General features: G+C 41.7%; 46 protein-coding genes and 1 tRNA gene (2 of these 47 cut by a window edge). 12 read left to right on the top strand and 35 right to left on the bottom strand.

All coding sequences use genetic code 11. The annotated features are described in order from the left end of the window. From DW640_RS07395 to tsaD, 9 genes are all read right to left on the bottom strand, one after another. Positions 1–594, bottom strand: partial view of an HU family DNA-binding protein gene (locus tag DW640_RS07395; RefSeq protein WP_008765733.1) — the 5' end (the start) only. It extends 870 nt beyond the left edge of the window; only the first 594 of its 1,464 coding nucleotides appear in the window; it begins with the start codon at positions 592–594; its stop codon lies beyond the left edge, outside the window. A 15-nt stretch (positions 595–609) separates the two neighbouring features. Next, positions 610–882 (bottom strand): HU family DNA-binding protein, encoded by a 273-nt coding sequence (locus DW640_RS07390; protein ID WP_008761575.1) that lies wholly within the window; start codon positions 880–882, stop codon positions 610–612. Then, complete coding sequence (gene rimO, locus DW640_RS07385; protein WP_117577728.1) at positions 875–2,185, bottom strand: 30S ribosomal protein S12 methylthiotransferase RimO; 1,311 nt, start codon at positions 2,183–2,185, stop codon at positions 875–877. The genes DW640_RS07390 and rimO overlap by 8 nt, the downstream gene beginning before the upstream one ends. Beyond that, positions 2,182–3,141 carry a signal recognition particle-docking protein FtsY gene (gene ftsY, locus DW640_RS07380; RefSeq protein ID WP_011107516.1) on the bottom strand — a complete coding sequence of 320 codons (960 nt, stop codon included), beginning with the start codon at positions 3,139–3,141 and terminating at the stop codon, positions 2,182–2,184. Before ftsY ends, rimO begins: the two co-directional genes overlap by 4 nt. A gap of 141 nt (positions 3,142–3,282) precedes the next feature. Then, positions 3,283–3,441 carry a DUF4295 domain-containing protein gene (locus DW640_RS07375; protein ID WP_008761578.1) on the bottom strand — a complete coding sequence of 53 codons (159 nt, stop codon included), beginning with the start codon at positions 3,439–3,441 and terminating at the stop codon, positions 3,283–3,285. A gap of 14 nt (positions 3,442–3,455) precedes the next feature. Continuing rightward, complete coding sequence (gene rpmG, locus DW640_RS07370; protein ID WP_008761579.1) at positions 3,456–3,644, bottom strand: 50S ribosomal protein L33; 189 nt, start codon at positions 3,642–3,644, stop codon at positions 3,456–3,458. Between the two features lie 21 nt (positions 3,645–3,665). Beyond that, the gene (gene rpmB, locus DW640_RS07365) at positions 3,666–3,926 is read right to left on the bottom strand and encodes a 50S ribosomal protein L28 (protein WP_008765736.1); all 261 of its coding nucleotides are present in this window, start codon (positions 3,924–3,926) and stop codon (positions 3,666–3,668) included. A 122-nt stretch (positions 3,927–4,048) separates the two neighbouring features. Next, positions 4,049–5,281 (bottom strand): competence/damage-inducible protein A, encoded by a 1,233-nt coding sequence (locus DW640_RS07360; protein WP_117577726.1) that lies wholly within the window; start codon positions 5,279–5,281, stop codon positions 4,049–4,051. Positions 5,282–5,704: 423 nt separating this feature from the next. Beyond that, positions 5,705–6,724: a tRNA (adenosine(37)-N6)-threonylcarbamoyltransferase complex transferase subunit TsaD gene (tsaD, locus tag DW640_RS07355; RefSeq protein ID WP_117577724.1), complete on the bottom strand. Its 1,020-nt coding sequence runs from the start codon at positions 6,722–6,724 to the stop codon at positions 5,705–5,707. Positions 6,725–6,924: 200 nt separating this feature from the next. Between tsaD and DW640_RS07350 the strand changes: the two genes are divergently transcribed. Continuing rightward, positions 6,925–11,379: a translocation/assembly module TamB domain-containing protein gene (locus DW640_RS07350; RefSeq protein WP_117577723.1), complete on the top strand. Its 4,455-nt coding sequence runs from the start codon at positions 6,925–6,927 to the stop codon at positions 11,377–11,379. 48 nt (positions 11,380–11,427) lie between these two features. Here DW640_RS07350 and DW640_RS07345 read toward each other — a convergent pair whose 3' ends face one another. Then, on the bottom strand, positions 11,428–12,309 hold the full coding sequence (locus tag DW640_RS07345; protein WP_117577721.1) for a PepSY-like domain-containing protein: 882 nt from the start codon (positions 12,307–12,309) through the stop codon (positions 11,428–11,430). Between the two features lie 23 nt (positions 12,310–12,332). Continuing rightward, on the bottom strand, positions 12,333–12,770 hold the full coding sequence (locus DW640_RS07340; protein WP_008765741.1) for a PepSY-like domain-containing protein: 438 nt from the start codon (positions 12,768–12,770) through the stop codon (positions 12,333–12,335). Positions 12,771–13,000: 230 nt separating this feature from the next. Here DW640_RS07340 and DW640_RS07330 point away from each other — a divergent pair, with 230 nt between their 5' ends. From DW640_RS07330 to DW640_RS07320, 3 genes are read left to right on the top strand one after another with little or no spacing between them, the layout of a single operon-like run. Continuing rightward, complete coding sequence (locus tag DW640_RS07330) at positions 13,001–14,152, top strand: NEW3 domain-containing protein (protein ID WP_117577719.1); 1,152 nt, start codon at positions 13,001–13,003, stop codon at positions 14,150–14,152. Positions 14,153–14,155: 3 nt separating this feature from the next. After that, a complete protein-coding gene (locus tag DW640_RS07325; protein ID WP_016267582.1) occupies positions 14,156–14,899 on the top strand; it encodes an ABC transporter ATP-binding protein in 744 nt (247 codons plus the stop codon). After that, on the top strand, positions 14,892–15,848 hold the full coding sequence (locus DW640_RS07320; RefSeq protein ID WP_008761587.1) for an ABC transporter permease: 957 nt from the start codon (positions 14,892–14,894) through the stop codon (positions 15,846–15,848). Before DW640_RS07325 ends, DW640_RS07320 begins: the two co-directional genes overlap by 8 nt. 119 nt (positions 15,849–15,967) lie before the next feature. Here the strand turns inward: DW640_RS07320 and DW640_RS07315 are convergent, their stop codons facing one another. The 4 genes from DW640_RS07315 to DW640_RS07300 form a co-directional block, all read right to left on the bottom strand. Next, positions 15,968–17,251 (bottom strand): HAMP domain-containing sensor histidine kinase, encoded by a 1,284-nt coding sequence (locus DW640_RS07315; protein ID WP_048693678.1) that lies wholly within the window; start codon positions 17,249–17,251, stop codon positions 15,968–15,970. A 22-nt stretch (positions 17,252–17,273) separates the two neighbouring features. Continuing rightward, on the bottom strand, positions 17,274–17,951 hold the full coding sequence (locus DW640_RS07310) for a response regulator transcription factor (protein ID WP_016267585.1): 678 nt from the start codon (positions 17,949–17,951) through the stop codon (positions 17,274–17,276). A gap of 136 nt (positions 17,952–18,087) precedes the next feature. After that, positions 18,088–19,581: a proline--tRNA ligase gene (gene proS, locus DW640_RS07305; RefSeq protein ID WP_008761590.1), complete on the bottom strand. Its 1,494-nt coding sequence runs from the start codon at positions 19,579–19,581 to the stop codon at positions 18,088–18,090. Between the two features lie 262 nt (positions 19,582–19,843). Then, a tRNA-Gly gene (locus DW640_RS07300) sits at positions 19,844–19,919 on the bottom strand. Positions 19,920–20,659: 740 nt separating this feature from the next. Here DW640_RS07300 and DW640_RS07295 point away from each other — a divergent pair. From DW640_RS07295 to DW640_RS07275, 5 genes are all read left to right on the top strand, one after another. Then, the gene (locus DW640_RS07295) at positions 20,660–22,072 is read left to right on the top strand and encodes a TolC family protein (RefSeq protein WP_008761591.1); all 1,413 of its coding nucleotides are present in this window, start codon (positions 20,660–20,662) and stop codon (positions 22,070–22,072) included. A 6-nt stretch (positions 22,073–22,078) separates the two neighbouring features. Then, the gene (locus DW640_RS07290) at positions 22,079–23,068 is read left to right on the top strand and encodes an HlyD family secretion protein (RefSeq protein ID WP_048693681.1); all 990 of its coding nucleotides are present in this window, start codon (positions 22,079–22,081) and stop codon (positions 23,066–23,068) included. Between the two features lie 4 nt (positions 23,069–23,072). After that, a complete protein-coding gene (locus DW640_RS07285; protein WP_080979789.1) occupies positions 23,073–24,257 on the top strand; it encodes an ABC transporter permease in 1,185 nt (394 codons plus the stop codon). Further along, the gene (locus DW640_RS07280; protein WP_008761595.1) at positions 24,241–25,410 is read left to right on the top strand and encodes an ABC transporter permease; all 1,170 of its coding nucleotides are present in this window, start codon (positions 24,241–24,243) and stop codon (positions 25,408–25,410) included. Before DW640_RS07285 ends, DW640_RS07280 begins: the two co-directional genes overlap by 17 nt. Positions 25,411–25,604: 194 nt before the next feature. After that, positions 25,605–29,609, top strand: coding sequence for a two-component regulator propeller domain-containing protein (locus DW640_RS07275; protein ID WP_117577717.1), 4,005 nt, complete (start codon positions 25,605–25,607; stop codon positions 29,607–29,609). A 73-nt stretch (positions 29,610–29,682) separates the two neighbouring features. Here the strand turns inward: DW640_RS07275 and DW640_RS07270 are convergent, their stop codons facing one another. From DW640_RS07270 to DW640_RS07220, 11 genes are all read right to left on the bottom strand, one after another. Beyond that, a complete protein-coding gene (locus tag DW640_RS07270; RefSeq protein ID WP_117577715.1) occupies positions 29,683–30,192 on the bottom strand; it encodes an ECF transporter S component in 510 nt (169 codons plus the stop codon). A 12-nt stretch (positions 30,193–30,204) separates the two neighbouring features. Continuing rightward, positions 30,205–32,103, bottom strand: coding sequence for a TonB-dependent siderophore receptor (locus tag DW640_RS07265; RefSeq protein ID WP_048693694.1), 1,899 nt, complete (start codon positions 32,101–32,103; stop codon positions 30,205–30,207). Between the two features lie 16 nt (positions 32,104–32,119). Continuing rightward, positions 32,120–32,554, bottom strand: a complete 435-nt coding sequence (locus DW640_RS07260; RefSeq protein WP_008761597.1) for a DUF1893 domain-containing protein — start codon at positions 32,552–32,554, stop codon at positions 32,120–32,122. Between the two features lie 32 nt (positions 32,555–32,586). Then, positions 32,587–33,957, bottom strand: a complete 1,371-nt coding sequence (locus DW640_RS07255) for an aldo/keto reductase (protein WP_117577771.1) — start codon at positions 33,955–33,957, stop codon at positions 32,587–32,589. Positions 33,958–33,976: 19 nt separating this feature from the next. Further along, positions 33,977–35,485 carry a 4Fe-4S binding protein gene (locus DW640_RS07250; protein ID WP_048693697.1) on the bottom strand — a complete coding sequence of 503 codons (1,509 nt, stop codon included), beginning with the start codon at positions 35,483–35,485 and terminating at the stop codon, positions 33,977–33,979. Positions 35,486–35,793: 308 nt separating this feature from the next. Continuing rightward, a complete protein-coding gene (locus DW640_RS07245; RefSeq protein WP_199610265.1) occupies positions 35,794–38,415 on the bottom strand; it encodes a carboxypeptidase regulatory-like domain-containing protein in 2,622 nt (873 codons plus the stop codon). A 124-nt stretch (positions 38,416–38,539) separates the two neighbouring features. Beyond that, complete coding sequence (locus tag DW640_RS07240; RefSeq protein WP_008765756.1) at positions 38,540–39,514, bottom strand: FecR family protein; 975 nt, start codon at positions 39,512–39,514, stop codon at positions 38,540–38,542. A gap of 63 nt (positions 39,515–39,577) precedes the next feature. Then, the gene (locus DW640_RS07235) at positions 39,578–40,129 is read right to left on the bottom strand and encodes an RNA polymerase sigma-70 factor (RefSeq protein ID WP_048693705.1); all 552 of its coding nucleotides are present in this window, start codon (positions 40,127–40,129) and stop codon (positions 39,578–39,580) included. A 94-nt stretch (positions 40,130–40,223) separates the two neighbouring features. Continuing rightward, positions 40,224–40,445, bottom strand: a complete 222-nt coding sequence (locus DW640_RS07230; protein WP_008765758.1) for a DUF3098 domain-containing protein — start codon at positions 40,443–40,445, stop codon at positions 40,224–40,226. A gap of 43 nt (positions 40,446–40,488) precedes the next feature. Further along, complete coding sequence (locus tag DW640_RS07225; RefSeq protein WP_055228819.1) at positions 40,489–43,623, bottom strand: DUF2723 domain-containing protein; 3,135 nt, start codon at positions 43,621–43,623, stop codon at positions 40,489–40,491. Positions 43,624–43,764: 141 nt separating this feature from the next. Continuing rightward, entirely contained in the window at positions 43,765–44,853 is a 1,089-nt protein-coding gene (locus DW640_RS07220) for a hypothetical protein (protein ID WP_011107549.1), read from the bottom strand. A 300-nt stretch (positions 44,854–45,153) separates the two neighbouring features. Between DW640_RS07220 and DW640_RS07215 the strand changes: the two genes are divergently transcribed. After that, on the top strand, positions 45,154–45,774 hold the full coding sequence (locus tag DW640_RS07215) for an HAD family phosphatase (RefSeq protein WP_117577711.1): 621 nt from the start codon (positions 45,154–45,156) through the stop codon (positions 45,772–45,774). A gap of 72 nt (positions 45,775–45,846) precedes the next feature. Here DW640_RS07215 and DW640_RS07210 read toward each other — a convergent pair whose 3' ends face one another. Continuing rightward, positions 45,847–46,644 carry a DUF4846 domain-containing protein gene (locus DW640_RS07210; RefSeq protein ID WP_008765761.1) on the bottom strand — a complete coding sequence of 266 codons (798 nt, stop codon included), beginning with the start codon at positions 46,642–46,644 and terminating at the stop codon, positions 45,847–45,849. A 146-nt stretch (positions 46,645–46,790) separates the two neighbouring features. On the opposite strand from DW640_RS07210, the gene DW640_RS07205 reads away from it, so the two are divergent. Beyond that, positions 46,791–47,600 carry an SDR family oxidoreductase gene (locus DW640_RS07205; protein ID WP_008765762.1) on the top strand — a complete coding sequence of 270 codons (810 nt, stop codon included), beginning with the start codon at positions 46,791–46,793 and terminating at the stop codon, positions 47,598–47,600. Between the two features lie 91 nt (positions 47,601–47,691). Here the strand turns inward: DW640_RS07205 and DW640_RS07200 are convergent, their stop codons facing one another. From DW640_RS07200 to DW640_RS07190, 3 genes are read right to left on the bottom strand one after another with little or no spacing between them, the layout of a single operon-like run. Beyond that, a complete protein-coding gene (locus DW640_RS07200; RefSeq protein ID WP_008761610.1) occupies positions 47,692–48,420 on the bottom strand; it encodes a DUF6064 family protein in 729 nt (242 codons plus the stop codon). A gap of 13 nt (positions 48,421–48,433) precedes the next feature. Next, positions 48,434–48,928, bottom strand: coding sequence for a threonine/serine exporter family protein (locus DW640_RS07195; RefSeq protein ID WP_008761611.1), 495 nt, complete (start codon positions 48,926–48,928; stop codon positions 48,434–48,436). A 1-nt stretch (position 48,929) separates the two neighbouring features. Beyond that, complete coding sequence (locus DW640_RS07190; protein ID WP_008761612.1) at positions 48,930–49,697, bottom strand: threonine/serine exporter ThrE family protein; 768 nt, start codon at positions 49,695–49,697, stop codon at positions 48,930–48,932. A gap of 105 nt (positions 49,698–49,802) precedes the next feature. Here DW640_RS07190 and DW640_RS07185 point away from each other — a divergent pair, with 105 nt between their 5' ends. Then, positions 49,803–51,056: an MFS transporter gene (locus tag DW640_RS07185; RefSeq protein WP_055298484.1), complete on the top strand. Its 1,254-nt coding sequence runs from the start codon at positions 49,803–49,805 to the stop codon at positions 51,054–51,056. Positions 51,057–51,162: 106 nt separating this feature from the next. Here the strand turns inward: DW640_RS07185 and DW640_RS07180 are convergent, their stop codons facing one another. The 5 genes from DW640_RS07180 to DW640_RS07160 all read right to left on the bottom strand — a co-directional run. Beyond that, entirely contained in the window at positions 51,163–51,414 is a 252-nt protein-coding gene (locus DW640_RS07180; RefSeq protein WP_008765766.1) for a hypothetical protein, read from the bottom strand. A gap of 82 nt (positions 51,415–51,496) precedes the next feature. Beyond that, entirely contained in the window at positions 51,497–52,048 is a 552-nt protein-coding gene (locus DW640_RS07175; protein ID WP_008765767.1) for an RNA polymerase sigma factor, read from the bottom strand. 176 nt (positions 52,049–52,224) lie between these two features. Further along, positions 52,225–55,320, bottom strand: coding sequence for a DUF6298 domain-containing protein (locus DW640_RS07170; protein WP_117577709.1), 3,096 nt, complete (start codon positions 55,318–55,320; stop codon positions 52,225–52,227). A 67-nt stretch (positions 55,321–55,387) separates the two neighbouring features. Next, entirely contained in the window at positions 55,388–57,070 is a 1,683-nt protein-coding gene (locus DW640_RS07165; RefSeq protein WP_074855723.1) for a polysaccharide lyase, read from the bottom strand. A 63-nt stretch (positions 57,071–57,133) separates the two neighbouring features. Further along, positions 57,134–57,671, bottom strand: partial view of a hybrid sensor histidine kinase/response regulator transcription factor gene (locus DW640_RS07160; protein ID WP_061473732.1) — the 3' end only. Its footprint extends 3,881 nt past the window's final position; only the last 538 of its 4,419 coding nucleotides appear in the window; the start codon falls outside the window, past its right edge — the gene reads right to left on this strand; the stop codon is at positions 57,134–57,136.

Here is a 57,671-nt window from a genome sequence, read left to right as displayed (position 1 = left end):
AGCTTCTGGTTCTTCTGTTGCAATTAGTTCCGGTTCTGTTTCAGGTTGACCGGTTTCATTCGCGTCAGTTTCAGGAACTTCAGCCACAGCTACTGCTTCAGCAGTCGGCTGCTCTTCGATTACAGGTTCTTCCAGTTGTATTTCTTCCTGAATATCTCCACCGGCATTTTCATTTCCTGCTATTTCAGAGTCGATCATTTCAGTCTCTGTATCAGAAACCGCACCTTCCTCCTCATCGGATTCTTCCATAGGGGTATCTTCCAATACCGTACCTTCATTTAATACTACCGTTTCAAAATGTGCAAAAGGCTTATTTATTGTATCTCTCAGATTGGTGTCCGGAGTAAACGATACTTTGGTATGACCTTTTATCTGGAAACGTTCCCCTGTGTTGACATTAACGCTTTCCCGACTATCTACATCCACAAGTTTGAAAGTCCCCAATCCTTTGATTTTCACAGTCTTCTCATTCTCCAGGGCTTGTTCTATCAAGAGAAAAAACTCTTTGACGAATGCTTCGGCATCCTTCTTGGTCATGCTATGTTTAGCCGCCAATAAGTCGATAAGGTCTTGAATTGTCAGTCTTTCATTCATAATGGGAAATATATATTATTTAAACTTGTCTTTCAGTGTATTGCTGGGTCTGTACGTCAATACCAATTTAGGAGGAACCAGCATACGTTGCTTCGTGGACGGATTGATCGAAATGCGCTCCGCTTTTTTCTTCACTTCAAAAGAACCAAAGCCCTGTATTGCAATCGCATTCCCGTCTTCCAGTTCCTGTGTCATGTCAGACAATAAAGAACTTATCAGTTCAGAAGTGTCTTTGATAGTATACCCCAGTCTGTCTGCCAGTTCCGATGTAAATTCCTTATTATTCATACTTGTTTAATATCTTTGCATATAAATCAAAATCGTCCGCATCGGTTACTTCTACCTGATAGAATTGTCCGACTTCAAGTTCTTTTCTGGAAACACTGATCAATACTTCTGGGTCTACCTCCGGTGAATCAAATTCCGTACGTCCGATATAATAATCTCCCTCGATCCGGTCGATGATGACTTTCATCTGCTGACCAATTTTTGCAGCGCTCAATTCTGCTGAAATACCTTGCTGGATATCCATTAGCTCGTCCAGTCGGGCTTGTTTAACCTCCTGTGGTATAGAGTCTTCATATTGCTGGGCAGCATAAGTACCCTCTTCTTCAGAATAAGCGAAAGCCCCCATCCTGTCGAAACGCGCCTTGCGTACAAATTCTTTCAGCTCTTCAAAGTCTTCTTCCGTTTCTCCGGGATGTCCTACCATCAGCGTAGTGCGCAGATGGATACCCGGTACTTCTTTACGGAACTGTTCGATCAGCTTGTACGTATCTTCTTTGCTTACTTGCCGACGCATCAGTTTCAACATGTTGTCACTGATATGCTGCAAGGCTATATCCATATATTTGCAGACATTATCGCGTTCCCGCATCACCCGAAATAAATCCGTTGGAAAATGTGCCGGATACGCATAATGCAGACGAATCCACTCTACACCCGGAATTTCCGAGATACGTTCGATCAATTCGGGTAGCATTTGCTTTTTATACAGATCGACTCCGTAATACGTCAATTCCTGAGCGATCACCTGAAACTCCTTTACCCCTTGCGATACCAGATACCGGACTTCATCCAGTATTTCTTCCATCGACTTGGATATATGGCGTCCTGTAATAATGGGAATAGCACAATAAGAGCACTTGCGGTCACATCCTTCTGAAATCTTCAGATAAGCATAATGCTTGGGAGTGGTCAAAGTACGCTCAATATACAATTCCTCATGGTACGTTTTTCCCAAGTCCTGCAAGAGTTCTTTCCAGTTGAATTTGCCGTAGAACTTGTCTACCTGTGGTATTTCAATGGCCAGTTCTTGTAAATAACGCTCGGAAAGACAGCCCATTACAAACAGTTTCTTCAAGTCGCCTTCTTCTTTTCTTTCTGCAAATTCCAGAATCATATTGATAGACTCTTCTTTCGCGTCACCGATGAAACCGCAGGTGTTGATTACCGCTATCTCCCCTTCCGGATTTTCTGTATCATGAGTTACGCTGTATCCTGCTTCTTCCAGCTGACGCATCAACTGCTCCGAGTCTACTAAATTTTTAGAACAACCTAAAGTAATAATATCTATTCTCTTTCTTTTCATGCATTCTCTCCAAACAGGGAATCAACAAATTCATTTTTGCGGAAGACTTGCAAATCTTCCATGCCTTCACCCAATCCAATGTATTTTACAGGAATCTTGAACTGGTCGGAGATGCCGATCACTACTCCGCCTTTGGCGGTTCCGTCCAACTTGGTGATAGCCATTGCAGTCACCTCCGTAGCCAATGTAAATTGCTTGGCTTGCTCGAAAGCATTCTGTCCGGTAGAACCATCCAATACCAGCAGGACTTCATCCGGTGCATTGGGTACTACCTTCTTCATGACGTTCTTTATCTTGGTAAGCTCATTCATCAAGCCTACTTTATTGTGTAAGCGGCCGGCCGTATCGATAATCACTACATCCGCATTGTTGGCAACAGCAGAACTCAGTGTATCGAAAGCGACAGATGCAGGGTCCGCACCCATTTTCTGTTTTACAACAGGCACACCTACGCGTTCACCCCAGATCATCAACTGCTCTACGGCAGCTGCACGGAATGTATCGGCGGCACCCAAATAAACAGATTTGCCCGCTTTCTTGAATTGATAAGCTAATTTCCCGATTGTTGTTGTTTTACCTACCCCGTTTACTCCCACTACCATCATTACATAAGGCTTTTTCTTGATAGGTACATCAAAGTCTGCTACGTCATCTGAATTATTCTCGGTCAAAAGGGCAGCAATTTCATCACGCAGTATGTGATTCAACTCTTGAGTATTCACATATTTGTCTGCAGCGGCCCGTTTTTCGATACGTTTGATAATATTCAAAGTTGTCTCTACCCCCACGTCAGATGTGATCAAAACTTCTTCCAGATTATCCAATACTTCGTCGTCTACTTTCGACTTACCAGCCACGGCACGAGCGATTTTACTGAATACGCTCTCTTTGGTTTTAGATAATCCTTTATCTAAAGTTTCCTTCTTTTCCTTTGAAAAAAAACTAAAAAATCCCATATCTACAGTTATTTGTATAATACATTATGCTACAAAGATATAACAAAGGATTGGAAAAGTAAAAAAAAGAAGCAATAAAAAATCCCCTCACTGTTTGCCAATGAGGGGATTTTGTGTTTATAGCGTTTTATGCTATTCTGATTATTTTTTGAAAAAGTCTTGTACTTTTTCGTTTGCAACCATTTGTTCATCAAAAACGTAAGCTCCAGTTTTCGGAGATTTCACCATTTTGATAACCTTGGTGTAAGCACGACCTTCTTTAGAACCTTCGTGCAAACTTGCTACTGTTTTCTTTGCCATGGGTTATACTATTATTATTTAATTTCCTTATGTACTGTTACTCTCTTCAGAATCGGGTTGTATTTCTTCAACTCAAGTCTTTCAGTTGTATTCTTTCTGTTCTTAGTTGTGATATAGCGAGATGTTCCCGGCATTCCACTCTCTTTGTGTTCTGTACATTCCAGAATCACCTGTACTCTGTTACCTTTTGCTTTCTTTGCCATTGTAAGTTTTCTCCTCTACGTTTAGCCGATTACTTTAATGCTTTTCCAATCACAGAAACCTTTAGCTACTGCATCGTTCAGTGCAGCGTCCAGTCCTTTTTTGTTGATGATACGCAGACCGTTAGCACAAAGGCTAAGGCTGATCCAACAGTCTTGTTCTACATAATAGAACTTTTTGTTAAACAAGTTCAAATCAAAGGTTCTTTTTGTTCTTCTCTTTGAGTGTGAAACATTGTTGCCAATCATGGCTTTCTTTCCGGTAATTTGACAAATCTTCGACATTTCTATCTTATTTTTATAGTTTTATATCTATACTTATTTCAAACAGGACGCAAAGTAAGCACTTTTATCCGTATAAAACAAGGATTTCTTAAAATAATTCACTTCCAGACACCAATTTTTCCTTATTTGAGCAAATCACGAAGAATTAATAGCGCATTATTGCCCGCTCTTTCAATATTCATGGCTCTTCCGCGGTTCGTTTCCTGCCTGTAAGTACGAATTTCATTTTTATAACCAGCAGCGATCCAGACAGTGCCTACCGGTTTCTCCGGTGTTCCACCTCCGGGACCGGCAATTCCTGAAGTTGCGACAGCGCAGTCGGTTTTCAGCGCTTTCATCGCTCCTTTTACCATTTCGATCACAGTCTGCTCACTGACAGCGCCATACACTTCCAGTGTTTCCGGTGAAACATGGAGCAGATTCATCTTCACTTCGTTAGAATATGCCACTATTCCTCCATTAAAGTATTCCGAACTTCCGGCAATGGACGTCAGACGTGCCGCAATACTTCCTCCGGTGCAACTTTCTGCGGTGGAAACGGTTAAATTCTTCTTTTTCAGTAGTTCGCCTACGATTACCTCCAGTGGGATATCTTCTTCGCTGAAAATATCATCGCCCAGTATCGCTTCCAGCTTAGCCTGCTCGTCGTTCAGTGCGCTTTCCACTTCTATCTTGTTCTGTCCCCGTCCGGTTAGTCGCAGGCGGATGATTCCAAGTTTGGGCAGATATGCCAATTTGATGCTTTCCGGCAAGGCTGTCTCCCACGGTTCCAGCTTCTCAGCGAGTATGGATTCGGGGTAATGTTGTACTAGAAAGGTCCGGTGCATGATTACATCCGTTTGAAACTTCTCACGTAGCTTGGGCAATACGGACTCAGTCATAACGGCAGTCATTTCCTGCGGAACACCCGGCATGGATACGAGCACTTTATTGTCTTTCTCAAACCAGCTGGCAGAAGCGCTTCCTACCGGATTGTTGATGACCGTGCAATCTTTGGGAACCATTGCCTGACTCTTATTCAGCGCATTCATCGGTATTTTCCCGGCAAGCACCCGCTTTACGTTCTCAAATACTTCTTCGCTGAATATCAGTTCGGTATGGAAGTATTTACAGAGAGTTTGTTTGGTGATATCGTCTTTTGTGGGACCGAGTCCTCCGGTTACCAGAACGATATTCACCCTTTTCATCGCATTATTTACTGCTTCCATGATCTCTTCTTCCCGATCACGGATCGAAACAATGCGTAGAACTTCGATACCTATCTTATTTAATTCCTGCCCCATCCAGGCAGAATTTGTATCGACTACCTGCCCTATCAGCAGCTCGTCACCAATGGTAATAACTTCAGCAAACATCTTTTTCCTGCGTTAGTTAATAGAATATGCTACCTATATTAATAAGGTATATACGCTATGTTAAGTCATTAGGTTTACTTCATTTTTTCGTTCCATATACGTGATCCATTCGGTTCATGTGCGTGAGCCGAATGGATCACGTATGTGAACTGGACGGCTTACGCACGTGGAACGAAGGAATGCTATAAACAAAGATTCTTAATGAAGGCTTCTTATATCATTAATCCTCCTTTGTCTCCCTATTATATATAGGTGCATTTTGTTTTCAGCAAGGCTTCTTTATGCCACCGCCTATTGGGTCGGTGACATTTTTTCGGCGTTTGCCGTCACTATTGTTATTGCCGTCACTTTAATCGTCACTACTTAAATTATTCTATGACAATAGTTTATTATATAAAGTGACGATGACGGTAAAAAACTGTTTTATAATGTGACACGGGAATAAGCCGGAAGATCAATGGAGCAGAAGTCTTTATCCAGATACTTGAAGTATCCGGTAATGGCAATCATGGCTGCATTGTCGGTCGTATAGCTGAATTTAGGAATAAAAATATTCCAGCCATACTTTTCAGCGTGTTCTCGGAAAGAGTTACGCAATCCGTTATTGGCAGAGACTCCTCCGGCTACGGCTACTTCTTTTATTTTATATTCTTTGGCAGCTTTCCGCAGTTTGTCCATCAGAATGCCTACAACAGTTGCTTCCAGAGAGGCGGCCAAATCCACTTTATGATGCTCGATGAAATCGGGATCGTCTTTCATCCAGTCACGCAAGGAGTATAGGAAAGAAGTTTTCAGTCCGCTGAAGCTGTAGTCCAGCCCCGGAATATGCGGTTTGCTGAAAGTAAACGCTTTCGGATTGCCTTGACGTGCCAGTTTGTCAATGATCGGTCCGCCCGGATATCCGAGACCCATCACTTTAGAACATTTATCGATTGCTTCTCCGGCAGCGTCATCAATCGTCTGACCGAGAATTTCCATATCATTATAGGCTTTTACCAATATAATCTGTGAGTTTCCTCCGGATACCAACAGGCAAAGGAACGGGAATTTCGGTTGGATATTATCTTCTCCTTCTGCTTTAATAAAATGAGCTAAGACATGTCCTGTCAGATGATTAACATCTATCAAAGGAATACCGAGTGAACGTGCGAATCCTTTGGCGAAAGAGACGCCTACAAGTAAAGATCCCATCAATCCCGGTCCACGTGTGAAAGCTACCGCACTCAGTTCTTCTTTGGTAACCCCTGCCCGTTTCAGTGCTTCGTGTACCACCGGAACGATATTTTGTTGATGTGCCCGTGAAGCTAATTCGGGTACTACTCCGCCGTATGCTTCGTGTACGGCTTGACTTGATACCACATTTGACAGCAGATAACCATCCTTGATTACGGCTGCCGACGTATCATCACAGGAGGATTCAATTCCTAATATTATTGCACTCATATGTTTTTAAACTATTAAACGGTGCAAAAGTAATGATAAAACTACGATTCATAACGAACTATTTTATATTTTTGTTCGCTAAATAAAAGTTATCGCTTATCAGAACGCTGAAAAAGACTGTACGCTGGGTAGTTGGTATTGTACTGGGAGTATATATCGGAACTATTGTTTTGCTGAATATTCCAAATGTTCAGCGAGCAATGAGTGTGTTTATCGCCAAGGAATTGTCCGAGGTGCTGAATACACGCCTGACTATCGGCAAAATAAATATCGGTCTATTAAACCGTATTATCATTGATGATGTGCTGCTTGACGACCAGAGCGGCAAGGAAATGCTCAAAGTAACCCGCTTATCGGCTAAGTTTGATATCCTTCCTTTCTTTAAGGGAAAGATTTCCATTAGCAGTGTCCAGTTATTCGGCTTTACCATCAATCTGAATAAAGAGACTCCCGACTCTCCTCCGAATTTTAAGTTCGTATTGGATGCTTTTGCTTCCAAGGACACTGTAAAAAAGGAAAGTTCGCTGGATTTGCGTATCAATTCCGTTTTGATTCGTCGGGGAAGGATGGCTTATCATGTATTGTCAGAGGAAAAGACTCCCGGAAAGTTTAATGCCAAGCATGTCCAGCTTCAGAATATTATAGCCAATATTTCATTGAAGGCGATGAGCAGGGATTCTTTGAATCTTGGTATCAAGCGTCTGAGCTTCGATGAAAAGGCTTCCGGATTCTCTTTAAAGAAGATGAGTCTGAAATTGGTTGCCAATGATAAACGGACTAATATAGAGAATTTTGCCATTGAGTTGCCCGAAACTTCACTGAAGATGGATACTATTCATTTGGTGTATGACAGTCTGAAGGCTTTTGATCAGTTCTCGGAGAAGGTCCACTTTTCTTTCCGTACGTTACCCTCGCAGATTACTCTGAAAGATATTTCCCCTTTTGTTCCTGTATTGGCGCATTTCAAGGAACCGATAACGCTGGATATGCAGGTGAAGGGAACGGTCGACCAGCTCACCTGCTCTCATCTGGAGATTACGGCCGACGACCGCCAGTTCCGGCTATCGGGGGATGTATCGCTTCAGGAACTATCGAGTCCGCAGGATGCGTATGTGTACGGGAAGCTTTCCGAACTTTCCGCCAACAATCGTGGTGTCGGTTTTTTGGTGCGTAATCTGAGCAGCAATTACAATGGTGTACCTCCCCTTCTGGAACGTTTGGGGGATATTGATTTCCGTGGAGAGATTTCCGGATACTTCACCGATCTGGTTACTTACGGACAGCTTCGTACAGGGCTTGGTAATGTAAAAACCGACTTAAAGTTAAGTTCCGATAAGGCTAAGGGGCTGTTTGCTTATTCCGGTGCTGTCAAAACAGAAGAGTTTGAACTGGGCAAGTTATTGAATAATGAGAAATTTGGGGAAATCACCTTTAATCTTGATGTACATGGACGGCATATCGAAAAACAGCTTCCTGCTGTAGAGTTGAAGGGATTGATCGCATCTGTGGAATATAGCAGATATAAATATGAGAATATTACGCTGGACGGCGAATACAAGCAAGGCGGATTTAACGGAAAGATAGCGCTGGATGATCCGAATGGGTCTATTTATCTGAACGGAGATGTGAATGTGACATCCAAGGTTCCTACTTTCAATTTCCTTGCCGTTGTCGACAAGTTCCGTCCTAATGATTTAAATCTTACACCTGATTACCAGGATGCGGAGTTCTCTCTGAAGGTAAAAGCTAATTTTACCGGAGGTTCCATTGACGAGATGATTGGAGAAATCAATGTGGACAGTCTGGAGTTCAGGGCACCGGACAAGGAATATTTCATGAAGAACATGAATGTACGGGCTACCCGGCAGGATAATGAAAATCAGCTTAAACTGACTTCTGAATTTCTGACGGCAAACATAGCGGGAAAATTCCAGTACCATACTTTACCGGCAAGTATTTTCAATATCATGCGTCGGTATGTGCCGTCCTTGATATTGCCTCCGAAGAAACCGATAGAGACGAACAATAATTTTGCGTTTGATGTACATATATATAATACGGACATTTTATCTACGATATTTGATGTTCCGTTGACTGTATATACACATTCTACGTTGAAAGGGTATTTTAATGATGCCTTGCAGCGGCTACGTGTGGAAGGCTACTTCCCCCGCCTGCAATATAAAAACAACTTTATCGAGTCGGGTATGATCTTGTGCGAGAATCCTTCGGACCATATCAGTGCGAAGGTGCGGCTGACCAGTCTGAAAAAGAATGGAGCCGTGAATCTTTCTCTGGAAGCACAGGCCAAAGAAGATAAAGTCAGCACGACTCTGAACTGGGGAAATAATGCCATAGCAACTTATAGCGGAAAGTTGGCGGCTGTTGCACAATTCCTGCGTACAGCAGGTGAAAAGCCTTTGCTGAAAGCGATGGTGGATGTGAAACAGACAGACGTTATCTTGAATGATACACTTTGGCAGATACATCCTTCGCAGGTAGTGGTGGACTCGGGCAAGGTGGATGTGAATAATTTCTATTTCAGCCATCATGACCGTTATGTGCGTATCAATGGGCGGCTTTCCGACAATCCGGCAGATACCGTAAAAGTGGACCTGAAAGACATTAATATGGGATACGTATTTGATATTGCAAACATATCCGATGACGTAAACTTTGAAGGAGATGCTACGGGAACAGCATATGCCAGCAGCGTGTTCAAGAAACCTGTGATGAATACCCGCCTCTTCGTCAAGAACTTCTCGCTCAATCAGGGCCGTTTAGGTGATTTGAACGTATATGGCGCCTGGGATAATGAGAAAAGAGGAATCTATCTGGATGCTTCCATTCAGGATATATCACCGTCACCATCGCGAGTCATCGGTATGATCTACCCGTTGAAACCGGAAAGCGGACTCGATCTGAATATCGATGCCCATGAACTGAACTTGAAGTTCCTCGAATTTTATATGAAATCAATAGCACAGGATATAAAAGGACGGGGAACAGGAAAAGTACATTTTTACGGAAAGTTCAAGGGATTGAATCTGGATGGGGCTGTTATGACGGATGCTTCCATGAAGTTTGATATTCTGAATACCCACTTTGCCGTTAGAGATACGATTCATTTGGCTCCTACCGGATTGAAATTCAATAATATGCATATTGCCGATATGGAAGGGCATTCGGGAACCTTGAACGGGTATCTGCGTTTCCAGCATTTCAAGAATATAAATTACCGTTTTGAGATACAGGCTAATAATATGCTCTTGATGAATACGAAGGAATCGACGGATATGCCATTCTTTGGAACGGTATATGCTACGGGAAATGCGTTGCTTGCAGGGAATGCGATACAGGGACTGGACGTAAATCTCGCCATGACGACCAACCGGAATACGGTATTCACCTATATCAACGGAAATGTGGCGTCGGCTGCCAGCACCCAGTTTATAAAGTTTGTAGATAAAACGCCCCGTCGAAACATTCAGGATTCCATTCGGGTAAATTCCTATTTTGAGCAGATGCAACAGAAGCGTCAGGCGGACGAAGAAGAGCATCAGACAGATATTCGTTTGAATATTCTAGTAGATGCTACACCCGATGCCACCATGAAAATTATTATGGACCCTATAGCCGGAGACTACATCAGTGCGAAGGGAACAGGAAACATACGCACGGAGTTTTATAATAAAGGGGATGTGAAGATGTTCGGTAATTACCGGATCAGTCAGGGAATATATAAGTTCAGTTTGCAGGAAGTGATTCGCAAAGATTTTATCATCAAAGATGGAAGTACGATTACTTTCAACGGTGCTCCTTTGGATGCGAATATGGATATTCAGGCTTCATACACGGTGAATTCCGCTTCATTGAACGACTTGAATCCGGATGTTTCCTCCATTGCCCAGCAGACTAATGTACGGGTAAACTGTATCATGAATCTGAGCGGGATTTTACTGCGGCCGACCATTAAGCTGGGTATCGAGCTTCCGAATGAAAGAGATGAAATTCAGACGTTGGTGCGCAATTATATCAGTACGGAAGAGCAGATGAATATGCAGATTCTTTATCTGCTGGGTATCGGTAAGTTCTATACGGAAGATGCTGCACGGAACAATCAGAACTCGAACGTGATGTCATCGGTACTCTCTTCTACCCTGTCCGGTCAGTTGAATAATGCCTTGTCTCAGGTTTTTGAGACTAATAACTGGAATATCGGTACCAATCTGAGCACGGGTGATAAGGGATGGACGGATATGGAAGTAGAAGGTATCCTGTCCGGTCAGTTGCTGAACAACCGCCTGTTGGTTAATGGTAATTTCGGCTATCGGGACAATCCGATGGCGAATACCAACTTTATAGGCGACTTCGAAGCTGAATGGCTGATCAACCGTTCGGGAGATATTCGTCTGAAGGCTTATAATGAAACAAATGACCGTTACTACACAAAGACAAACCTTACTACGCAGGGAGTCGGTATCATGTATAAGAAGGATTTCAATAAATGGAGTGACCTTTTCTTCTGGAATAAATGGAAACTGCGCAGCAAGCGGAAACGTGAAGAAGCCGAAAAGGTGCAACAGCAGCAGACAGACAGCATTGCCGATGATAAAGCTAAGTCGGAGCTAAAGAGAAAGCGGGCACAGGAATAAAAATAAATAGTGACACTATACCATAACCGATAGTGTCACTATTTTATTTTATTTGAGAATCGTACCGTCTGTGGTTACTTTAATATCTATATCCGGAGAATTATTTCCTTCCAGTTCAATTTGATAATAGGATGTTCCTGTTGCCATCTCAAAGTATTCGGCATCATCCATCTGATACTCTGCATACTCAACGCTGATGATATTGGTCACTGCGGCGGGCAGTTCGTTTCTCCGTACCTCCCATGAGGTAGAATACCACTCTCCGCCTTTATCAAATAGTACTTCTTTTGAAACGTTGCGGTTCAGGCCACTGTCGAAATGGATGATATCTACTTCCGTAAATCCAAAATCCCAGTCGTTTTTGTCATCTTCCACGTCTACTTCCATGATTCTTGCTCCTGCATATTTCCCATCAATGAAAGTCTTCATGGCAGCGGGCAGTTGAGTGGTCGGAAGGTGCTCGTTTTCATGAGCGTCTGTGTCTGCAATGCTTTTAATCAGCACTCCATCAACAGAATAATACAGATCGACTTCCTGATTCTGGTTTTCCACCTCAATAACGTAGACTGTTTCGATGCCTTGCCGCTCAAGTTTATCCACATCGTCTCTTCTCCATGTCTTATAGTCACTTGCTTCGAATGCACTCTTTACCGGATCGGGCAATGCGGTGTACGGGATATCCGTTTCAGTCATATGCCAGTTGCCATCCGTTGTGAACCATGCGGATGCCTCATATCCATCATAGAAGTCCGCTACATAATATCCTGCCTTTGTTTCCCACTTTACGTTCTTGACGTTAGGATACTTGGTCGAGAATGCTTCTTGCAATGCGGTAGGAACAGCGATTGATTCATCGTCATCGTTATCGCAGCTGTGCAGGCTCCATGCTGCACAGAATGCTATCAGTAGTGTATAAATTTTGAGTTTCATTGTTGTCATAGATTTTAAGAAAGTTAATTATCAATATCAATCAGATTAAACTTCAGGTCAAATTTCAGTTCTGTACGGTTGGATAGTTTTACTTCGTAATCTTTTTTATCACGTTCTATCTTCAGCACTTTTGCATCCGGATAATTAGTTGTTACATATTTCTGGATGGCGGCAGGAATAATGGCAACAGGTACGGAGGTGTGCTTGCAATCTACTTCCTCCCAGTTTCCCTTCTTGTCAAATTCCACTTTGTTACCATTCGTAAAAATCACTTCATAGCTTTTGTAAAGGAAGTCACTTTCCATTTTTGCCAGTGCCACTTTGCTGTCAGAGAAATGCTGTTTGATAAACTGTTGTGCTAATTGTGGCATTTGAGTCACCTGGATAGGTTTATCGTCATCTGCACGTGCTACTGTCTGTAAAGTGAACAAGCATACTAATAAGAATACTAACTTTTTCATAATCATTGTTTTTTTAATTGGTTTTACTGTTATCATTTAATTTATAATGCAAAGATGAGAGGAGAATCTGAAAAGATTTGGGAATTTTGGGCAAAATCCGAAAAAAACAAAGGAAATCTTTCTTATTGTATTCTTTTGTTTCTTTTAACAGCAACTAATAAATTCATCGCTTATTTTTGCAGGCACAAATTTGACAATATTCATATTAAATCAACCATAAGAACTTTCGTATGACTATGAGAACAAATTGTTTTTTATTATTAACTGTTTTGCTGGGAATACTCCCCATGAGTAACACACACGCTAACGACTCTATACCTAAAAGCGTGATTTTGTACACACCTTACACTAAAATCTCCGTTTCACCGGGGGCGTCTATTGACTACAGCATCGACCTGATTAACAACACAGACAAGTTGGTGAATGCCAATCTTTCCGTCAGTGCCCTATCAAGCAGCTGGAAACATGAAATGAAATCCGGTGGTTGGAATCTCAGTCAGTTGGCCGTACTCCCTAAAGAAAAGAAGACTTTTAATTTAAAAGTAGATGTTCCTTTAAAAGTAAGCAGAGGCAGCTACCATTTTGTAGTGTCTGCCGGAGAAACGCAACTCCCTTTGAATGTCGTTGTGGCACAACAAGGTACTTATCAGACGGAGTTTACCACCGACCAGCCCAATATGCAGGGAAATTCCAAATCAACTTTCACTTTTAATGCCACATTGAAGAATCAGACTGCCGATCAGCAACTATATGCGTTGATGGCTAAAGCACCCAGAGGCTGGAATGTTATTTTCAAACCTAATTATAAGCAGGCAACTTCCGCACAAGTAGAAGCCAACAGCAGCCAGAATGTAAGTATAGACATCACTCCTCCTGCCAATGTGGAAGCTGGCAGTTATAAAATTCCCGTACGTGCCGCTACAGGCAATACTTCGGCCGAACTGGAACTGGAAGTAGTTGTCACCGGTTCTTATCAGATGGAACTGACCACCCCGAGAGGATTATTAAGTTCTGATGTGACTGCCGGTGATACCAAACGAATCGAACTGGAAATTAAAAATACAGGTTCTTCTTTATTGAAAGATATCCAACTGTCTGCCAACAAGCCGGTTGACTGGGATGTAGCTTTCGAACCGTCAAAGATAGAAATGCTGAAAGCCGGAGAAACGGCTACTGTTGTAGCCATCTTGAAAGCATCTAAGAAAGCGCTTCCGGGTGATTATGTAACTACGATGATGGCCAAAACTCCGGAAGTGAATGCAGATGCGCAGTTCAGAATTGCCGTAAAGACTCCGATGATTTGGGGATGGGTAGGTGTTCTGATTATTCTGGCTACTATCGGTGTTGTCTACTATCTGTTCCGTAAATATGGAAGGAGGTAAATTATGGGCGAACAAGTGATCGTACTTACCGAATTAACCAAACAATACGGTAAATTTACTGCTGTAGATCATATTCGCCTGAGTATCCGGAAAGGAGAAATCTTCGGTTTGCTGGGTCCGAACGGTGCCGGAAAGTCAACTACTATTTTGATGATGCTGGGATTAACGGAGCCCACATCGGGAATTGTCGAGATTTGTGGAATTAATTCTACCACTCATCCTATTGAAGTGAAAAGGAAAATCGGCTATCTGCCCGAAGATGTGGGATTCTATGATGACATGACAGGTCTGGAAAATCTGATGTATACGGCACGGCTGAACGGTATCCCTGACAAGGAGGCGAAAGTAAAAGCACTGGAGCTGATGAAGCGCGTAGGGCTTGAAGATCAGCTGAAAAAGAAAACCGGAAAGTATTCCCGCGGTATGAGACAACGTCTTGGTCTGGCCGATGTGCTTATTAAGAATCCCGAAATCATTATTCTGGATGAGCCGACTTCGGGAATTGACCCTGCGGGTGTTCAGGAGTTTATTGAACTGATTCGCTGGCTGAGCAAAGAGGAAGGGCTGACGGTTTTGTTTTCTTCCCACCATCTGGACCAGGCACAGAAAGTATGTGACAGAGTAGGATTGTTCAGTAACGGCAAAATACTTGCTCTGATTGATATGGCAGAGCTGAAAGAAAAGAAACAGGAATTGTCTGATATTTATAACCATTATTTTGAGGAAGGAGGCGAAGGGCATGAGTAAAGTCAATCATCCTTTTTGGGTTATCGTACATAAGGAAATATCCGATCATGTCAAAAGCTGGCGTTTTCTTATTCTGATCGGTATCATAGCACTTACTTGTATGGGATCGCTATACACGGCGCTTACTAATATCGGTGCGGCTATCAAACCGGATGATCCGGACAGTTCGTTCCTCTTCTTGAAGTTATTCACAGCTTCGGATGGGACTCTCCCCTCCTTTGTGCTGTTTATTAACTTTTTAGGTCCTTTATTAGGAATTGCTTTGGGATTCGATGCTGTCAATTCGGAGCAGAATAAGGGGACATTGAGCCGTATGCTGTCTCAGCCCATTCATCGTGATTGTATCATTAATGCGAAGTTTGTGGCTGCTTTGATCGTGATAGGTATTATGCTGTTTGTACTGGGCTTTTTGGTGATGGGATTCGGATTGATTGCCATTGGCATTCCTCCTACGGCTGAAGAATTCTGGAGAATCGTTTTCTTTCTTATAACGAGTATCTTTTATGTAGCCTTTTGGTTGAACCTGGCCATCTTATTCTCACTCCGTTTCCGTCAGGCTGCTACTTCTGCGCTGGCTTCCGTAGCCGTTTGGCTGTTTTTCAGCGTATTCTATACGATGATTGTCAATTTGGTGGCAAAAGGATTAAGTCCGTCGCAGATGGCGTCTCCTTATCAGATTATCAGTTATCAGAAATTTATTCTTGGATTAATGCGTCTGGCACCCAGTGAATTGTTTAATGAAGCTACTACAACGCTGCTGATGCCTTCTGTCAGAAGTATCGGACCGCTTACGATGGAACAGGTACAAGGGGCTATTCCGAGTCCGCTGCCGTTGGGACAGAGTCTGCTTGTTGTTTGGCCACAGCTCACGGGGCTGATTGCAGCGACTGTTATCTGCTTTGCAATCTCGTATATTATGTTTATGAGAAGGGAAATCCGATCCCGATAATCATATATGCGGAATCCAAATCAGGTACTGTCATAAGGTGTAATCTTAGGTAGTACCCTATTAATTCTGCCATCCAGCACATTGTCTTGCTCTGGATGGCAGATGTTTTATTAATTGTTTTATCTCTGGTTCTTACTGGAGATTTCGAAACAATGTTCTCCTTGTTCGAAGTAATATCGCAAGTTCAGCTGTTGCAGACGACAGATGGAATCGGTTATTGCCAATCCTAATCCGGTAGATCCTTCTTTCTTGTGCCCTTGATAGAAACGTTCAAAGATGTGAGTCTCATCCAATGGTTGCTTCTCTCCGGAATTTCGGAAGGTGATGCTATGTTTGGTTATGATAATCCGGATATGTCCTTCGTCTACGTTATGTACAAACGCGTTCTTTAACAGGTTTGTTAGTAAAGCAATAGCCAGAGATTCGTTCATGGTTATATGGAAATTAGCCTGTTCTGTTATACTTACTTCTATGTTCTTGTAGCTGTAGACTTCTTTATAGTCTTCCAGATATTGCCTGAGGAGTACGTTTAAGTCTACCTCTTTGGTGTCAGTGAACTGACCGTTATCTATTTTTGATAGTAGCAACAGGGATTTGTTTAGTTTGGTGATATATTCCAGTGTCTGATGGGTTTTCATCAACTCTTCAAGCTGTTTCTCGGACAAAGAATCGTCTTCCATCAGCATTTCCAACCGATTGCGGCAGATGGCAAGCGGTGTCTGAATTTCATGTGAGGCGTTTCCAATGAACTGCTTCTGCTGTTCGAACATTTGTTCTGTCCGCTCTACGTAACGGGTGGCCGCATCATTCAGTTTGCGGAATTCCGTGATCCGTGTATCGTTTTTCAGAGGTTTGTTTTTCTTTCCGGTCTGATAGCTGTCCAACCAATGAAGTAGTATATACAGTGGTCGCATATTACGATAAAATACCCATACGGATATGATGATGATACAAAGTAACAGAGCTACATACAGGAAAATAATCCAGACTTGAATCGCACTTTTCAAATCATCTTTTTCGATGCTGGGAGTGGATACGGTCAATTCGTAATAACGGTCTTCGTCATCTTTAAAGATAGTGGTCAGGATACGTGCCGGTTCTGTTTCCTCTTTTTCTACAATGTATACCATGGAGTCTTTATATTGGATATCTTCCCGGCTCTTTGCATATTCTTTGGTTATTTCTTTCAGATAATATTGATTATTGGAACCATTATTTTTGGAGGGAAGCTCCTCTCCTGCCAATGCGCGGATAATGATTGTTTCCGAATAGTCTTCCAGTGAATCATCCACTTCATCGTTGACTTCGTCAATCATTGTAACATAGAAAAAGACTGCCCAGACAGTCAGGATAAGAGTCAGGGCGAGGGTGATGCGAAAAATGATATAATATATAAGTTTCATGGATGATCCTTTCTGGTTTCGATTATTCTACAATCAGTTTATAGCCGAATCCATAAACGGCCTTGATTTCAATATTTGCTTCTGCATCCTTCAATTTTTTGCGAAGATTTTTGATTTGTGCATAAATGAAGTCAAAGTTATCCACTTGATCGATGTGGTCTCCCCATACCGATTCTGCCAGTGTGTTTTTATTGACCAGACGGCCGGGACGATTTATGAAATAAAGCAGGATATCATATTCTTTTCTGTTCAGTTCCAGCTCCTGTTCGTTGACAAACACCCGGTATTTGTCGGGTTCTATCCTTACATTTCCCTGACGGATATAGATTTCTCCATCATGTTGATTCCGACGGATCACACTTTTGATCCGTGCATTTAATTCTGCCAGATGAAATGGTTTCGGCAAATAATCGTCAGCTCCTAATTCCAGTCCCAGTACTTTGTCTTCCAGCGAATCTTTGGCAGAGATAATAATCACATTTTCCCGTTTGTGGAGAGCTTTCAAACGTTCGAGAAGGTCAAGACCGCTCCCGTCCGGCAGCATAATATCCAGTAAGACACAATCATAGTCGTAATCTTCTATTTTGTATAATGCACTGTTGAAGTCTCCAGCCGTTTCTACGACATAACGTTCTTTTTCCAACGAACGTTGGATCAATTCTCTTAAAGAGGGTTCATCTTCTACAATTAATATCTTCATAAAATCTTCTCCTTTCTTTATTACTGTCTACAAAGAAAAGGGATATTTCTGAAATAAAACTGAAATGGATAAAAAAAGAGTCAGATTCTCAATTTTGAAAATCTGACTCTTTTACTATTGAAATAGATATGTGTTTTTAATAAGAACGTGCAAAAACGACACGGCAAGCAGAAGGTTTGCCCGTTACCATACATTTTCCCGGTTCTTTATCACCTTCAACGTACGAATCGAATGGGATACAACGAATCGTTGCTTTTGTATCCTCTTTAATCTTTTCTTCAGTCTCGGTTGTTCCGTCCCAATGAGCCAGGATAAAGCCGCCTTCTTCGATTTTCTCTTTAAATTCTTCGTAAGTATCTACTGTCGTGATTTTAGAATTGCGGTAATCCAATGCTTTTTTGTAGATATTTGCCTGAATTTCTTCGAGCAGTTTTTGAACGTATGTTTCGATGCCATCGCAAGTCACAGTTTCTTTTTCCAGTGTATCACGGCGCATTACTTCCATTGTATTGTTTTCGAGGTCACGTCCTCCCATCACCAGACGAACAGGGACACCTTTCAATTCATAATCTGCGAATTTGAAGCCCGGACGTTTGTTGTCCGCATTGTCATATTTCACAGAAATGCCCAGTGCTTTCAGTTTGGCAACAATGCCTTCCACTTTCGCGTCGATTTGTTTCAGTTGCTCGTCGTTCTTATAGATAGGAACGATTACTACCTGAATCGGAGCTAGATGTGGAGGTAATACCAGACCGTTATCATCGGAGTGAGTCATAATCAGAGCACCCATCAAACGGGTAGAAACACCCCATGAAGTTGCCCATACATATTCCATCTTATTTTCCTTATTTACAAACTGAACATCAAATGCCTTGGCAAAGTTCTGTCCGAGGAAATGAGATGTACCGCTTTGCAATGCTTTTCCATCCTGCATCATAGCTTCGATGGTATAAGTATCAAGTGCACCGGCAAAACGTTCGTTAGCGGATTTTACACCTTTCACTACCGGAACAGCCATGTATTTCTCAGCAAATTCGCTGTATACATTCAGCATTCTGATCGCTTCTTCCTCTGCCTCTTCGCGTGTAGCATGAGCGGTATGTCCTTCCTGCCACAGGAATTCGGCAGTACGCAGGAAAAGACGGGTACGCATTTCCCAACGGAAAACGTTTGCCCACTGATTACAAAGAATAGGCAGGTCACGATAAGACTGAATCCAGTTTTTATATGTATTCCAGATGATTGTTTCTGATGTAGGGCGAATAATCAGTTCCTCTTCCAATTTGGCAGCAGGGTCTACTACTACGCCAGAGCCGTCTTCTGCATTTTTCAAACGGTAATGAGTCACTACGGCACATTCTTTAGCGAAACCTTCTACGTGTTCTGCTTCGCGGCTCAGGAATGATTTTGGAATTAATAACGGGAAATAAGCATTCACGTGCCCTGTTTCCTTGAACATATCGTCCAGTTGACGTTGCATCTTTTCCCAAATTGCGTATCCGTAAGGCTTAATCACCATACATCCGCGTACGGCAGACTGTTCTGCCAAATCAGCTTTTACCACCAAATCGTTATACCACTGTGAGTAGTTTTCGCTACGTTTGGTAAGGTCTTTCAGTTCTTTTGCCATTATATTTTTCTATTTAAGTTTTCTTGGATGTTAAAACAGGGTGCAAAAATACGAAAAAGGAACGAACTGCCCTATTCTTCTTGCATTATTTTCTTTATACCGCCTTATGTGACTGATTTACCTATTTATAGTTACTATTATAGTCACTTTTCTAGGACTTTATCGTATTTATCTGATACATAAAATATCAAGAAAATGAGTTAAAAGAACTCTTGTAAAAATATAAAAACAGATAGTCATTGTCTGACTACCTGTTTTATAATGGAGCGGTAAGCGAGACTCGAACTCGTGACCCTTAGCTTGGGAAGCTAATGCTCTACCAACTGAGCTACTACCGCAACTTGTATCTTTCATAAAAGCCTTATGAAATGTTGATGCAAAGGTAAACATAATTTTTATATCTCAAATAAATTTCTTCAAATTTTAGCAGAGGAAAATCTATAATATAATTTCTATTCCAGATGAAAAAAAGAATCGGATATGAAAAATCGTATATTCGATTGCTGTACAATTTAAAATATACAGATAGAAATAAAATGATTCGATAAAATTCTCTGGATTTCTAATCAGATATTTTCAAAACTTAATATTATTGGATTTAATTCTTATCAATATGCGTGATTTTATCTGCCTATACTAACAATAAGTTAATAGAATGGCTGCTAACTGATTCAATCTGAAAGATTAAAATGATTGAGATATTAGTCGTATCCAAAACAAATGACCTGTTTTACTTGTGTTTTATTCGTTCCTTTTAAAGGAGCAGAACGTTCCTCACCGACCAACGTCCCGTTGGTTTAAAACCAAGTAATCGTTCCTTTAAAAAGGAAATAGCTCAAATAACGTTCTTTTTCTGTATAATCCGATAATATATATGCAAAAACATATTGAAATTCTTTATATTATTACGCGTTTTTATGCATAATTTCTGCTGTTTGATGAAATATGTATGGGGCTATTCTTTGTGTAATCTTAAATATAGAACATTTTTTTAAGATTCTTTCTCTGTTTGCCAAAGTGAACAAACCCGTCCTCTCATCTGTTAGAAAGTCTCAATTTTAGATTTAACCTAACCAGCATGAAAAAAAATAAGATACTTTTTGTACTATGGGCTTTGTGTTTTTTCGTCATTCAGACAAATGCACAGACACCGTTAAGTTTCGAAGAATCGTTGCACCTGCTTAATCAGGGAAATCAGAGCTTGAAGATAGCTGATAAGGGGATAGAGATTGCCAAGGCAGAACGTGATAAGCTCAATGCTTTTTGGTATCCTACCTTGCAGTCTACAGGTGCATTTGTGCATATGTCCGAGAAGATAGAAGTGAAGCAGCCATTGTCTCAGTTTACTGATCCGGCAAAAGACTTTGTACATTCAATTATTCCGGATGACCAGATAATCTCAGCTGTTCTGGATAAAATAGGAGCCAATACTCTTGTCTTTCCACTAACTCCGAGAAACTTGACGACTGTTGATCTGTCGGCAGAATGGGTGCTCTTTTCCGGAGGAAAAAGATTTCGTGCAACAAATATTGGTCGGACAATGGTGGATCTGGCGCGAGAGAATCGTGCACAGACTGCTGCAAGCCAGCAAAACCTGTTGGCAGAAAGTTATTATGGTCTGCGGTTGGCACAACAGGTCATAGCGGTACGTGAAGAAACATATAAAGGTCTGCAGAAGCATTATGAAAATGCTTTGAAACTGGAAGCTGCCGGAATGATAGACAAAGCAGGACGACTGTTTGCCCAAGTGAATATGGATGAAGCAAAACGGGCATTGGAAGCTGCACGAAAGGAAGAAACAGTGGTGCAGAGTGCCTTGAAAGTTTTGTTGAATAAAAAAGATACGGATGAGAATATCGTTCCTACTTCTCCCCTTTTCATGAATGATTCGTTACCACCCAAAATGCTTTTTGATATGTCGGTCAACAGTGGAAACTATATGCTTAATCAACTGCAGCTGCAAGAACATATCGCCAAACAGGAAGTACGGATTGCCCAAAGTGGATACTTGCCGAATATAGCCCTTTTTGGAAAACAGACCCTCTATTCGCATGGCATTCAAAGCAATTTACTGCCGCGTACCATGGTGGGAATCGGCTTTACATGGAATCTCTTTGACGGACTGGATCGGGAGAAGAAGATCCGGCAATCAAAACTAACCCAGCAAACACTGGCATTAGGGAAGATGAAAGCACGCGATGACCTTGCTGTCGGAGTGGATAAACTCTATACACAACTGGAGAAAGCTCAGGATAATGTAAAAGCACTGAATGCGACCATCGAACTGAGTGAAGAACTGGTACGTATCCGAAAGAAATCCTTTACTGAAGGGATGGCAACCTCTACCGAAGTGATTGATGCTGAAACCATGCTTGCCAATGTAAAAGTGGCTCGTCTGGCAGCATATTATGAATATGATGTGGCATTGATGAATCTTCTTTCACTCTGTGGCACACCGGAACAATTTGTAAACTATCAACCTAAACCCTAACAAACAATGAAACCAACTAGTAGAACCCTTTCTTGGGCATTCGTCATTATTATGCTGGCAGTCGGTATTTTTACTGCTCTGGGAATAATATTGATGCACAAACAACCGCTCGTCCTGCAAGGGCAGGCAGAAGCGACAGAAATCCGTATTAGCGGGAAACTTCCCGGACGTATCGATACCTTTTTGGTTCAGGAAGGTGACTGGGTACGCCAAGGAGATACTCTCGTTGTAATCAACAGCCCCGAAATACATGCCAAGTATCAGCAGGTGAATGCATTGGAGCAAGTAGCCGTACAGCAGAATAAGAAAATAGATGCCGGTACCCGTCGACAGATTGTTGCTACCGCGTTGCAACTATGGAACAAAACAAAAAGTGATCTTACACTGGCTAAAACAACTTATAACCGTATTCTTACCTTATATAAAGACAGTGTTGTCACTTCTCAGCGGAAAGATGAAGTGGAAGCTATGTATAAAGCTGCTGTTGCAGCCGAACGGGCAGCCTATGAACAATATCAGATGGCGGTAGACGGTGCACAGAAAGAAGATAAAGAATCTGCCGCCAGTATGGTGAATGCTGCCAGAAGTACGGTGGAAGAAGTTTCGGCACTATTGGTCGACGCCCGGCTGACAGCACCTGAAAACGGTCAGATAGCTACCATCTTTCCTAAACGTGGGGAATTGGTTGCGCCGGGAACTCCTATTATGAACCTGGTTGTCATGGACGATATTCATGTAGTACTCAATGTACGTGAGGATTTGATGCCACAATTTAAGATGGAGGGCACCTTTGTTGCGGATGTGCCTGCTATTAATAAAAAAGGTATTGAGTTTAAAATCTATTATATCAGTCCGTTAGGAAGTTTTGCTACTTGGAAATCAACGAAGCAGACCGGAAGTTATGACTTACGAACCTTCGAGATTCATGCCCGTCCCACTCAGAAAGTTGATGACCTGCGCCCCGGTATGTCCGTATTACTGACATTAAATGAATGATAGAATGAGTTCATCACAAACATATTCTCCTTTTCGTTCCGTGCTGCTCAGGGAGTGGCGACGGATGACTTCACGATGCCTTTATTTTGGTGTGTGTATCATCCTGCCGCTATTTACCCTTTTCTTCATGGCAACTATCTTCGGCAACGGGCAGATGGAAAACATTCCCATCGGTATTGTCGATCAGGACAATACTGCCTCTTCACGAGCAATCGCCCGAAATATATCTGCTGTGCCAACATTTAAAGTGACAAGGCATTTTGTGAATGAGGAAGCTGCCCGAAAGGCCGTACAGAAGAAGGAAATTTATGGCTATCTCTCCATTCCTCCAAAATTTGAGCAAGATGCTATTTCGGGAAAGAATGCGACTCTCTCCTATTATTATCATTATGCGTTGCTTTCGGTAGGCGGCGAATTGATGGCTGCTTTCGAAACGTCGCTGGCTCCTGTGTCGCTCTCTCCCATTGTGATGCAAGCTGTCGCTCTCGGAGTGGAACAAGACAAGATCACTACATTCCTGTTGCCCGTACAAGCCAGCAATCACCCTATATACAATCCAAGTCTGGATTATTCGGTTTATCTGAGCCAACCGTTTTTCTTCGTCTTGTTTCAGGTATTGATTTTACTCATTACTGTATATGCAGTCGGAATTGAGATTAAATTTCGCACTGCCGATGAATGGCTGTTTGTTGCCAAAGGAAATATGGTAACGGCTGTTTTGGGAAAACTACTCCCCTACACTATTATCTTTATTCTGATAGGATGGCTGGCAAATTATGTGATGTTTGGCATTCTGCATATTCCTTTTCAAGGAAGCTGGTTATTGATGAATATGCTGACAGCGCTTTTTGTCGTGGCAACGCAGGCCTTGGGATTATTCCTGTTTTCGCTATTTCCGGCTATCTCTCTCATCATAAGTATTGTTTCCATGGTCGGCTCTTTGGGAGCTACTTTATCCGGTGTCACTTTTCCGGTGACCAATATGTATCCTTTGGTACGAGATGCCTCCTATCTTTTTCCTGTCCGGCATTTTACAGAAATGATGCAAAATATGCTCTACGGAGGGAGTGGTTTTATCTACCTTTGGCCATCGGTTGTGATACTATGTATCTTTCCGTTGCTGGCTTTTGTGTTGCTTCCTCATCTGAAACGTGCCATAGAAAGTCATAAATATGAAAAAATTAAATAAGTTACAACAGTTATCGTTCATCATCCGACGTGAATATTGGGCTATCAGTACCAGCTATGCTGTATTACTGGTACTGATGGGTGGAATCTTCGTGTACGGATTACTCTATAATTATATGTATGCCCCCAATATTGTAACGGATGTCCCGGTTGCCGTAGTCGATAACTCACATAGCGAGTTGAGCCGTAATTTCATCCGCTGGCTGGATGCTACGCCTCAAGCGGAAATTTATGATCAGGCTATGGATTATCACGAAGCTAAGGAATGGATGAAAGCTGGAAAAGTACAAGGTATTTTATATCTCCCTCATGATTTTGAGGAACGGGTATTTCGTGGAGATGAAGCTGTGTTTTCTCTGTATGCCACTACCGATGCTTTTCTCTATTTTGAAGCCTTACAAGGAGCTTCTTCACGTGTGATGCTGGCTATCAATGACAAATATCGTCCGGATGGAGCAGTCTTTCTGCCTCCTCAGGGATTATTGGCGGTAGCTATGGCAAAGCCTGTAAATGTAGCGGGAACTGCACTCTATAACTATACGGAAGGATATGGGTCTTATCTGATTCCGGCCGTTATGGTCATTATTATTTTTCAGACATTACTGATGGTCATAGGTATGCTGACCGGAGAAGAACATATGACAAAAGGTATCCTTGCCTATACTCCTTTCGGAAAAAGCTGGGCAGTCGCTATACGTATTGTAGCAGGGAAAACGTTTGTCTACTGTAGTTTGTATGCTGTTTTTTCATTCTTTCTATTAGGGTTGCTTCCTCATTTCTTTAGTATTCCCAATATTGGAAACGGATTGTATATTGTATTGATGATGATCCCCTACTTGCTGGCGACTTCTTTTCTGGGGCTGGCAGCCTCCCGATATTTCACTGATTCGGAAGCACCATTGCTTATGATTGCATTTTTCTCGGTAGGACTGATTTTTCTTTCCGGTGTTTCCTATCCGATGGAGCTAATGCCTTGGTATTGGAAAGCTGCTCATTATATTTTTCCGGCAGCACCTGCTACACTTGCCTTTGTGAAGTTGAACTCAATGGGGGCAAGTATGGCTGATATCCAACTTGAATACATTACTTTATGGATTCAGGTGATTGTTTATTTTGCATTAAGTATATGGGTTTATAAACGAAAACTCAGTTGACAGATATACTTTTAGTTGCAGATTTTAAACAATAATTACTCAAAACTATAATATTTCAGCCAACGAATAATTAACTATGGAAATAAAATGTTTTTTGTTGAACATTTTACTTGATTATCTCGTCCTTTTTTATTTATTTTGTTAACTATTATTTGGAGATAGGCTATAGTACTACTTTAAATGTAAACATCTATATGAGGAATATTATACTATTTTTATTTTTGTTGCCGTTGATGGCATATGGACAAACATACAAATATATTGGAGTAGAGGATGGTTTAAGTAACCGGAGAATATACAATATTCAGAAAGATCGTCAGGGATATATGTGGTTTCTCACCAACGAAGGTATGGACCGATACAACGGTCAGGATATAAAACACTATAAATTAATTGAAGCAAACAGGGAGCTAAATTCGGACATAGATCTCGGATGGCTGTATGCAGATAAAAAAGGGGGAATATGGGTGATTGGAAGAAAAGGACGTATCTTTCAGTATGAAGAGAAATATGACCGTTTTAAGATGATTTACAAATTGCCGGAAGCCACTGATGTTATCAGCTACGGTTATTTGGATCGTAACAGTAATATTTGGTTGTGCAGCAATGATTCTATCTTGTTGTATAATACGGAAACAGCACAGACTTTACAGTTTCCTAATGTATTGGATGAGAATATCACAGTAGTAGAACAGGCGGATGATACTCATTTCTTTGTGGCAACAGAAATGGGGGTCCGGTATACTCAGTTAAATAAAGGAGCTTTGCATATTATTCCTTTTGAAACGCTTGATAATGTCTATACGCAAATAAACGGGCTTTATTATCACCGACAACTTCAAAGGCTCTTTATTGGTACTTTCAGTGATGGTACTTTTGCTTATGATATGTCAACTCAACAAATTATCAAGCCAGATACTGCTTTGGGTGATGTAAGTATCACTCATATCAGACCGCTGAATGAAAAGGAACTTTTAGTTGCCACAGAGGGAATGGGAGTACACAAAATAGATGTAAATACCTGTAAAACTTCTCCATACATTGTAGCAAACTATGAAAGTTATAATGAAATGAATGGAAATAACATTACGGATATTTATATTGATAAAGAAAAACGAATCTGGCTTGCCAATTATCCGGCAGGGATTACGGTAGTCGATCCCCGTTATAAGAATTATCATTGGATAAAACATTCTATCGGTAATAAACAGTCTATTGTCAATGATCAGGTTCATGCGGTCATTGAAGATAGTGAAGGTGACTTATGGTTTGGAACAAGCAATGGGATCAGTTTCCATGATTCCAAAACAGGTCAATGGCATTCTTTCTTAAGTTCTTTTGATAAGCAACTGAAAGACAAAAATCATATTTTCATCACCTTGTGTGAAGTTTCGCCGGGCATTATCTGGGCAGGAGGATATACGTCGGGCATTTATAAGATTAATAAGAAGACATTGGCTGTAGAGTATTTCTCGCCTTTCCTGCTTAGTTCTGTCAACATACGACCAGATAAATATATACGGGATATGATTAAAGATTCAAAAGGGTATATATGGTCGGGAGGATATTACAATCTAAAGTGTATTGATCCGAGAAAGAATACTGTCCGTCTGTATCCTGGAGTAAATACTGTTACAGCTATTGAGGAAAAGGATATCAATTCTATGTGGGTGGGAACTGCCACAGGACTATTTCTGCTTGATCGAAACTCTGGTGAGTATCAGTATATTTTAATGCCTGTGGAGTCGACTTATATCAATACGCTTTATCAGGCAAATGATGGATCACTGTACATCGGTACAAATGGTTCGGGAGTACTTATATATAATCCTAAAAATAGGAGTTTCGAACACTATTATGCCGATAATTCGGCACTTGTTTCCAATAATATCTATACTATTCTTCCGGAAATGGATGGACAGATAATGATGAGTACGGAAAGCGGAATCACCAGCTTTTCTACGGAGAAAAGATCATTCCACAACTGGAGCCGAGAGCAAGGAATGATGTCGGCCTGTTTCAACGCTACTTCCGGCGTTTTACGCAAAAATAAAAGTTTTGTTTTCGGAAGCGTTGATGGTGCTGTTGAATTTCCCGCAGGCATCAAGTTACCGGATTATGAATACTCAAAAATGATATTCAGCGATTTTCATATTTCTTATCAGCCTATTTATCCGGGGGATAAGGACTCTCCTCTGGAGAAAGATATTGATAAAACAGATGTATTGAAGCTGAAATACGGTCAGAATACCTTTTCATTCCGGGTTTCTTCTATCAATTATGATTTTCCTTCCCATTCTGTATATTATTGGAGACTGGAAGGTTCTTCATATAATGAATGGGTGCAATTGAACAGTAATAGTCTGATTCGTTTCACCAATTTAAGCCCTGGCAACTATAAACTTTATGTGCGTGCTATATCTAAAGAAGAGCCTAGTATTGTTTTCGAAGAACGGCAGGTCGAAATAATAATAGCGCAGCCTGTATGGTTTAGCGGATGGGCTATATTCATTTATATACTTGTGATTGCGTTTCTATTCGGTATTGCTTTCCGGATTATGATTCTGAAAAAGCAGAAAAAGATATCAGATGAAAAGACACATTTCTTTATAAACACTGCTCATGATATCCGTACTCCTCTTACTTTGATAAAGGCTCCTTTAGAAGAATTTGTTGAAGAGGAAACATTGACAGAGATCGGTTCGCAGCGTATAAACACGGCATTGAGAAATGTAAATGCCCTTTTACGGCTGAGTACTAACTTAATTAATTTCGAGCGGGCTGATGTTTATTCTTCTGAATTGCATATTTCCGAATATGAACTGAATACGTATATGAATGAAATCTATAATAGTTTTTGTTCGTATGCTAACATCAAGCATATTGACTTTACATACAAAAGTGACTTTAATTATCTGAATGTATGGTTCGATAAAGATAAGATGGATTCTATCTTAAAGAATCTGGTATCCAACGCGTTGAAATATACACCTGAAAATGGAATGGTCAGCATATTTGTTTCTGAGACTAAAGAATCCTGGAGGCTGGAAGTCAAAGATACGGGAATAGGCATTCCGGCAAACGAACAGAACAAATTACTTAAGATGCACTTTCGGGGTACGAATGCTATTAACGCAAAGATAACCGGTAGTGGAATCGGACTAAAACTAGTTGGAAAATTAGTGAGTCTTCATAGTGGTAAGATAAATATAGAGAGCATTGAACAACAAGGTACCACTATCACTATTGTTTTCCCGAAGGGTAATAAGCATTTCCGTCATTCGAATCTGATAGATCCGGAGAAACCCGGCAGACAGGAAGCAGTATTGGATGCTCCAATTATATCCGAAGCGGCTGTAAAGACAAACGATGAGAATCTGCAACGTATTTTTATTGTTGAGGATAATGATGAACTACGCGCTTATCTGGTCAATTCATTATCACCAATGTATAATGTGCAGGCTTGCGGTAATGGTAAGGAAGCATTGATCATTGCAAAAGAATTTTGGCCAGAGCTTATTCTTTCCGACATTATGATGCCGGAAATGCGGGGTGATGAACTGTGTATTGCCATTAAAAATGATATAGAAACATCTCATATTCCGGTATTGTTACTCACTGCTTTAGGAGAAGAGCAGAATATATTGGATGGGCTTCATATTGGCGCTGATGAATATATTGTAAAACCATTCAGCGTAAGAATTCTGAAAGCAAGTGTTGCTAATTTATTGGCAAACCGTGCACTGTTGCGTAGCAGATATGCCAATCTGGAAATAGAAGATACCAAAGTCATGACACCATTGGCGAATGGAATGAATAGCCTTGATTGGAAATTTATATCGGATGTGAAGAAGAGTATTGAGGATAATATTGATAATGCCGCTTTTTCCGTTGAAGTGCTCAATGATTTGCATGGTATGAGTCGCACCAGTTTTTATTGTAAACTGAAAGCACTGACAGATCTCTCTCCCCAAGAGCTTATAAAATCAGTCCGTTTGAAACGTGCTGTACAGTTGCTAAAAGAAGGCAAGCATAATATTACTGAAGTTTCAGAACTATGTGGATTTTCAGAGTCCAAATATTTCCGACAAGTATTCAAGAAAGAATATAAAATGAGTCCAAGCCAGTATGCTAAGGAATATGGTACTTCTTCCGCTATTATTGAAGATGATACCTCTCAGGACGATTCGGATAAATAAAATAAGTATAGATAAGAGGTAGCTTTTCCCTTGTAGAAGAAGCTACCTCTTATCTATTCAATAAATAGGAATATTATTTGCGTATCAAGTATTTAATAAACAAATAACCTCCTAATACTTGCAGGCACATTCCTGGAATCCCAATACGGAAATCCTGAACAGCTTTGTAGAAATTTCCTATATACATCCACTCTCCCAATGTGCCGATGATCTGATAAAACAAGACTACTCCTGCTAATACAGGGATAGAAATGCGTCCGAAGCGTTGCGCAGCCCATCCGGCGGCGATAGCTAATAATACGGATTTCAATAGAATGGCAGGCAATACTGCGGGCACTGGTATACCAAAGAGCAAAGAATTTATGACTGGAGACAGGATAGCAGTTAGCAAACCGACCTTCCAGCCATATTTGTAAGCACCGATCAGAGTGAAGAAATAAATAGGCAGCCAGGTTAATCCACCTAGTGGAATGAGATGAAAGAGTCTGGGAAAAAGGATATTGCCAACGATGAATAACGAGGTTGCTAAATAGGTCTTCACATTACTGTAATTCAGTGAATAGAGTTTTACTGTTGTTTCCATATCTTTATTCTTTTAGAAATTCAAATTAATACCACCCATAAATGTTGCCTTGGGCATGGGATACCCTATATTTATTTCGTAACGTTGTGCCAACAGGTTTTCACCTTTCACAAAGATGTTGGCAAAATTACAAATACGATAACTTCCTCGCAGATTCCATAAAACAAAACTATCCTGTTGCTTGGTGCCTTTATTATTAACGATTACAGAAGTGTAAAGTCCTTTAATATATTGAATTCCTGTTGATACAGTCCAGCGACCTGCGGTATAGTCTGCTCCGACATACAATTTGTGTTCAGGAGCGGCGAGAACCGGGTTTTCCATGTGCAACCAACTATAGTTGGCATTCACATTCCAATGAGAATTAAACCGATAACCGATATTCGCTTCAATTCCCCAGTTTTCTATTTCTCCGGAATTGACGTTCAGCGGAGGTATCAAGCCATTGCTCATAATAATATTGTCACCGTTAATATAATACAGGTTCAGTCCGTAATATAAGGCTCCTTCCAATAATCGTTGAGAATAGGAAAGTTCATAACTGACCAGTTTCTCCGGGTTCAGTTCCGGATTGGCAGGAGCAAACATATACATCTCCCGAATGGTAGGGTTGCGATATCCTTTGCTCATCATCGCTTTGAGTTCTGCGCTTTTGGGAAGATGAAAAGCCAGTCCTCCCTGTGGAATCCATTCAGTACCTACATGAGAGTGATGATCTACACGAACACCCGCATCCAATGACAACCAGCTATTTATATCTTGGCGGAAATCGACATATCCTGCAAATTCATCCATTTGCTTGTCTACTCCCAGTTTCCGCTCTCCGGTAGCCAAGACTTTGTTCCATGATTTGCCTCCGAAGTGCTGATAGTCAAATCCTATCGTCAAACGATTGCCTGTGAAGAACGTAGCGCTCTGATACCAGGAAATGCCGAACATCTTGTCTTTAGAATTAAAGTGTGATGTTTGCGGCTGTTCTCCTGTTTTATATCCGTCATTGATTTTATGCCGTCCCCAATTATAGAAAAAGCTCAAAGCTCCTGATGTCTTCTCATAATGGTTTTCCAAGGCAAGCGAGGTCATACCACGTGTAATACGCGAATCATTGTCGATAAGTGGAACTTGTATCGTTCCCGGATTGGAAGCATTGAAATGGGTTACATTTACATCTCCCCAGAATTTCCAGGAAGAGCTGAAATCATATCCTAATTTTGCGTATCCTCCATATTGTTCAAACTCCATATCGGGGCGGTGTCCGTCCGTACGATTGTAAGAACCGGTAACGATACTGCTGAAACGTCCTTTCTTTACACGGTTGGAAAATTCCGTCTGCAAAGTGTTGTATGAGCCATACCCTACCTGCATATTCGTTCTTACTCCCTCATCTTGCTGTTTGCGGGTGACTATATTGATTACTCCGCCCATTGCATTCGAGCCATAGAGTACAGAGGCAGGGCCGCGCAAGACTTCCACTTTCTCTGTCAACATAGACTGATATGCATCCGCAATCGGATGTCCCATCAATCCCATATATTGCGGATGTCCATCGATCAAAACCAATAAACCTGCTGTCGGGCTGCCTCCGATACCACGCAGACTCATGCCACCTGCCGCACCTGTGGACACACCATATCCCATGATACCACGGCTGGTAGTAAAGAATCCGGGAACCTGTTCCGTCAATAGCGGCAAAAGTGAAGGTTCATATCTTTTCTCTATTTGTTGCCTTCCTACTACTGAAATAGTCATGGGAAGGTGACGAATATCCGTCTCGTTCCGTGTTCCGGTAACTACGACTTCGTCAATAGTATAGTTTCTTTTGACTTGTGTGCTGTCTTTTCCGGGTTGTGCCATTCCTGAAATGGAAAGCAGGCTGCCGAACAAAAACAAACAAACTGTATTTGTTTTCATATTCTGTTTCGCGCTTTTATTTCTCCTGCAACTTTTTACCACTTCTTATTTTTTCGAGGAAATCACGAATCAGCGGCAATATGGCTTCTGCTGATTCTTCTTCGCTACACATCGTTTCTACCGGACACCAGCCTGTGTGATCACGATTCCATATAAAAGGTACTTCTTGTACGAAATGGACTTTTATATCCGAGCTTCGTAATAAATCCAACGCTTTCGAACTGATGATGTCTGTATGAAGTTCCCGGATACCTCCCAAAATCATGAGGGCGGCAGCCCCCTTCCCTACTACTTTGTCGGCTATCGAAGCTCCTTTCAGGAAATCCGGTTCCTGTGTCAGCAAATCATATAAATCCGCTACGCCACGTTGAGTAAAGGTGCGTATGTTGTCTCCATTGGCAATCACACAGGAATATCCTCCCGAGTGTAATAAGTTGATTAATTCTTCCATTATAAGGTTCCTTGTTTCAGTTGTTCTACAAATTAGTCTATCCGGTGCAGTTCTTTGGGTATATCTATGTTTTGAGGACAGTGAGGTACGCATTGATTACATCCGATGCAATGACTAGCCTGACGGAGCTTAGGTACACTGCGGTCATATCCTACAAGAAATGCCCGGCGGGCTTTGACATAATTCTCATCCTGTCCGTTTTTAGGAACATTGCCTTCATTGACACAACGGTTATAATGTAATAAGACAGCCGGAATATCCAGACCATACGGACATGGCATACAATATTTGCAGTCATTGCAAGGGATGGTAGGATACTTCAGCATTAACTGTGCCGTGTCTTCCAGAAAATCCATTTCTTCGTCAGTCAGCGGTTCCAATGGAGAATAAGTACGCAGGTTATCCTGCAAATGTTCCATATATGTCATACCGCTTAATACAGTCAATATATCGGGGAACGTTCCGGCAAAGCGGAAAGCCCATGAAGCTACGCTACTTTCCGGACAGCGTTGTTTGAGGCGTGCCACCAGATTGTCATTCAGTTTAGACAAGCGACCTCCCAAAAGCGGTTCCATGATAATGGATGGAATCCCCCTTTTATGTAGCTCACCATACAGATATTCGGCATCGGTATTCCGGGCATTTGTCTCTTTCGCATGCTTCCAGTCCACATAGTTAAGCTGTATTTGTACGAAATCCCACTTTATCTCATCGTGTCGGGAAAGCAGATAATCATATACTTCGATGTCGCCATGATAGGAGAATCCGAGATTGCGGATGCGACCTGCTTCACGTTCTTTTATCAAAAAGTCAAGCATTCCATTATCCAGATATCGTCCTTTAAGGGCGTCCATTCCACCCATACCGATGCCATGAAGCAGCATATAATCGATATAGTCCACCTGAAGGTCTGCAAAAGATTTATGATACATTTTGAGGGAAGCTTCGCGTGACCATGTATCCGGAGAGAAGTTGGATAGTTTGGTAGCAATGAAGTATTTATCACGTGGATAACGGCTTAGCGCAATTCCTGTGGATTTCTCAGAAAAACCTTGTACGTAGGCCGGAGATGTATCGAAATAGTTTACTCCATGAGCGATGGCGTAATCGATTAATCCGTTCACTGCATCCTGATCGATCACTTCACCCTTACCGTCGGGAGCCGGTTTGAGAGGCCAGCGCATACAGCCGTATCCTAAAAGTGACACGCGGTCGCCTGTTGTTGGAGACGTGCGGTAAGTCATTTTATCGGTAGGAATTTCCCCTTCTGCCGATGCACTGCTTGATGAAGAAGTGCCTTTTGACGAGCATCCGTATAGTATTGCTGTCGATGTAGCCGCACTGATACCTACGATTTTGATAAAATCTCTTCTGTTTATGTCTTTCTTATTTTTTTCTTCCATAATCTTGTTCTGATTTAAATCATACAATTCTGTGCATCTGATGTCCGGTCACGTAAATGGCACTGAAAGGACGGGATGGACAAAGATTCTCGCAAGCACCGCAACCAATACACCGTTCGACATTGATTGCCGGAATCTTCGGTGAGTCCGCTATTTCGGGATCGGAAGCTACCATCTGAATAGCGGCTGCCGGACAATGGCGGGCACAGTTGCCGCATTCCATTCCATCAGTCAGCGGTACGCAGTTCTCCTTGATCCATACAGCATGCCCGATTTGGATAGCGGATTTCTCTGCCAGGCTGGTCAGATGAATGGCATCTGTAGGGCATACTTCCGCACATTTGGCACACTCCGGACGGCAATAACCACGCTCGTAGGACATTTCCGGCTGCATGAGAGTTGCGAGATTACCGGATGGACGTAATACCTGAGTAGGACAAACAGAGACACATAGCTGACAGGCAGTACAATGTTGGGCAAAGTTGCGTGCATTTAATGATCCGGGAGGATAAATCGGATTCTCCCGGTTGGGAATCTTCTTGTCTTCAATGGCTGCCAATCCTCCGTCTACCTTTTTCTCCTGTGCTTTCAGTATGGTAGAAGTAGCGAAAATAGTCGATGCCGAAAGAAAACTACGACGGGCATTGTCAATCTGTTCCGAGGTCACGGATTTTATTTTAACCGTTTCCGTATTACCCCCTTCTTTCTTTTGAATACGTCTGGTATATTTAATAGCTCCTTGCTTACATTTTCCCAGGCAATCCATACAAGCGACACAACGGCTATAATCAATTTCATGGGCTTTGGCATTAATACAGGATGCTTTACAATTACGTGCGCACAATCCGCAGCTATTACATTTGGAAGTATCGATCACAGGCTTGAAGATGGAGTATCGTGATATGAATCCCAATACGGTGCCAACAGGACAAATGGTATTGCAATAAGTACGTCCGTTACGCCATGCCAAAACAAAAAGCACAATAAGGGTAATCACAGCAATGATCAGTGTTGAAAGACTTTTCATCCAGACATCCACTTCATAGAAAGCATAGCTTTCTGCCCGTTCGGCAAAATATGCCAAGAGATTATTTCCCCATTGCCATACCGGAGCCAGCAGACTGGAAACCATCCGGCCGTATGCACTGTAAGGTGCCAGTAGAACGACAAAAGCATTCAGTCCGGCAACCAAGGCAAGGATGAATACAGCCAATACACCATATCTCAGCCATTTTAAAGCCGGAGAATAACGGAAGCGGTTCTTTTTCTGTTTGCCGGAGAACCATGAAACAGCATCCTGAAATACTCCTAACGGGCAAATGACCGAACAATAAATACGCCCGAATAGTAATGTGAGCACAATAAGGAATAGCACGACACCTATGTTCAAGGCTAATACTGCCGGCAGAAACTGAATTTTCGCCAGCCATCCGAACCATGTGTGCAATGTCCCTGTGAAATCAAGGAACAGCAGAGTAATAAGTGTGAAACACACGATTGCGGCTGTAAGTCTGATAGTACGCAACATAAATTTATTAGATTTTCAATTTATAGTAGTTATATCTTAATTATTTTCAATTTCATCAGAATCGAATCTTATGCTTTTTAACCGATGCAAATTTAAGCAGAGTGATTGATTTTTGCAGTATATAAATTACAGAAAGTTATACCAATATTACTGATTAGGATTTTTTTTAATTCTGGATTGTTATATCATAATTACCGAAAGTCATTGTACATAAGAGTTTCTGTCATTCAGAACATTTCCCTTGGTAACGGGAGGTCTGAATGACAGAGCATAATGATTACTTTAAGACATTTAGGATTTTAGTTTGTCTAGAAATAAATCTTATAACTTATATTGGGAATTAACCCTGTTCCTTCTTTTTCTTCAATTTCAAAGGTCTTTTCATTGTATTGGTAAAAGTGCATTCCGGTGCGCATACCTACATTCAGAATCTTCAATGAGAACTCATGAGATACTCTTTTCTTATTTATCCGGAAGCTGACAGAAACATCACCGTTTATGGAAGGATTGAATCTTTTGCTGTATGCTTTCGTTTCATCAAAAACGATGTCATGCTCTGTCTGACTTCTTTCTTCGTTTACGGGGGTGTAGCGTTCCCCTCCCTGAAAGAATAAACGTCCGTTGAGACTCAGTACGTTTTGTTTAAGTTTGCCGACCATCCATTCTTTTCCGGCAAGTAAGTTCAGCAGATAGTTCTTATCCAGTCTTGTATTACGCCAAACGTTATCTCCTCCCCTATATTTCGATTTAAACAAAGAACCTGTAATCATATAGTAGAAGCCATTTTTCATATATTGTTCCAGCGTGATGTCTATTCCATAATTTCTGCCTTGACCGGTGTTGGTCAAGATTCTGTCCAAATAAAATTCCTCATGGTTAATGACCGAGAAGGAGGAGTTCTTTTCAACCGGTATACGAAATAAATATTGGAAATAAGGCTCTATCTTTAAATGCAGGTTTTGATTGATATTCCAGTCGTATGTCATCCCGACATGATGTGCCCGGGAAAAATCCAGATATCGATTTGACTGGTTCTTGCCGTTGACGACCTTTTCTACAAAATAATAATCCAGCTTTTCCCTGCGACTATGTAATCCATAGGCCAACGCCAAAGAATGTTTCGGATTTATTTTCCATTTTAGGGCAACCCGCGGTTCGATGGATAAGTTATTGTTCAAAGTAAAATATTGGGCTGTTACTCCTAAGCTAGTGTCCCAGTTATTATTCAGATTGATAACCGAACTGCTATAGGCCGAAAAGACTGTGCTTTCACCATCACCTTTTGAAATCTGTTCCATAGGTCTGTTTAATCCGAAATAACGGCTGACCTGATAATCAAGATCATAGTGAAGGTTTGTAATCGTAACCCCCGTTCTGTTAGTATGTCTCGGACTGAACTTCGTATTCAGATAAGAATTAAAAACGAAGTCCCACCTGCTGTTCCGGATATCTCCTACTCTGATAAGTTTGTCATCTGCTAGTTGATCTACCACTGTATGATCTTTGGAATAAGTAGTAGACAGGGAAGAGCGGATATACGTGTTTTCATTCATCACATACTTGTGTGCAAGTCCTCCCACCATTTTTTCGAGTCTGTTTTCTCCCGCTTGTCGGTCTCCCAGAGTTTCCCATTTGGAACGCTCTTCTATTGGAGCTTTGTTTCTGTCAATCAATCCTAATCCCCAAATAGAAAAGGTGCCGACTTTGGAGGTCGGAAAGTTTAGCTTGAATGCTAAATCCTGATATTTAAGATTCAGGTCATTGCCGGTAGCCAGTGATGTAGTCGAAAAACGATAGTTAACGAGATAAGAACTTCCTCGCTTTTTACTGATTGGGCCCTCTGATGACAGATCGATACCCATTAGTCCGACTTGAAAAGCGTGTTCGTACTTTTGATTATTTCCATTGCGCAGGTGCATATCGAAAACACCCGATAATACATTGTTATATTCTGCGGGAAAAGCTCCGTTGTAAAAATCCGAATTTCCGATCACCTGTGTACTCAGAGCTGACAGGAAACCTCCGCCCAATCCCGACAAATCGGCAAAATGAGTCGGATTGGGTATCTCAATTCCTTCCAGCCTCCATTGCGTGAATTGCGGGGAGTTTCCGCGAATGGCTATGGCATTGGTGCCGATGTCTCCCGCTACTCCTGCGAAAGCGGCGCTTAATCGTGCAGGGTCATCGAAGCCGTTGGCAAATCTGCCGGCTTCTTCCATGCTGATCATACGGCCGCCTGTGATAGCCATAGGATTGATCGTCCGGTTTTTCTTTATTTCCGGCTTCACGAGGACTTCTGCCAGATATTGGATATTCTCGTCCATCGGAATTTCTACATATACTTCTTTGGATGAAGTTACGGATACCTCACTGATTATGCTTATGTGATATCCCGTAAAAGACGCTTGAATATTGTAGCGTCCAATAGGAACATTGCTGATTCTGAAGTTTCCCAGACTATCTGTGGAGCTATTCAAGGAAGGTTCCTCTAAGACATAGACAGAGGCATACTCTATTGGAGCATTAGTTTTGGAATCAACTACAATTCCTCTTATGGTTTGCGTTAGTTTTTGTGTCTTTTCGCCGATTGTTTCTGTTTTTGGTGTCGGCAGAGAGATAATAATATGATATCTCTTTATTTTGTATATGTATCCGGTACCTTTCAATATTTGTGTTAGTGCCTTCTCAATGCTTGCGGACTTTAGCGACAATACTTGCCTCTTTTTCAGGTTCAGGTTTGACTGTTCGTAAGCTATGCTATAGTCTGTTTGTAGTTCTATTTGCTCAAAGGCTTCTTTTAAAGAGATATTTTTATTTTGAATTGTAATTTTCTTTTCTGCATTTTGGGAAATTGCCGTCAATGACAGAATAGAAAAAAACAAAAGAATGATCATCTTATCTGGCTTTTTATTCGCATTAATTCGATTCATTATTTTATATTTGTACGTTGATACTTCGTTTTTACTTCGCGGTTTAAATGAGGATAGACATTTCAGAACTGGGAAGAGGGTCTCAAGCTGCTTCCCGGTTCTTTTTGTTCATAGGCTATTTTTTTTATTTGGTTATTATTATTTTGTTTCCACTCTGCCGATAGCTAAAGCCGATTATATCTCCTAATATATTCAGCATTTCATCCAGATTCTCATCTTTCAGGAATTTGACAGTGTACCGTCTAGAGGCAGAAAAATCGGTAGAATGATCGATAACAGTATCATAACGTCGTTCCAGCGTTCTGAATATTTCTTCGGCAGTAGCATTGGTGAAGATTATTTTCCCTTTTACCCAACTGTTCGTGTCAACAGTGTCTACTGTCGATATCTCAATATCTGATGTCGATTTATCATAGGTGAGTTGTTCGTTGGGCTTGAGAGTTTGAGGAGGACGGGATTGCGTACTCACTTCCACTTTTCCACTAGTCAACGTTGTGGTAATATTCGCATCATTAGCATATGCCTTTACATTGAACTTCGTTCCAAGTACCTTGACGGATAGTTGCGATGTTTCTACTATGAAAGGTTTTGCATCATCTTTTCTGACTGAGAAATAGGCTTCACCATCAAGGGTTACGACACGATTCTCTTTGGTAAAAGTTTTCGGATAGGTAATTGTACTTCCAGCGTTCAGCCATACTTCGGAACTATCCGGCAGAACCAAGCGCTTTTGTTCGCCATAGGCTGTGGATATTTCTATCTGCTCGTTTTCGGAAGGGATATAATAAAGCAATCCTCCTGCCAATAAGCATATGGGAATAACGACGGCTACAATGCGGACAAACTTATGATATAAAACAATATTTTCAAGATGTTCTTTGTTGTATCCGGTTCTTAAATTGACCCGCTCTAAAGCACTGTATGTTTTTGAATCGGCTTCCGTATCCAGTTCGTTCCAATACTCTAATGAGGCTTTTTCTTTCTCCTCCGCGTTTTCTTCCTTCATAATCCATCGCTGTACCTTTTCCTCCGTTTCAACAGAAAAACGTCCGGAAAGGAACTTTTTGATGATTCTGGTGATAATATTACTCTTTTCCATTTTTGCTGTATTTACTATATATACAGTCTGATGGCAAAAAGCTCAATGAAAAAGTGGATGTTTTTATAAAAAAGATAATAAAAAGCACGAGATAGCTTTCCGTATCTCCTTTAATGCGAGGCTTAACTGACTTTCGACATTTCTTTTAGTGGTGTTGAGCTGTATTGCTATCTCAGCATTGCTCAACCCTTCCTGACGGCTTAATGTATAGATCATTTTCCGCTGTTCCGGCATTTTTCCGACAATGTCATCTATTAATAAGCCTAACTCTTTAGCAATAAGATCTTCTTCGGAGGTAGAACTATATTCGATCTCCTGACTACTATTTAGATAAGTGTCATGTACATACTTATGTTTCAAGAAATTTATGGCCGAATTACGGGCAATTGTATGCAGATAAGAACTAAAAGACTTGGATGCATCAATTGAATCATGATTGATCCAAAGGTTGACAAAAAGGTCTTCTGTCAATTCTTCGGCATCCGATTCCGATTTTATATATCCGTCGATGAAAGTCTTTGTTTTATTGTAATAGGCTATAAAAACTGTTTCAAAAGCCTTGTGATTTCCATCCTGGAAGGCTTCAAGCGTTTTTATGTCAATGTTATTACTCATGTTGTCCGACTTTCATTTTTATTAGTGAGGACAAAAGAAGTAATTATTTGGCTTAAAAACGCATTCTTTTGAAAATATTTAAGATGTATCCCTGCTAATTATTCTTTTTTGTAATATAAATAATGCCAACCACATTCAGCAAATAACCGAGTAAACAAATAATGGGTGCAAAACATATACGAAGTCTGCTGAAGATATCAGGATTATATGCGGCAGGGGTACTCCCCTCGCCGCTCATTAATACATATCCTGTAATAATCAATATCGAACCAATCGATAGAATAATATAATTTATTTTACTCAATGCATTTCTCATACTTCTGATAGTTTTATTGTTTTCAAGTTTATATTTCCGGATTTTAGTTTCTAAGTCCCACGATTTGAGAGAATAAAGCATATTTCTCCTCAAAGCGCTGATTACTTAGCCTGTATTCCTCTTCATCAATCTCTTTTACAAGTTCATTATACTGATTCCATTGCCAGAACTTATACAGGCAATCTCTCTGAACCATATTGATCCTGTTGTCTCCTAATGAGAATGCCCAGTTGATGTAATCTTCCGATTCGGCTGTCAGGTACTTTAACAGAGGCATTGCTTTCGTCTTTTCTCCTAGGGCAGCATAGGCTTTGGCTATGTCGAATGACCCGCTTTCATAGATCTCGGGGACATTGTACGCCGGAACAGCTTGTTCTGCATAGGCAAGTACCTTTCTGGCTCGGGTATTGTCGCCCTGCCTGATCAGTTCCTTTGCCAGTTGGGCGAAAAGCCTTCGATGATAATAGCAGGTTCGCAGGGTGGTTTCATCCAGATAGAGTCCGGGAGTGTCCAGTCCGCCATACTTATATCTGTTCATTACATTTTCATACAATCTCTCTACATCTATCGCATAGTTATTATCTCCTTTGACATTTCCCCATTTTTTATAATCAAAAGGCGTGAAACGGAAAGCTAATCCTTCCTGAACGAAATAATGATCAAACTTCAGCTTGCTGACCTCACCGACGGATATTGCCATGTACAATGGGCGTTCCCAATTGCAGTTGGCAAGCATTTCCAGCATCAGCATATCTACCTTGGTTAGAATACGCATATCTTTCAGAGAAATATAGATCTTATCCGGTATCGCATTTTTCAGATCTTCACCTTTCAGATGACGGATGGAGTCGGGAAGCATAATGCCTGATCGGAGTACTGCATCTTTATCAATGCTGATACTGATCGTATCGGTAGGGATTACGTGGAAGTCCTGTTTCTCCGATAATGCCCAGTACTTCAAGATGTTTTTTACCTCAAACGGATCATTGCCGAAACTATCACGGGCTTCTTCCGGATGTTTCTGATAAAGCTCTTCTATCTGTTTTTTCAGTTCCGGTCGGATGGCTACATATTCGTTTTTTCCTTCCTGATATTGGTCTTTACTCCAGGTAATGGGTAATCCGGGTGCATCATACAACGGGCATTGCTGCTGATAAATATACCAATCTGTTTGCGCATAACTCAAATTGCAGATGCGGGCATCCCTGCGTACTCCTTCCGTGTCTTGATTATACCACAAGGGAAAAGTATCATTATCTCCATTACTGAAAATGATAGGATTTCCTTTGTCGGGGAGTGTCATCAGATAATTGGCTCCAAAATCACGGCAGGTGAAACGGTTACTCCGGTCATGATCATCCCATGTCTGACTAGCCATCTGAACCGGAATCAGCAGGCAGAGAAACATTAACAGGCCGACATGAAGTACTGATGACTTCTTTTTTCGAAGTGCGTCACACAATCCGGCAGCTCCCATTCCTATCCAAATAGCAAAAGCATAGAATGAACCTGCGTATGCATAATCCCGTTCACGGGGCTGACCGGGAGTCTGGTTCAAATATAGCACAATAGCCAGACCTGTCATGAAGAAAAGGAAAAACACGACGCTAAACTGCTGCATTCCCTTCTTTCCCCGCATCCACTGCCAGTAAATCCCGATTAATCCTAATAATAGCGGCAAAGCGTAAAATACGTTATGCCCTTTATTCTGACGCAAAGATTCGGGCAAAAGTTGCTGGTCACCAAGTCTTAGATTATCTAACAGAGGAATCCCCGTGATCCAGTTTCCATGCTCCGGTTCGCCATGTCCCTGGATATCATTTTGACGCCCGACAAAATTCCAGAGAAAATAGCGCCAATACATATAGTTGAGCTGATAAGTGAAGAAATAGGTAAGATTCTCTTTTTGAGTGGGAGCTCCGTCCGTTCCTCCCGACCAGCTTTTGTAGGAGGAAGCCATGCGATCATTCCACATTCGTGAAAACAGCATATTTTGAGTATAACATACTTCCTCTTTATTTCGAATCACTTTATATTTCCCTTCTTCCCTATTCGGTCTGTAGACAGCACCACCCGTTTTCATTTTTACCTTGTAATAATCTCCTTCGGGCACATACTCCGGTTCGGAGGCATACGTTTTGCCGTAAAGTAAAGGGGCGCTTTCGTATTGCTCCCGGTTCAAATAGCTTTTGAGTGCGAAAATATTATCCGGAGCATTTTCATTGAGCGGTGTATTGGCATTGGCACGAATCAATATCACTGCATAGGTGGTATAACCTACGGTAAGCATAAGTATGCACCATAAAGCTGTATTGATTAATCGTTTTTTGAAACGATAGATACCAGCTATGAGCAGGAAAAATGTGATAGCCAGAAAGACAATCAGTCCTGTTTGGAAAGGAAATCCCAAGGCGTTGACAAAGAGTAGTTCGAACCATCCTCCAATATCCGCCATTCCGGGAATGTAGACAAAAAGTATCAATACAATAAGCAGACCGGATAAAGCAATCGCCGCAATTGCTCCTTTAAGCGAAATCGTTCGATATTTCTGATAATAGAAAACCAGTACAATCGCCGGAATGCAAAGCAGATTGAGCAGATGTACTCCGATGGAGAGTCCGATTATATAGGCAATCAGAATAATCCATCGGTCACCATAAACGGTGTCCGACTCATCCTGCCAGCGCAGAATCATCCAAAAAACCAAGGCAGTAAGAAAAGAAGAGAAAGCATATACTTCTCCCTCTACTGCGCTGAACCAGAAAGTATCACTAAAAGTATATGCCAAAGCTCCTACCAACCCGGAACCGAGAATGATAATCACGTCGGTTACTGACAGATTCTCTTTTTCTTCTTTCAGAAGAGATCTGACCAGGCGAGTGATACTCCAAAAAAGAAAGAGGATACATCCTGCACTTAGCAGTGCATTCAGAAAGTTGACTGTACGTGAGACCTGGGAGGGATCGGAGGCAAACTGTGTAAACAGATTACCTACCATCATATAAAAAGGTGCACCAGGCGGATGTCCGACCTGTAACTTTTCGGCGCATGAAATAAACTCAGGACAATCCCAAAAACTGGCAGTAGGTTCGATTGTCATTCCGTATACGAAAGCTGCTATCAGGAAGACAAGCCAACCACTGAAATCATTCCATCTTTTAAATAATAAGTAGTTCATAGTTCTGTAACTTTTTTGTTTGCAAAGTTATAGAACAGTGATATAAAACAGGCATTTTTAGCCGGACGGATACGGACATCCCATTTCTATAAGGTGTTGAAAAGCAAAGCTTTTTGTCAGGTAATTCCGGACAAATGCGGACTACAATGATTTGATGTAGTCTTCCAGTGATTCTTTGGAACTTACAAGCATAAGTTTCTCCGTTTTTATTCTGGATATTCTTCGGGTAAGAGTTTCTACAGTCAGTTTCATTAGATCTGCAAAGCAAGCAGGCTGGATACCTTCGCGCAGGAAAGCACATACTCTCAAATCTTCTTCTGTAAGTTTAGGACTTATCTCTTTCAATTTGGAAACAAGTCCATATACTCCTTCCTGTAGTCTTAATAATTCACTCCAGTCTTTCTCTGAAAAAGAAACAACCTTGGAAGGGGAAACAGACCGTTCTTTTATTTGCCGGACTTTCGATACTACCGGAGAACTTTCATAAATATGCTGTTGAAGCGACTGATATTTTTCTTCCAGATAGTTACATTGCAACATCAGTTTATCCGACTCTGCCTCTTTTCGCAACATTTCATCTTTAAAAGTAGTCAGTTGAGAATATACAAACTTATTCTTCTTCCAGAGCAGCCCGAGTAACAAGGACATCACACCAAAGACTCCCAATGCAGAAGAAAGAATAATCTTCGTATCGCCTGTCTGATCGTTCAGCATTAGCTGGCTGGCATAGGCTTTTCTTTCCATTTCCAATGCTTCGTCGAAATGACCATATTTCTGATAATAAAGGCTGCAACGTCTGCACACCTTGGCTACATAATCGTACTTCTCTGTAAGAGCAGCAAGCTTTATTGCTTCCTTGAAGTGGGTCTCCGCTTCCTTTTTCTGGTCAAGATCACTCTCTACGCATGCCAGATAAAAATAAGCCTTTGATTTCTGAAGTTCATTGCCGTGTTGGTCAAAGTATGAAACTGCCTGACGGATTTGCTTATCAGACGTATGGGCGATATTTTTATCTTCATTCAGCTGGGTACACAACAGATTATATTCTGCCAGCTGTGCTTCGTTCATCTGGTTGATCTGGATATTTTCGAGAATAATAGATGCTGTATCCGGGTCCTGCCCCATTAGCTGTGCGGCTTTGTCTAATCCCTGTTTTACATTAGTCCCTTCCGGATGGCATGCAGCCAGTGAAAGGACAACCACGTATAATAAGATTCGAAGATTATTCATAACTCTGCTTTTATCTTTGTATACAAACGATTGGATTTGCAAATATAAAAAATAATATGATACATACACCTCTATAAACCATACAAAAAATGGTGTCACTATCCTCCTCTCATAGTGACACTATACTGTGATCATAGTTACACCATCACGGCAGGATAGTGTAACTATATTATTTATGCTCCTATTATTATGCATATCGCAGATTGCCCTCATGTTTTTTTTGACAAAGATCAAGCGATGACGGGCTGTTTATTAAGAAGATTAGCCGTATCTTTGTAACAAATAAAAATTGTATATATCATGATTAAAAACATTGTATTTGATTTTGGCGGAGTGATTGTAGACATTGATCGCGATAAAGCTGTTCAGGCGTTTATCAAACTGGGATTGGCGGATGCCGATACTCGTTTGGACAAATACCATCAGACCGGAATCTTCCAAGAACTGGAAGAAGGAAAGTTGAGTGCCGATGAATTTCGGAAGCAATTGGGAGATCTGTGCGGTCGCAAACTGACGATGGAAGAAACCAAACAGGCGTGGTTAGGCTTTTTCAATGAAGTGGACTTGCGAAAGCTCGATTATATATTGGGACTTCGTAAATCATATCATGTGTATCTCTTGAGTAATACCAATCCTTTTGTTATGTCATGGGCATGCAGTCCGGAGTTTTCATCCGAAGGGAAACCGCTGAACGATTATTGCGACAAACTATATTTATCTTACCAGTTGGGACATACCAAACCGGCTCCCGAAATATTCGACTTTATGATAAAAGACAGTCATGTCATACCTTCCGAAACGCTCTTCGTTGACGATGGAAGTTCGAATATCCACATAGGCAAAGAACTTGGCTTCGAAACCTTCCAACCAGAAAACGGTGCTGATTGGCGGCAAGAGTTGACCGTTATACTAAATAGTTGAGAAGAGGTATCTTTATGCTCCTCCCACCTACAGGAGGGGACCCCGGAAGGAAAGGTGCCAGGTAAGCAATTTCTAAAACCTTTTCAGCTCTTTCTTTTCAAATGTCCACTCCGGTGTATACAATCTGCCACTGTCTGTATCTGTCAGTTCATACCAAGGTGACAGATTTCGGTTGGCAGGATTGACGAGGATATGTATTTGCTGGGCGGGCATATAACTTTGCGCCAATAAAAAAACTTTCTTTTTTGTTTTCGGGTGAATTGCCACATCTACTACTATCACGACATGGCCCGGTGAACCTCCTTTGATAAACACATCTCCTGCTTGCAGTGAAGTATAAGGAACCGTACGAAGCTCTTTTGAAAGAGAAGCAGTGCCGGCATACATAAATACCATATTCAAGTATTTACGAAAAGTCTTATATGAATAGTCTTTGCCTCCTGCAGCATACCATTCTACCTTATTTCCAGTTACTTTGATACGGTTTCCTTCCGCCCATTTTTTATATTCTGCCGGAAAGCCATTGGTAAAGTTAAATTTGATTTCTCCGTATCTTTTCTGTGCCCATAGGTATTCTGCCCGCAAGCGCATGACTGCATCCGCACATTGCTGTAAATCGCGATTGCCTATTTCCATATCTACTACGGCGAATGCGGCTGCCTGATTCCTTTTCTCCTGTCCGTTGTAAAGTAAAACCTTACTCCCTTTGGGCAATAATGGGAGTTGACGCAGATAGGCGGCAAATGAATGTTCATCGCATACTTCACGAGTGTAGCCCGTAGGAGGAAGAATGGTGCTTTCCACTGACTGTCCCAGCGACACTATAATTGAAGTCAGACATACTATGCTGAATATAAGTATTCTTTTCATATCGTTATTTTTCCCGAAGATAGGATATCTTTTGCAGAAAACCAAGTTTTGCAGGAGGAAGCTTCTGAAACCGTCTAATCAGAATACTATTCGGCAAAAACAGAATTTTCGGATATTCTCTTTATCTTTGCTGCAAATAAAAGAATATGCAACCACAAATCATACTCATTACCGGAGCTTCTTCCGGATTTGGAAAGATCACTGCGCAAATGTTATCAGAACAAGGTCATATCGTTTACGGTACGAGCCGGAAACCTTCAGAGAATATAGGTAAGGTCCGAATGCTTGTCGTTGATGTAACGAATAGTATTTCTGTTCGTCAGGCTGTAGAACAAATAATATCCGAGCAGGGACGGATGGATGTACTGATTAATAATGCCGGTATGGGAATTGGCGGAGCATTGGAGTTGGCTACCGAAGAAGAAGTGAGCATGCAGATGAATACAAATTTCTTTGGCGTGGTCAATATGTGCAAAGCGGTGCTCCCTTATATGCGCAAGGCACGTCGGGGAAAGATTATCAATATCAGCTCTATTGGTGGAGTGATGGGCATCCCCTATCAGGGATTTTATTCAGCATCCAAGTTTGCAGTAGAAGGATACAGCGAGGCCTTGGCGCTGGAAGTTCATCCGTTTCATATTAAAGTCTGCCTGGTGCAGCCGGGAGATTTTAATACCGGGTTTACCGACAACCGGAATATCTCTGAACTGACCGGACAAAATGAAGATTATGCTGACAGTTTTCTGAGATCATTAAAGATTATTGAAAAAGAAGAGCGTAACGGATGCCATCCCCGCAAGCTGGGTGCTGCAATCTGTAAAATAGTAGCGCGTAAAAATCCTCCTTTCCGGACTAAAGTAGGTCCGTTGGTGCAAGTTCTGTTTGCTAAAAGCAAGAGCTGGCTGCCGGATAATATGATGCAATATGCTCTCCGAATATTTTATGCTATCAGATAAAAAAAAGTTTCATGCCTTGAAACTGTTGGTTTCAAGCAATGAAACTAATCGTTTCAAGGCATGAAACTAATAACGTGTAATAGTGCGGCAATCAGTTCTTCGGAACTAATTCCAAAAACATAGTAGTCGTCAACAATATAGCCAGCCCGATACAGACTGTTATCAATAACCAGTTAATATATTTAGCTTTGGGCTTGGTATCTGCGTGCAGATTATTCAGGAAATATTCTCTGAAGAAGAGATAGAGTCCCGGAATAGTCGCACTTGCCAAAAGGAAATCTTCCGGTATCTGGAAGAAGTAAGTCTTGGATAATCCGATCAATGACCAGTGGCAAAGGAACAATACCAAAAACATATTTACCTTGTGTGCAAACAGCAACAGCAGTCCGATGGTAAATACCACTACAGAACAAGGCATCACTGGAGAAGTCATTTCCGGGAAAGATAGCCCGCGTGCCAACGACACCATAGGATAAATGAAAGGCATGGCCAGCAACACATAAGATAGCAGATCATATTTGTGTGTACGTTCGAAAGTCGTATATCCGGTAATCGCATCCCATATCCAGATAATAGCCATCACTCCCCAGAACATCGCCATCACCCCGTTATAGCTGCGTTCTTCGCAGTAGATAAAGTAATAGACAATGGAAATCCACGAATAAAGACCTATCATATAAATCTTCATTCCCATCTTCACCCACGGACGTGGTTTGCTGATCAGCAATGCGGTCAGCACAATACCGATCAGAATGACAATAATCTGCAAAAGCCAGGTGGCTGAATTATAATACGCAATTGTTCTCCAAAAAATCTCCATAAAAGTAGTTTAATTAATGTCTTGTTAAAGAAAAGGCTCTGTGCGGGAACAGGAACATCGGGAATGTAGCTCCGACTGCAAGCATGAAAATTACTGTACTTGCCACCAAAGTGTTGGAGAAGAACATCTCCTGCATCTTTATATACTTATCATGCAGTTCCGGTTTATTCGCTGTCTGCAAACACATAATAAGAGAGAATACCATGTTGTACGCAAACTTTCCCGGAATCATCGGGAGCAACGCAGGAATATACAGCACCGTCATCGGGCAATATACCCGCTTTCCGAGCCATAAACTGCCGAACCCGATTACTAATCCACCGAATAAAGAAGCCGTAGCAATATCTACACCCAAGTAAGTCATCAGACAGAAACGGCACGCATGTCCCAATGCCGCCAATATTGCAATCATTTTAAATGCACGCAACGGAGGATCGGAAATTGCTCCAAATCCGATACCTGCTATCGCTGCAAAGAAACCATCAGAAAGAATATCAAGTGCTACCATATCAAATTAAACTGTTTTTTACCATTAATAATGTAAAGGAAAGGCCGATGGCAATGCTGACAATCAGCAAAGAGGCTTCTGTCAAACGGGCAAATCCTGTCAAAACGTATCCTTCGACAACATCAATCACTCCATTAATCAAAGGAACACCGGGTACAAGATATAGAACGCTGGTTGCCAGTGCGATTTCGGAAGTTGTGTCGAAAATCAAGGCGGTAGAAGCACAGAGCGACGCGACGAAGGCCGAAACAATGAATATAATATAATGATTCATTTTCTTCTTTTGCATCTGCTGTTTCAGGTATAATCCTGTAATAGTGGCGGAGAAAACGATTCCCATTGAGATTAAGTCACCGCCAAACAGTTTGCAGAATGACGCATTGGCAAAGCCTACCAATATCAAAACGAACAGAGGATGTATCATCGGAGCAGAGACTATCTTTTTGTATTTCTCTTTCAGTTCTTCCAACGATAACTGTTTGTCTACTGCTTCCCAACTCAAAGCGCTTAGTTCGGAGTTATGCTCAAAACTGATGGGATGTGCAGGAATATCTATAACCTCGTTGCAGGCTTCGTTTGTCTCCTTATCGATGATAGTAAGAATGATATTTTTATGAAATACGCCCAGTTTGACATCTAAGCCAAAAGCTTCTCCGATACGTTTGGAATTGCGTACAACACGGGAGGTATGTACCCCCGCTCCCATTAGATGGGCTGAATATTCGGCTATGAATTTACCTATAGATAATAAAGATTCGCTTGTCTTCATGTATGTGATATTTTTAAATCGGCTGCAAAAGTACAAAAAAGAGTAATAGCAGGAAAGGTAAAACACAAAAAATAAATACCTTTGCCTCCATAAAAAGAATGACTCATGAACAACCAATTTACATATCCGAAAGAGAAAATACGTTTTGCCATCCTGACTTTCTTCTTTGCCCAAGGACTCTGTATGGCAAGCTGGGCAAGCCGTATCCCGGATTTCAAAGATGTATTTGCTGCCAATTATGCATTTTATTGGGGTCTGATTTTATTTATGATACCAGTCGGCAAGTTTGTAGCAATTCCTTTGGCGGGTTATCTTGTATCTAAATTAGGGAGTCGCACAATGGTACAGGTCAGCATTTTGGGATATGCCATGTCCTTACTTTGTGTCGGATTGGCTCATGAAGTCTATTTGCTGGGATTCCTGCTTTTTTGTTTCGGAGTGTTCTGGAACTTGTGCGATATATCGTTCAATACGCAAGGGATCGAAGTGGAGCGTTTGTATGGTAAGACAATCATGGCAACTTTTCATGGAGGATGGAGCTTGGGAGCCTGTACCGGAGCACTTATCGGCTTCGTGATGATTCTGACGGGCACCTCTCCTGTTTGGCATTATATGCTAATAGCCGCTATTATCCTTATCATAGTATTGGCAGGACGAAAATATCTGCAAGAAACAACGCTTCCTATATGCGAACATCCGAAGCCGGGCTTTGAGACAACAGACAAAGCGGCTGATAAAGCTCCGAATGGATTCCGTCTGTTATTTCAAAAGCCGGAAATACTCCTTTTACAATTAGGTTTAGTCGGATTATTCGCGCTCATCGTAGAGAGTGCTATGTTCGACTGGAGTGCTGTTTATTTTGAATCGGTTGTCCATGTGCCTAAATCATTGCAAATCGGCTTCCTTGTATTTATGGTCATGATGGCTACGGGACGATTCCTGACGAATTATGCATACCAGCTTTGGGGAAAGAAAAAAGTACTGCAACTGGCAGGCAGCCTTATTTGTATCGGCTTCTTCATTTCCGCATTGTTGGGCAATGCGTTTGACTCACTGGGAATGAAAGTGATCATCAATTCCTTAGGCTTTATGCTGGTCGGACTAGGTATCTCATGTATCGTACCTACTTTATATAGCTTTGTAGGGGCCAAGTCAAAGACGCCCGTCAGCATTGCGCTCACTATCCTGTCGAGTATCAGTTTTATTGGTTCGCTGATCGCTCCTTTGCTAATAGGCGCTATTACACAGGCATTTGATATTCGTATTGCTTACATGATTACAGGTATATTGGGAGGTTGTATCGTACTTATCGTCAGTTTCTGCAAAGCATTCGATATTCAGGAAGAAAACAAATTGTAGATATATAAAACGCAGTCTCTCACAGTACTTGATCATTCAAGTGTCTGTGAAAGACTGCATCAATCTTTTTACTAACCTTAACTAACCTAACTTCTATCTAATCTAACTACAAAATGTTCGAAAAATCTTTTATACTACTAACAATTCTATCCTTTAAATCTTGGTTTTCAACCAGTGAAAAGTCGCAGGCAACATCTGCCGGAGCCAATAATACGGCCTTAGCTTCTTCTGCATCTGCTATCTGTTCCGGGTGTTCCCTGAAATAAGTTTCCCATTGGGAGGCTGCTTCCGGAGTTACACCCAGTGCATAATTGATGAAATCATCATCCGTCAAAAAATCCTTTACCTTAGAGCACATATCGCATCCTTTTTAAGCGTTTACATAGATAGGACGCTGTTACTCTGTGTATGTACTCAACTAAATATCCTTTTTACTAAAATTAACTTGCCAGACTACGCAATTTTGTCAATCCACGGTGCATCAGGTTGCGTACAGACTGATAGTTCATGTTCATAATCTCACAGATATCCTCGTACTTCTTTTCTTCTATATAATATAATGTTAGTGCTTCACGCTGCCGGGGAGAAAGCTGGTCCAGTAGACGCTTCACCAGCGAGAACTCATTTTTGCGTTGCTCTTCTTCCATATAGTCATCTTCTACATCTGTGGGAGCTACTGCATTTACATCTTCTATGGCTGTATCAGACATATACATACGTTTGCGGAGTTCATCGCAGAGTTTGTTCTTTAATGAGATGAACAAATAAGACTTCAAATTATCAATAGTTCCTAATTCATCCTTTTTAGTGTAGAGCTTAACGAAAATATCGTGGATGCAATCTTTCAGTAACTCTTTATCAATGGTCAACTTCAATCCGTAATTAAAAAGAATGTTGATGTGCAAATCATATAGCTGCGAAAAAGCTGCCATATTTCCCGCTTGAAAAGAAGCGAGTAAAGTGTCGGTTGAATTATTAGTCTGTTCCATCATAGCATTAATTCGATTGATTTGATGTTGCAAAGCTAAGCAGAACTGACCTCAACCACCGGTAAAATCTGGTTTGTAGGTTGAAAAAATAAGTATCATGTTTTATAACACTCTTTTGTTAGAAATTACCTATAAAATGGAAAAATCCCGCTGATCAGTCATCAGCGGGATTTTTTGTTTCAGAGTTTATGGAACCAATAAATACCTTCTTTTTTATCCGGTACCTTTAATTTGTATACCCCATTAATTTTCAATGATTTATCTATAACACTCATCATCCCTGAACCGGGATGTATGTACTTTAAGATATACTTTCCGGACGATAATTGAACAGGAATTTCTGTTCCGGACTTGGAATAAATGATACTGCCGATATCAGATTTTACCATTTTCTTATAGTTGTCGGTATCGGTTTCTTCCACTTCCATAGCCGCTGCATCCTTCAGGAATGCTTTATCTGTGCACGGAATTACAGGACATGAACCGCCGGCCATGAATACAGCCCATCCCATAGCCGGATAATTCTGTGCGTAGAAGGTTACGGCTTTCTCCGGGAACTTCTGACGATATTCGTGGACAGCCTTGTAGGCTTCGGTGAAAGTAACCTTTCCGACTTTCATCTTACGCATGTGTTGGCGGGGAGCCATATTCTTCCCTCCTTCCGGTGCAAAGATTCCATCTGTTTTATAGTGCCAGTAGCGGATATTAATAATATCCACCACAGCTGCACGCTTCGGATCGGCAAGGATGGCGTCCTGTACATCTTTTGTGGTACTTAATGCTACTTTGGCCTTCTTTCCGGTTTCAGTTTCCCATTCGGCAATCACGTCCAGCCAAAACTGTACAAAATGTAGTGGACCTGTAAATTCGGCACTTGTCAGCTGAATGACATTCGGGTTATCTGCAAAGTTGTTCAGACACTGGCGGATGTATTGTCTGTGTAACTCACGGCGAACCGGATGAGTGATGTCATAAAACATATCTGCAACAAAGATTCGTTTGTCTCCTGCAAACGGAGCAGGTTCCGGAAATCCGGTCTGGTTGATATTGTTGGTGCTTCTCCACGGACAATCTACCCAGTGCGCACCTGCTTCCAGGATATTGTGCTGGAAATAGTTCTCATGGAATAGCAATAGTCCGTCTTTATTTCCTTTTTCGGCAAACTCTTTCAATCGCGACCAATACCATGCATTAGGGCGATTCAGATCATATTTGCTCAGTCCTTCCCAGGCAGTACCCTGACCGCTACGTCCGAAAGGTTGTTCGTAGAAAGGCCCCCATACATCTCCGTCACGACGGCGCACTCGTTCATGATCATCCCGGCGGCGATCATACCAAAGTCCGTAGTTTTGGTCAAATACCAATATGTTCTTTTGTTTCATATAGCCGATTACGGAATCGATGCGATCTGTCAGTCCTAATCCTTCACGTCCGGGAACAAAGCGGGTGATGGCAGGGCTTGCTTTTTTCAGAAAGTTGGTTTTAAGTTTTCCATTCCACCAAGGGGTGGTATGGCTACTTCCTACCAACAAAGTACTGTTCATCTGGATACGTCCGTTTGCAATAGTTACTTCCGGTTGTGCCGATGTCTTGTTCGGAGTTATCTTCTTTTCTTTAATATCATCGATTGATTTTACTCCGGACATAGCTATTGAAGGAGCAAAGGCTCCTTGTTCAATCCAGTGTTCCAATGTCAGGCGGGGATTGTAAGCCTCTTTGGCCAGTTCCATAGCAACTTCAACGGTCGGACTGCTGGTGGCGCTTGTATTTCTTGGCAGGATACGGGCACGTTCTGCACATTTCTTCTGCAAACGATCTTCTAATTGAGCATAGAAAATGCTTCGGGGCTGCACATGATTGTTTGATTGTGCCCATTCGCCGTCACCGGAGAACTGTGCCCAGCATCCGTACGCACGGTTCATGGCATCCTTTGCCGGAGCATAACAGTCTATTTCGGCAGCGGTACATTGCCAGAACAGACTATTTGCCGTATTCCATCCCGCTCCGTTCTTGTCCTGTCCCAGATTCTTGAAACTCAGATTATGCCCGTCTATATTAACCACGTCAAACAATAGGCCACATGCCCATGCATCAATAGATCCGCTGAAACCTAAAGATTCATACGAATCACATTGTACGAAAGCATTCGGTCCGGCAGCACAATATCCGGCTGCAAAGTCATGAATACCCTGTTCCGAATAGCAGCGCTGGAAAAGTGTCTGTTGTCCTAAGGTATAGAAAGTACAGCGGCGCATTCCTCCGATTTCAGAAACAGGTTCTCGTGAGATACAGTCCTCAACTGTGATTTGGGAACCGGTACGCTGAACAAGGATTGCACTTCCTGCAAAGTGTTTAAAGCTCACCCTGCGTACCCAGCAATCTTCCGCATCTTCGATAGAAATACCTGTCCAGCAATGATCTTCATCTTTAGGGTACCGTTTGTCATAGTCGGAAATCAGAGTCATATTTTCTACTCCGCACTCCCGGATGCGCCCGTTCCACTGATAAGTAATCACGGAAGAAGTACCGTATTTGGCATCCAGCGCCACTGTCAGCGGAGCGTCCAACGTTATCTGATTACCGTTTACTTCTGTCACGGTTCTATCCCAGGTAAGATCCATATCTCCTTCTTTCCAGCCCAGTGCACTGATTCCTCCTCCAAAGATATCACATCCTAACGAAGCAATCCATTCTTTGCCGGACGGACGGTTCACCAGTATCCGATCTCCCTTTCTCAACGAAGTACCTGAAGCAACTTCCAATGTCCTCGCATTTACCGGAACATATTTCGAGAGTACCTGCAATGTATCCTGTTTCTTCAGATCGTCTGTCCCTTCCATGTAGATAAGGGCACCTCTGTCTACTCCTTTTTTTAGAAGTATCGTTTTCTCTTTATCCACTCCGCGCAGTACGATGCCGGAGGCATTTATACGAAGGCTTCCGGATAAAGAAAATTCTCCCTGATCCAATAACACGGCTCCCCTGAAACCGGAAGCATCAGGTACTAATGAGGCGACATAGTCAATGGCGCGTTGAATACGTGATGTATTATCTCCTGCTGTCCAAGGTACAAACACGGCATTGCGGACAGAAGGAATATCCTGTTCGGAGCCCTTGTAGCCACAGTACGAGAAATCAAGAATCCGGTTTCCCTGTTCGTCATTCAAGTAAGTGATCCGGTCATCCTTAACCTGTAAAGCAAAGGTTTGCGCATATCCCTGCGCAAACCCTATGCTCAATAATCCTAAAAGGATAGTTCTTAATTGTATATTCATTACAATAAACGTTGTTTTCTAATTATTCAATCCTGAAAGATCATTTGACCATAAGCAAATCATACGATTAAAACAGACTTTTCCGTTTGGACAAGGTATCGTAGTTGTTCTTCAGATCTGTCCAGTCTACTTTCTTCTTTGTATCCACCCCATTGATATATTTCTCGATATTGGTATAGCCGTCTCCATTACAGTCCTCCTTTGCATCAGTCGGATCGTTCGGATTCAGTCCGTTGGCAATTTCCCATGCGTCCGGCATACCGTCACCATCCGAATCAAGATATGCTTCTCCTTTGTATTCAGGAAGTCCGCCCACCTGACGGATATCGGTGATGATACCTTGTTTGTAGGAGTCTGCCGGCAAGCGTCTTTTCACGTAAGGAGAGATAAATTCCGGAGCATCTTTCGCATAAATCGCTTTTCCTGTTTGTACAGTCTTGATGACGCGAGCGTCTACCGCATCCCGTTTCGGGAGAGTAGCACCTACATTATCCAATACAAAGTTATAAGCTTTTTGGGTATCCATAATCGTTACAGGCGACATTTTGAATGCTTTGTCCACTCTGATTTGCGGTAAGAACTTTCCCTCATCCACTTCACTGGCAAGCTGAACTCCGCCATTCCAGTTATCTTTTGTCACTTTAGCATTTCCGTGAACGATGTTACCGTTTACATAAGCCTTTCCGAAGGACATCGGTTTGCTTTTATCGCGTCCGGCTTCCGGTTTCAATATACGATAGGAAATAGGTTTATCCAGCGGGGTGATAGGACCGGGCTTAAAATAGTTATTGATTATATTATAAAAACTCTTGTTGTCTCCTCCATCGATAGAACGGTTCCACCAGTTGAAAACAACATTGTTTACGAAGTTAAAGTCTCCGTCCATACCCACCGAACTGTTACGACTGATATTGGAAGCGAAAAGATTACGGCAGAACATACTATTATGTCCTCCGATAGTGGCGCCAAACGCATGATTATAAGTATCCAATGCTTCCGAGAATATCGAATTCTGAATGGTAATGTTCACAGTAGGCAACTTCAGTCCGTGCCCGGTTTCATCCCTGTTGTAGACGTGGCGATAGATAGACATATTTTCATCCAGTCCCCAGCTTGCCGAACAGTGGTCTATTATAATATTGCCGACTGCATTTCCTCCTACTGCATCATCCCGGAAAGCAACATCCTGTGCCCCCCGACGGAAACGCATATGACGAATCACTACATCATGAGTATCGATCAGAAAAGAATGCCCGGTCACGCAGATACCGTCTCCCGGTGCTGTCTGTCCCGCAATCGTTACATAAGGGGCACGTACACTGATCGGGCTTTTCAGGCGAATAATACCTGACACATTAAATACAATAACACGTGCGCCACCGGTTTCACAGGCTTCGCGGAATGTGCCGGGGCCGGAATCTTCCAGGGAAGTAACCACAATCACTTTGCCTCCACGACCACCGGGAGTGTACATACCACCGCCTTCCGCACCGGGGAAGGCCGGAATATTACTTTTGATCAAATCCTCCGGTTTGGAAGCCCAAGGTTTGTAAGGTCTTCCTAACTTTGCTTCTTCCAAAACTGTTGGCAAGGCTTTTTCCCATGCCGCATTGGATTTCTGTTCGAACTCTGCTTCTTGTTTTGCTCCTCTTTCTTTTACCGAGTCGGGGATCACCGGATATTGGGCTGCCACAGGTAGTACACAGGCAACCAACATCCATACTGATAATACTTTCTTAATCTTGTTCATTCTTCCGAATCTTAATAGGTTTTTAAAAAAGACGATTAAGAAAGTATTTTGTAATCGGTCTTTCTATCCTTTCCGCCATTCATTCATATATTCACGGGGAGTCTGATTATATTTCTTGCGGAAACACTTGCTATAGTAGCCTGAATCTTTGAATCCGACAGCAAACGCCACTTCCGAAACACTCAAATCCGTATTTTTAATCAGTTCGATCGATTTATTCAGGCGAATCTCCTTTACCAGATCGACAGGTGCCAGTCCGGTAAGGCTTTTCAGCTTTTTGAAGAATGCCGAACGGCTCAGTCCGATGCCGGATGCGATCGTATCAATATTGAAATCACTGTCGTCCATGTTTTCCTCGATCACCTGATGTATCTTTTCAAGAAACTGCACATCTTTCTTTACCAGATATTGTTCGTAGCTGTCTTCTTCCGTTGTCGTCTGGTTCTCCATCTGCTGGCGGATACGTTCGCGGAACAGTTTCCGTTCGCCAAGCAACTGATCGATTCGTGCCAACAGATACTCTTTGCTGAATGGCTTGGTTATATATGCATTCGCCCCCAGAGTGATCGCTTTGGTCTTGGCACCTTCGTCGTTCTTGGCT

It is taken from the genome of Bacteroides sp. AM23-12 (assembly GCF_003434395.1).
Classification (GTDB): Bacteria; Bacteroidota; Bacteroidia; order Bacteroidales; family Bacteroidaceae; genus Bacteroides; species Bacteroides thetaiotaomicron.
The sequence above is the reverse complement of the archived record's forward strand: the minus strand, read 5'-3'. Positions and strand labels throughout refer to the sequence as shown.

Excerpts from the sequence above, each read along its gene's own strand:
- DW640_RS07390 (WP_008761575.1), bottom strand. The coding sequence starts at position 882 with ATGAATAATAAGGAATTTACATCGGAACTGGCAGACAGACTGGGGTAT.
- rimO (WP_117577728.1), bottom strand. The coding sequence starts at position 2,185 with ATGAAAAGAAAGAGAATAGATATTATTACTTTAGGTTGTTCTAAAAAT.
- ftsY (WP_011107516.1), bottom strand. The coding sequence starts at position 3,141 with ATGGGATTTTTTAGTTTTTTTTCAAAGGAAAAGAAGGAAACTTTAGAT.
- DW640_RS07375 (WP_008761578.1), bottom strand. The coding sequence starts at position 3,441 with ATGGCAAAGAAAACAGTAGCAAGTTTGCACGAAGGTTCTAAAGAAGGT.
- rpmG (WP_008761579.1), bottom strand. The coding sequence starts at position 3,644 with ATGGCAAAGAAAGCAAAAGGTAACAGAGTACAGGTGATTCTGGAATGT.
- rpmB (WP_008765736.1), bottom strand. The coding sequence starts at position 3,926 with ATGTCGAAGATTTGTCAAATTACCGGAAAGAAAGCCATGATTGGCAAC.
- DW640_RS07360 (WP_117577726.1), bottom strand. The coding sequence starts at position 5,281 with ATGTTTGCTGAAGTTATTACCATTGGTGACGAGCTGCTGATAGGGCAG.
- tsaD (WP_117577724.1), bottom strand. The coding sequence starts at position 6,724 with ATGAGTGCAATAATATTAGGAATTGAATCCTCCTGTGATGATACGTCG.
- DW640_RS07350 (WP_117577723.1), top strand. The coding sequence starts at position 6,925 with ATGAGTGTGTTTATCGCCAAGGAATTGTCCGAGGTGCTGAATACACGC.
- DW640_RS07345 (WP_117577721.1), bottom strand. The coding sequence starts at position 12,309 with ATGAAACTCAAAATTTATACACTACTGATAGCATTCTGTGCAGCATGG.
- DW640_RS07340 (WP_008765741.1), bottom strand. The coding sequence starts at position 12,770 with ATGAAAAAGTTAGTATTCTTATTAGTATGCTTGTTCACTTTACAGACA.
- DW640_RS07330 (WP_117577719.1), top strand. The coding sequence starts at position 13,001 with ATGACTATGAGAACAAATTGTTTTTTATTATTAACTGTTTTGCTGGGA.
- DW640_RS07325 (WP_016267582.1), top strand. The coding sequence starts at position 14,156 with ATGGGCGAACAAGTGATCGTACTTACCGAATTAACCAAACAATACGGT.
- DW640_RS07320 (WP_008761587.1), top strand. The coding sequence starts at position 14,892 with ATGAGTAAAGTCAATCATCCTTTTTGGGTTATCGTACATAAGGAAATA.
- DW640_RS07315 (WP_048693678.1), bottom strand. The coding sequence starts at position 17,251 with ATGAAACTTATATATTATATCATTTTTCGCATCACCCTCGCCCTGACT.
- DW640_RS07310 (WP_016267585.1), bottom strand. The coding sequence starts at position 17,951 with ATGAAGATATTAATTGTAGAAGATGAACCCTCTTTAAGAGAATTGATC.
- proS (WP_008761590.1), bottom strand. The coding sequence starts at position 19,581 with ATGGCAAAAGAACTGAAAGACCTTACCAAACGTAGCGAAAACTACTCA.
- DW640_RS07295 (WP_008761591.1), top strand. The coding sequence starts at position 20,660 with ATGAAAAAAAATAAGATACTTTTTGTACTATGGGCTTTGTGTTTTTTC.
- DW640_RS07290 (WP_048693681.1), top strand. The coding sequence starts at position 22,079 with ATGAAACCAACTAGTAGAACCCTTTCTTGGGCATTCGTCATTATTATG.
- DW640_RS07285 (WP_080979789.1), top strand. The coding sequence starts at position 23,073 with ATGAGTTCATCACAAACATATTCTCCTTTTCGTTCCGTGCTGCTCAGG.
- DW640_RS07280 (WP_008761595.1), top strand. The coding sequence starts at position 24,241 with ATGAAAAAATTAAATAAGTTACAACAGTTATCGTTCATCATCCGACGT.
- DW640_RS07275 (WP_117577717.1), top strand. The coding sequence starts at position 25,605 with ATGAGGAATATTATACTATTTTTATTTTTGTTGCCGTTGATGGCATAT.
- DW640_RS07270 (WP_117577715.1), bottom strand. The coding sequence starts at position 30,192 with ATGGAAACAACAGTAAAACTCTATTCACTGAATTACAGTAATGTGAAG.
- DW640_RS07265 (WP_048693694.1), bottom strand. The coding sequence starts at position 32,103 with ATGAAAACAAATACAGTTTGTTTGTTTTTGTTCGGCAGCCTGCTTTCC.
- DW640_RS07260 (WP_008761597.1), bottom strand. The coding sequence starts at position 32,554 with ATGGAAGAATTAATCAACTTATTACACTCGGGAGGATATTCCTGTGTG.
- DW640_RS07255 (WP_117577771.1), bottom strand. The coding sequence starts at position 33,957 with ATGGAAGAAAAAAATAAGAAAGACATAAACAGAAGAGATTTTATCAAA.
- DW640_RS07250 (WP_048693697.1), bottom strand. The coding sequence starts at position 35,485 with ATGTTGCGTACTATCAGACTTACAGCCGCAATCGTGTGTTTCACACTT.
- DW640_RS07245 (WP_199610265.1), bottom strand. The coding sequence starts at position 38,415 with ATGAATCGAATTAATGCGAATAAAAAGCCAGATAAGATGATCATTCTT.
- DW640_RS07240 (WP_008765756.1), bottom strand. The coding sequence starts at position 39,514 with ATGGAAAAGAGTAATATTATCACCAGAATCATCAAAAAGTTCCTTTCC.
- DW640_RS07235 (WP_048693705.1), bottom strand. The coding sequence starts at position 40,129 with ATGAGTAATAACATTGACATAAAAACGCTTGAAGCCTTCCAGGATGGA.
- DW640_RS07230 (WP_008765758.1), bottom strand. The coding sequence starts at position 40,445 with ATGAGAAATGCATTGAGTAAAATAAATTATATTATTCTATCGATTGGT.
- DW640_RS07225 (WP_055228819.1), bottom strand. The coding sequence starts at position 43,623 with ATGAACTACTTATTATTTAAAAGATGGAATGATTTCAGTGGTTGGCTT.
- DW640_RS07220 (WP_011107549.1), bottom strand. The coding sequence starts at position 44,853 with ATGAATAATCTTCGAATCTTATTATACGTGGTTGTCCTTTCACTGGCT.
- DW640_RS07215 (WP_117577711.1), top strand. The coding sequence starts at position 45,154 with ATGATTAAAAACATTGTATTTGATTTTGGCGGAGTGATTGTAGACATT.
- DW640_RS07210 (WP_008765761.1), bottom strand. The coding sequence starts at position 46,644 with ATGAAAAGAATACTTATATTCAGCATAGTATGTCTGACTTCAATTATA.
- DW640_RS07205 (WP_008765762.1), top strand. The coding sequence starts at position 46,791 with ATGCAACCACAAATCATACTCATTACCGGAGCTTCTTCCGGATTTGGA.
- DW640_RS07200 (WP_008761610.1), bottom strand. The coding sequence starts at position 48,420 with ATGGAGATTTTTTGGAGAACAATTGCGTATTATAATTCAGCCACCTGG.
- DW640_RS07195 (WP_008761611.1), bottom strand. The coding sequence starts at position 48,928 with ATGGTAGCACTTGATATTCTTTCTGATGGTTTCTTTGCAGCGATAGCA.
- DW640_RS07190 (WP_008761612.1), bottom strand. The coding sequence starts at position 49,697 with ATGAAGACAAGCGAATCTTTATTATCTATAGGTAAATTCATAGCCGAA.
- DW640_RS07185 (WP_055298484.1), top strand. The coding sequence starts at position 49,803 with ATGAACAACCAATTTACATATCCGAAAGAGAAAATACGTTTTGCCATC.
- DW640_RS07180 (WP_008765766.1), bottom strand. The coding sequence starts at position 51,414 with ATGTGCTCTAAGGTAAAGGATTTTTTGACGGATGATGATTTCATCAAT.
- DW640_RS07175 (WP_008765767.1), bottom strand. The coding sequence starts at position 52,048 with ATGATGGAACAGACTAATAATTCAACCGACACTTTACTCGCTTCTTTT.
- DW640_RS07170 (WP_117577709.1), bottom strand. The coding sequence starts at position 55,320 with ATGAATATACAATTAAGAACTATCCTTTTAGGATTATTGAGCATAGGG.
- DW640_RS07165 (WP_074855723.1), bottom strand. The coding sequence starts at position 57,070 with ATGAACAAGATTAAGAAAGTATTATCAGTATGGATGTTGGTTGCCTGT.